Below are 57,671 nucleotides of genomic sequence, written 5' to 3' on the forward strand. Positions count from 1 at the left end.
AGGCGCAGACTTGGGCGATGCTGCAATATTACAAGACTATGAAAAATCTCGTCTCAGTGACCAGCAACGAGTGATCAAATTCTGTGATTCAGTGGTGCGTGGCTTTAGTAACCAGAATCCATTTTTAAAGCTGATTCGTAATACGGGTTTAATCGCTTTTGATACGATTCCAGGCATCAAGCCACTGGTTGCAAATTATGCCATGGGGTTAAAAGCATGAGCTTAAATCAAACTAACGAAATATTAGACGTCGTCATTATTGGCGGTGGATTGGTGGGTGGGCTTACAGCGCTTCTGTTAGCCCAAGGTGGCATGCAGCCTACAGTTCTGGATGCAGCGCCAATTCTGGATGCAGATAAAACCTTAAAGGTGGCCAATCCGCGTGTCCTGGCTCTCAGTCAGGCAACCATTCACTTGTTAAAGACGGTGGGGGTCTGGGAAAATTTAGCACGTCAGCAGCCTTATACCGGCATGCAGGTCTGGAATAAAAATGGCTATGGCGAAATCAATTTTGGCCAGTCTTCAGAAAAAACACCATCGGTAGAGCAGGCTTTAGGCTCGATGGTGGAGCCAAGCATTTTGAATCTAGCTATTCAGCAAAAGATGCTTGAAGATGTTCAAGATTATAGAACACAGGTCAAAGTTAGCCGCATCGAACGTGGCGTCGGTGTGTGGATCATTCATCTGGCTGATGGTACACAACTCCAAACTAAACTGGTGATTGGCGCAGATGGTGCAAACTCCTTTGTCCGTGAGCAAGCGTTTATCGATATTGATGTACTGGACTATAAACAGGCGGGCATCAGTTGTGCCATTAAAACTGCACAACCTCATCAGCATATGGCACGTCAGATTTTTCTCGAAACCGGTCCATTGGCTTTTCTACCTATGGCCAGCCTTAATCCGGAAGAGCAGGGACACTGGCAATCGATTGTCTGGACCTTGCCAGAGGATTATGCCGAAGAATATGCAGCGTTGTCAGATGCTGAGTTTACCCAGCTATTAACCCGTGAAAGCCAGCATATGCTGGGTGGAGTCTTAGAGGCGACACCACGTGCCACTTTCCCTTTAAAAGCCCGCGCCGCCCAGCAATACGTTCAAGATGGTTTAGCACTGATTGGAGATGCCGCACATGTCATTCATCCACTAGCAGGTCAAGGGGTGAATATTGGCTGTCTGGATGCTGCCGTGCTTTGTGATGTTTTGCTGCATGATCAGGCGCGTGGCGTATGGGCACATGAGCAGACCCTAAAACGCTATGAGCATCGCCGTAAGGGCCAGAACGATGCCATGATGCACAGCATGTCTGCGATTGGCTGGATGGAAACCACATTATTCTTCCCGATGGTTTGGGCACGCAATTTCGGCCTGAAACAGGTAGAAAATCAGCCCATGTTGAAAGATGCATTTATGGCGCAAGCCAATGGTCTGGGTTTACTTAAAGACACACGCTACGCAGCTTAAGACAGAAATGTAAATTTTTTAAACAAACACCAATAAAGAGTAACGATTTTGTTTAAAAAAGATACGATTTTTTGATGTTTGGTACTAGGCGAAGGTCGAAGAGATTGCTAAATTTCACTTAATTCGATACCTGACTTGGAATACCAAGCGAGGGCCATTTTTGGGGAGATGCAAATGACAGACATGAATGATTATGATGACGACGTTGAAGATTCAATTGTTGACGATGATGAAGCAAAAGCCGCTGAAAAAGGCGCGGTCGATAGCACAGAGGTCGTCAGTGATACCGATCTTGTAGAAGCTGAAACTTTGACCGTCACTGCAAAGCTGAAAAAGCGTCAAGCACTTGAAGACGAGATTGCGGCTTTCCTTGCCAGTGGTGGTCGTATTGTTGAAGTGCCGGCAGATGAATCAGTAGCCAAAGAATAAGTTATTGATTAACTTGTTTCTTATAAAAAACACCACATTCAATGTGGTGTTTTTTTTTGCAAATCCAAACGTAATAGAAAATCTAAAGCAATTAGTCGTTTGCCGAAGTCAGTTCTAAAGCACGTTGATAAGCGACTTTCTTTTTGATTCCGGTTAAATCTGCCGCCAGTTGTGAAGCAGCTTTGACCGAAAGGTCCTGTAATAGGCGATTCAATAATTTATCCAGCTTTTCCTGATCCAGATCTTTTTCTTCGGTGGCACCGCCAATCACCAAAACAATTTCGCCTTTTTGCTGATTGTGATCATTGCTAATGAATTCGACCAGCTCACCCAAGGTCATTTTCTTGATAGTTTCAAAAGTCTTGGTGATTTCTCGCGCAAAACCGACCGGGCGATCTGCTCCGAAAACGCTGGCCATATCTTTAACGGACTCCAGAATCCGGTGCGGTGCTTCATAGAAAATTAAAGTCTGGGTTTCATCTTTCAGTTTTTCCAGATTCAGCAGGCGCTGACTTTGTCTGGATGGCAGAAAACCTTCAAAGCTGAAGCGGTCACTCGGCAAGCCAACAGCACTTAAGGCAGCAATAGCCGCACAAGCACCAGGTACAGGAATCACGCGAATATTATGCGCTTGTGCAGCACGGACAAATTTAAAGCCAGGGTCGCTAATCAGGGGAGTGCCAGCATCACTGATCAGGGCCATATCTTCGCCATTCAGCAGGCGCTGGATCAGCTGATCAATCTTGTTGCTTTCATTATGCTCATGGCAAGCGGTCAGAGGTGTTTGAATATTAAAGTGTTTAAGCAATTGTGCTGAAGTTCGTGTATCCTCGGCAGCAATAAGACTCACCGACTTTAACACCTGAAGTGCACGATAACTAATATCATCTAAGTGCCCGATTGGAGTCGCAACAACAAATAACTGAGCACTCATAGGTTTCTCCATGTGGAATAAATTGAATAATAAAAAATGGAAGATTAAAAATAAAATATTGGGCTTGTGTTTAATCAGCTACATCAGCAGCGTACAAGCAGAAGTGTTGATCATTCTACCCGAATCCGGACCTTTGGCGCGAGCTGCATCGAGTATCAAACAGGGATTTCTCAGCGCCTATGCTACTTCCGGGCAGAAAGTCCCATTGAAATGGGTCAATTCCAATCAGAAAAATATCTCCCAGCTACTGAAGCAGCATGTCAATAAAAAAACCAAAATGGTGGTGGGTCCATTGGCGCGTAGCGATGTAGAACAACTACTTAGGAGCAAACCTAAAGTACGTACCCTCAGCCTGAATGATGTAGCAGGGTCATCACCCCAAGTCTGGCAATTCAGCCTGTCCAAAAAAGAAGATGCCGCTGCCTTAAAAACCTTATTGCACAAAGATGGAATTCAACAGCTGCTGATTTTACGCCAGCCGGGCAGTGAAGCCGAGTATGAACTGTTGCTGATGTCATTGTTCAGTCAAAGTGATCTGAAATTCAAGATCGTGAACAAGGCGCCCATTTTTTTAATGCCAAAACAAGGGCTGTTATACCTCGGCAATGCAGAAGGGCTGGCTGCCATACCTGAATTAAGCCATAAACGGATGTATACCGTGGCCAATAGGATTAGCGAACAGCATAAACCGCCACGAGGAATCAAGTTCTGTGATGTACCTGTGCTTTATCTGGCTGACTGGCCGGATGTTCTACAGGCCTATACCAAAGAGCCGGTGGATATGTCCTATCAGCGCCTGATTGCCTTCGGTGGCGATGCCTGGCAGATCACCCAGCAGTACCTGTCACAACCGCATTTGCAGCATATTGAATTTCAGGGTAGAACTGGGCGAATTGAAATCACGGACCACAGTATTCAGCGTAGTCCACAATGTTTCCAGTACAGTGGCACAGGTGTCAAGCTACTATGAGCGAAAGAGCAATGCTGCGACAGCAATTAGGTGCATGGGCGGAGCAGCAAGCGGCTCAACTGATGCAGAACCATGGATTTCAGTTCCTGACCGCCAATTATCACAGTCGCTATGGCGAGCTGGATCTGATTCTGGTGCGTGATCAGGAACTGGTCTTTGTGGAAGTCAAAGCACGTGCGCAAACCCGATATGCGCAAGCGATCGAGTCTGTTTCCAGAGCGAAACAGGGCAAAATGCTCAAGACAGCCATGTGCTTTATTCAGAAAAATCCACAATTTGCACACTATTACTATCGTTTTGACGTGATTTGTTTTGATTTTAAACAGCAATTTGCAAAAACCATACAGCATGACTTTTCGCAATACCCTTATGATCTGGAATGGATTGAAAATGCTTTTACTTTTGATCAAGAGTTTATTAACCTTTGAACAAAATAAGGTCTAAAGATGCTTATATTTGCTTCAAGATCATTGTAAAGTTCAAGCAGAATTGACATGATCTGAGCTTGAAAACAGATTATTAGATTGAAAAAGACGTAATAAAATGAAGGAGTCTTGCTGAGTGGTTAAGCGTATTGCAATAACAATGCTGTGTGTCGCAAGTTTATCAGGTTGTGCAAGTTTTATTTCCAGCGGCACAGGTACGGCTCCTGTCGGAACTGAAAGTGGGGCGCGCACCTTGGGGCAGGTATTTATTGATTCCTCAATTGTCCGTACTGCAAAAATTAATCTTTATAAATTGGATTCGCGCTTTAAGCAGGCCCGGGTCAATATTGAAAGTTTCCATGGCAATGTCTTGTTGACCGGTCAGGTGCCGGATGCCCATTTAAAGCAACTGGCTGAAGATAATGTCAAATCCATGAGTGATGTCAAAGCGGTACATAATTTTATTACTGTCGGCAATCAGATCAGCTATAGCACCATCATGCAGGATACTGCGGTGACTGCAAATACCCGTGGCTTGATCATGAAAGCGACTGTGGTAGCGGATAGTAAAGTGCATGTGCATACTGAAGATGGCGTACTGTATGTGATGGGTCGTTTAAATGGTGCCGAGATTGCTGACCTGAATCAGGTGTTACAACAGGTGGGTAATGTCACTAAAATTGTGACCCTAATTGATAATGTGGAGCAATATTCAAGTCTGGCTAATCAAAACTTTGCCGCACCGGCATATGCGCAGCCGGGTATTGAACAGACGCCAGTGGCGATTGATCCTGATACGGTTGAACCGACCTATGAACCATAAGGTCGGCCAGTTTAAAACCCAACTCTCACAGCGTATTTTGCAGTTTCAACAGCACTATCAAGATTTCCGGTTATACGATTTTGGTAGTTATGCTTTAAATCGTTTAACTCCGAAACAAGGTTACACAGTCGAAACCCAATTGGCCTATGGCCTGAAATCCCGGCAACGCTTTGACCTGTTTCGGAGTCAGCAGCCTTTGCTCCATCGTCCCCTGATTGTTTTTGTGCATGGCGGTGCCTGGTTACATGGCGATAAAAAGGATTATCAGTTTATTGGCGAGGCTTTTGCCAAAGAAGGTTATGACGTGGTGGTAATGAATTATCATCTGGCACCACAACATATTTTCCCAACTTATATTCATGATCTGCATTTGTTACTGAATCATTTGCAGCAGTCGGCTAAGCACTTGCAGATCTGTGCTGATAATCTGGTCCTGATGGGACATTCTGCCGGGGCCTTTAATGTCATGTCTGCCTTGTACCATCCGCAATCTGCCAGTATTGACCACGGTCAAATTCGGGCGATTATTGGTCTGGCGGGGCCTTATCATTTTGATTACAAAAATGATCCGATCTGTGCCGATGCATTTGATCAGGCGGTGCCTTATCAGCAGGTGATGCCTTATTATTTTGTTAAAAATAGCTCAATCCGGCATTATCTGTTTATTGCCGAAAAAGACAAGATTGTTGGGCATTTCAATAGCCAGGATTTGGACCGCGTACTGAAAGAGAAGGGCAATCATAGCCATCTGATTCAAATTCCGAAACTTGGTCATATTACGATTGTGGGTTCACTCTCCAGTTTGTTTAGCCGGTTTTTCCAGACCAAGGCACAGGTGCTTTGGGCGCTCGAGGATGCATTTAAATCCTGATACTGATATGTTAGTTTAACCAAGCACTAGATAAAAAAGAATCCAGTGGATGATCTCCCCTGGATTCTTTTTTTGAGCCGTTGGGCTAAATCTTTCAAATACAGATTTACAGCCAGGTCTTGGTGTCGTCTGCGACGGGCGTACCTTGAGTCACATGCATGATCATGGCATGGGCAATACTGCCTTTAAACGGAATTTCAGGCAGCTGATCGAATTTAAAGAATTGCGCATCGCTAATTTCTTCTTCCTGCAGCTGTAGCTCACCGCCAGCATATTCTGCCTTGAAGGCAATCATCAGATTGCTTGGGAAAGGCCAGGGCTGGCTGGCCAGATACTGAATATTCTTGAGTTGTAAGCCAACTTCTTCTAGCGTTTCACGACGTACTGCATCTTCCAGCGTTTCACCCACTTCAACGAAACCGGCAATCAGTCCATACATCTGGCTTTTAGTATTACGTGCATTTTTGGCCAGCAGAATCTCGTCTTCACCTTTGGTAATAACAGTAATAACGCAAGGCTGTACCCGTGGATACTGACGGTAGTTGCAGGATGGGCAGACCATGGCATATTCAACAGCATGCGCTTCAGTCGCTGTGCCGCAATGACTGCAAAATTTATGGTTACGACGCCATTCTAAAAGCTGTACCGCACGACTGGCCTGTTCAAATTGCTGGGTATTCCAGAACTGTAACAGCTGACGGATGGGAACCAGTTGTAAGCCTGCAGGAATAGGCTCATCGGGAAGGAGATCACGGGCAATCACTTGATCACCCGTGTGGAGTAGCAAATCACTTGCTAAGGCTTCAACTCGTGGAAGTTGAAAGTGTTGATCGACCAGCAGTTGCTGTTGTTGAAAAATATAAGCAAGTGATAATTTGGACATTAGGCAACTATTTTGAGTTTCTCACTACTGTCCAATGCTACCTGAAACATCGCCTGTAATACAGGCTGTTTGTTCTTTAAGTTATCAATCATCATGTCGGCACTGGCCAGGGTGTCTAAAGCACGATGAATTTCTTCCGGACTTAATGCAATCGACAGATCAATACGGTTCTTGATGAATTCTGCAGTGGTGGTGAATGCAGTACGAACATGTTCTGCATTCAGGAACAGCATCGCGCCGCCAATCTCGCAAAACTGTACTGGAACAGGTTCGAGTGCAGTCAAGTCATGATCTTGCAGGTAATTGCTGAGAATCTGGCTAGAAAGCTCGATCAGGGCCTTGGTTTCTGTGAGTAAAGCAGCGTGTGCTTCATCCAGACGGTCCAGAGAAATATTCATGTTGTTGACGCGCAGCTGCAAGCGGCTCGAAGTTTGATGACGTTCCAGTACGCCAATCGAGTTCATGGCAGACAGAATGACATTCATCAACTGCTGGGCAAAGCTGGCATCCTGCATCATCTCCGGCTGGCTCAGTGAAGCGGCCTGACGGGTCAGGTCATGATAGGCTTCATTCAGGTTCAATACCTTGAAGATATTCGCCAGATTATTCAGTTGTGCCTGCAGTTCCTGAGTCTTTTCAGGCGTCATGTTCTGATAGTTGAACTCGATGTCATTACGAATTTGCGCCATTTCCGTGGTCACCAATTCGCTGATGGTATGCATGGTTTCAAAGTCTGGGCCATACAGATGGCGACTGAAGACCTGTAATTGCATATCGGTCAGCAGGTCATCGCCCACATTGAGCTGGCTACGGATAGATTGCGCAGTTTCATCTTCCTGACTGATACACAGGCTGAGCACATTGGCCAGATCAGCCAGCGAAGCCTTGAAACTGTCTGCCGAGCTAAAATACTGTGCCATGTTACGTTCAATGCTCACCAATGTGCGTAGGCGTGGCTCATTAATCAGCAGGTGATCAATATTGTTCAACGCGACATAGACCAGATTCCAGTACTGCTTGCTGTCATGTTGTTCTGCAAGTCCTGCCAGATAAGCCCCCACCAGTTTGATGGCTTGCAGATCCAGTTCACTTTCTTCCTGATTGATCAGCTTGTTGAGTGACAGCTTATACAGGCGGTGTACATATTGGGATTTTTCCAGACTTGGTGCTTGTGGCAGTGCAAAATCAGGGGTGACGCAATCCAGTAGCGATTCTACATGCTGGCCTTCAGTCGTCAGCGGTTTACCCAAAGCCAGTTCCAGACGGTTCAGGGTATCCAGCAAAAACTGTGGAATTTTCACTTCACGCAAACAGATAAATTCGATATAGCGTTTCAGCATGGTGGTGCCTTCACTCAAGGCGATCACTTCTTGAGTATTGACCTGCGCCGGATTCCCCATAATCTTGCGCATCAGTTCTGCTGAATATTGAGCGACTTTTGCCAGACTGGACATGTCGATGAGTGCCAGAACTTGGGCGCATTGTTCGAACTGATTTAATGCATCATCAATACCAAAAGGTAAAGTCTGGTCTTCTACCAAGGTGCTTACTGCTGATTCGACTAACTTGATCGAGTTATCAACCTCATTTTTTATTATCAGTAAAGCTGTTGGATCAAAATGTATAGAGGTTTGGTAAGACATGATCTGCACCTTTCCTGGAGTATTATCTATATATGAGCCCCGCTTTAAACTACGGGGCCTCTTTGTATTTACTATAACTGAAGAACGATAGTTTTAAACCTAAAGTATCCCCGGAAATGTAGATTTTATTTCGCGAAAAGGCAAGCAGTTCCATGTTTTTCTTCGAATTGTTTGACCCAATTCTCATGTTCCTGTAATTCCTGTTCTGACGGGAGAATCACCGGTAATTCAATTTCAACTCTGGCCATCCCTGAACGGCTGTTCTGGTCTTCAGACTGGGACAGGGCATCGATATCAAAAGACACCTGTCCACCGGTCATCGCCAGATAAACATCGGACAGGATTTCCGCATCGAGCAAGGCACCGTGGAAAGTACGGTCACGTTGTGGAATCTCGTAACGGCGCACTAAGGCATCCAGCGAATTTTTCTGACCGGGATGCTTGGACTTGGCCAGTGCCAGGGTATCGGTGACGTCACAGACTTCGGAGAGTGCTTTAAAACCTGCGCGTTTGAATTCCATATCCAGAAAGTTCATATCGAAGGTCGCGTTATGCGCAATAATTTCCGCGCCGTGTAAATAGTCAAACAGCACTTGAGAAATTTCTTCAAACAGCGGTTTGTCTTGCAGGAATTCGTCGGTGATCCCGTGGACATTCACGGAATCACCGACCGGTGTTTTCGGATTGATATAGATATGAATCGAGCTGCCGGTCAGTTTGCGGTTAATCATTTCTAGCGCGCCAACTTCAATAATCCGGTCACCATCCTGATAATAAAAACCGGTGGTTTCGGTATCCAGAATCAGTTGTCGTGGGCCATGCAGCTGTAGCTTTGCTGGTGTAATGACAATTTGCGGATGTAGCTCAGTCGAGGCAGATGATTCTGAAGATGAAGCATCGTCATTGCTGTCTGTTGCTAAAACTTCAGTCTGTACAATTTCTTCAACAGTCACTTCGATGATTTCTTCCAGCTCTTCTTCTTCGCTCTCGGCCAGATCAAGACCGAAAGGATCGTCTAGCAACCAGTCGGGTTCAGATTTTTTTTTATCTTCAGACATTGAAGGGCTTTGCTTGGATTTTTTCAGGGTTTCATCAGCACCCAGATTGGCCAGCTGATCGGCCATTTCATTGCCCGGATGTCCAGCATGACCTTTGACCCAGTGCCATTCGATGTCACGTCCTTGACAGACTTCATCAAGTTTTTGCCACAGATCCGGATTTTTGACGTCTTTCCAGTTTTTCTTTTTCCAGCCGTGAATCCATTCGGTAATGCCTTGTTTGACATACTTGGAATCGGTATAGATCACCAGTTTGTCTTGCTTGTCACAAAACAGAATCCCTTCAATGGCAGCCGTCAGCTCCATACGGTTGTTAGTAGTATGATCTTCACCGCCACAGATTTTGTGTTCTTGTTGGCCATTAACAATGTACGCACCCCAACCGCCTAAACCCGGGTTGCCGCGACAGGCGCCATCAACATAAAGTGTGATAGTGTGTGACATAGATTAAATCCGATCAAAATAGAACAAGCTGGAAGGCTTATTGTATAGCGCAAATGCAGTCGATCAATCTATATGTCCAGGATTTTTTAATTTCTTGTAACATTTAACGTGAAATCGCGGTAAATTATTGGCTTGAGTCTTCGACATGCTTCACTACAATGGCATATCTAAAAAATAAATTTATATACGAGTTGTTTGGATTTCTTTATGTATAAACCAACCGCAATTTTGTGGCAGCCGACATTACCTACATTTTTAAAATATTCTGTACTGGGAACTGCGCTTGCTTCTCTAGGACTGACGGGCTGTTCATCTACACAAAGTGCGACCCAAACAGCATCAAGCAAGCAGGTTGGATCACAATATCTGGATGCCAGCAGTCTGGATGGACTCGAAGATTTACTTTCTGCAACGGATATGCGTGCAGTCGAAGGTGACCGTTTACAGATTCTGAAACATGGTGATGTCTGGAAACGCATGACCGTGGGTTTCAAGATGGACTTAAGTGTCTGGAATCCGCGGATTGATGCGCAGCGTGGCTGGTTTATTTCACGTCAGCCTTATCTGGATCGCTTAAGTGCGCGTGCATCACGTTATTTATATTACACAGTAAAAGAAGCAGAACGCCGTGGCATGCCGACCGAGTTGGCACTGTTACCGATTATTGAAAGTTCTTATGACCCGGCAGCGACCAGTAGTGCGGCGGCAGCAGGTTTATGGCAGTTTATTCCAAGTACCGGCCGCATTTATGGTCTAAAGCAGACTTCTTTATACGATGGTCGTCGTGATGTAGTGGAATCGACCCGTGCAGCCTATGAGTTTTTGGGCAGTCTGTATAACCAGTTTGGTTCTTGGGAATTGGCGCTCGCTTCCTATAATGCAGGCCCAGGCCGTATCCAGCAGGCGATTAACCGTAACAAAGCTGCAGGTCTGCCTACCGATTATTGGTCATTGAAACTACCACAAGAAACCATGAGTTACGTGCCACGTTTCCTGGCGGTTGCACAAATTATTAAAAATCCGGGCAGTTATGGGGTGAGTTTGCCACCGATTGCCAACCGTCCGCATTTCCGTGAAGTACCGGTCGGTGTTGCCAGTTTAAATGAAATTGCAGCGATTACCGGTTTGAGCCGTGCAGAACTGTATCAATTAAACCCGGGTCATCGTGGTGATCATATTGATCCTGCAAGTCCGCGCCGTATTCTGATTCCTGCTGACTTAAGTCCTTCAGTGGATGAGAAGCTGAAAAAATTATCCGGTTCAGGTGGTTTATGGGCGAGTAACACGAGCAGCCTGCCGCGAAATACGACGACAGTGGTGCCCACCAGAGCTGCACCGCCAGAATTAAATATGAAAACGATTACGCCTTCTAAACAGACTCCGCCAGCGGTTGTTAGTAATCAGCCTGCAACGACCGTTGCTAAAACAACGACTCCGGCTAAAGCTGCAAGTACGCCACCTGTCGTCACAGCAGCGGTAAGTACCGCGACAACGGCAAATACTGTGACCCAGACTACGAAAAAGATTTCGACGCCTAAAGGCTCATCTGCCTTGGCCAGTTTTGCGGCACAAAGTGATTTGCCAATTCCAAGTGCGCCGCGTATTCCGGTAGCTGTAACACCTGCAGCGCCAGCGAAACAGATTCAGGTCGAACCACCGATTTCGGCAGCTGAGCGTCAGCAAGTTCAGCAGGCGGTCATCGCACAGGATATTCAGAAAACTGTAGATGAAATTCTGCAGCCTGTTGCAACACCGGCAGAACAGGCCCAAGTGGTTGAAGAGCTGAAAGCATTGGCGCCGGCTGGCACAGAAATTGTTGATCCTTATGACGGTAAAATCAAGCTGACTGCCATTCAAACCAGCCTGTCTGTTGCTGAGCAGCAAGGCAAAGAGCTCACCAAAGGCTTTTCTTATCCGAAAGAAGTTGCTGACAATACCACTGCGAACTCGGTTGAAGCCAAGCTAAATCAGGGCAAAAATTACGTCAAGACGGATTCTGAAGTGGTAGTGGTTGCTCCAAAAGGAAAACGCAGTACCTATAAGGTGTTACCAGGTGATAATCTGGCAATGATTGCGGCTAAAAATGGGGTGAACTGGCGTGATGTGGCGAAATGGAACCAGATTGATCCAAATTCTCCACTGTATGTGGGCACCACCATTTATCTGTATGATGCCAAACCTGTACAGGAAGCCAGCAAAGCCAAAGAAAAGCCGGAAACTTATGTCGTTCAGGCCAATGACTCTCTGACTAGCGTAGCGACCCAGTTTGGTTTTAGCGTGAAACAACTGGCTGATTTTAATGGACTGAATAGTAATAGCGGTCTGTTTGTTGGGCAAAAGCTGTCATTGAAAGATACAGGGCAGTCCAAAGCCAAAGTTGAAGAGATTAAAAAAGCTGAAACTGCCAAGGTTCAGACTAAATCCTATACAGTGAAACGCGGTGAGTATCTGAAACTGATTGCCGATCGTTACGGGCTTTCAAATGCTGAACTGGCATCTTTGACTTCCGGTCTGACTGCCGGTAGCAGTCTGATGGTGGGACAGAAAATCAATGTACCACTTCAGGAAGTTGAAGAGCTAACGGCATCTAGCCAGAAAACTGAGCAGAAGTTTGAAAATGTTAAAGTCGATCAGACTGCAACTGAAAACTATCAGGTCAAACGCGGTGAAACACTGTATACTATTGCCAGTCAAAGCAAGCTGAGTGTCTCTGAACTGGCTGCACTGAATGGGTTGTCTGCCAATAGTGGTTTACGTATAGGTCAGACCATCAAGATTCCAGCCGGCAGTCAAATCCCTGAAACCTATACGGTTCAATCGGGTGATACGCTGACCGGTATTGCCTCAAGATATAATTTGTCAATGGACCAGGTGGCGAGCCTGAATGGCATGTCACGTAATGCAGGTTTGCGAGTGGGGCAGCGTCTGAAACTGAGTGGTGACGTGACAGAACCGGTAAGTGAAGTGGTCGCGGAAACTGCGGTCAAGAATACAAAATCGGATTCGCATGTGGTGAAGTCAGGGGAAACCTTAAGCTCTATTGCACGTCAGTATCATTTACAACTGCAATATATGGCTGATTTGAACGGCCTGAATACCAATAGCACAGTGCGTATTGGTCAGCGTTTAAAAATTGAGGGTGACTTTCCGACAGATAAAAAAGTTGAAGGCGTGAAAGTGGCAGCTAAGCCTGTAGCTTCTAAGGCAACTGAATCCTATACGGTAAAATCCGGTGAATCCCTGAATGCAATTGCCAGCCGTTTAGGCATAAGCGTGACCGACCTGGCTCAGTTAAATAATCTGAGTCCACGCGCAGGATTGCGTGTCAGTCAAACGATCCAGATTCCAAAACTGGTGACGGATTATAAAGTCAAACGCGGTGATACCTTAATCGGTCTGGCTTCACGTTATGGTCTGAACAGCAATGAACTGGCGGAAATGAATGATCTCAAACCAAATACACAATTGCGTATTGGTGATGTGATTAAAGTGCCGAATTAATGAATGGATCATGAGATTCGCGCATTTATTTAAAACTTTCAGGTTGATCTGGCTAGCCCCGCTGCTCGTAAGTAGCAGTTGGGCAGCCCTGATCACCACCCCATATATTGCACTACATAGCCAGCCGAAATATGCCCAGGCCAAATCCCTGCCTTATGCCAATCCGCAAGCACCGAAAGGCGGTACGCTGATTCTGGCAGCTGATGGCAGTTTCGATAATTTGAACAGCATGAATGGCAAGGGCAATGTCACTGAGGGGGGCAACTATATTTTTGACAGTTTGCTGTCCAAGTCACTGGATGAGCCCGGTGTGTACTATCCCTTGCTGGCGGAAAAAGTCAGTTTTGACCCCAAGAAAACCGCCTTTATTATTTTTCATTTAAATCCGAAAGCACGGTTTAGTAATGGCCAGCCGGTAACTGCACAAGATGTCAAATACAGTTTTGAACTGTTTCAGACCCAGTCCAATTTTGGCCTGCAGATGTATTTGGCTGATTTAAACCGGCTGGAAGTCCTGTCACCTTTACAGGTCAAAATGCATTTTAAATCCGGACATAATCCGGAAATGGCGATGATTGTCGCGCAGATGCCCATTTATTCTAAACAGGAATGGCAAAAGCGTAATTTTAAAGAATTGACGCTGAAACCGATGCTGGGTTCAGGGCCTTATGTCATTGAACACATAGATGCTGGACGTAGTATTAGCTACAAACGTAATCCCGGATACTGGGGAAAAGACTTGATGGTCAACCGCGGGCGTTATAATTTTGACCGGATCAAGTATCGTTATTATCGTAGTCCTGAAATCAAGTTCGAAGCTTTCAAGTCGGGCCAATTTACCTTGCATGAGGAAAAACAGGTCAACCGCTGGGTGAAAGACTACCAGTTTCCCGCCGTTCGGCAAGGACAGGTGCAGCGTTACCGCTTTCAGCATCACAACCCGATTCCGACCCAGAGTCTGATATTCAATACCCGCCGTCAGCCTTTTGCCGATATCCGTTTCCGCCAAGCCTTGAGTTTTGCCTATGACTTTGAATGGCTGAATAAAGCCATGTTCTATGGTGAATATCAGCGCCTGAACAGCTTTTTTTCCAATAGCGAGCTTGCATCTCATACACGGCCAAGTGTTCAAGAACTGCACATTTTGAAACCCCATTTAAAGCAGCTTGATCCGGTTCAACGTCAGGCTGTACTGCAGGACTGGAAATATCCTCAGTCAGATGCCTCCGGTTTTAACCGGAACAATCTGTTAAAAGCCCGTCAATTGCTATTAAAGGCAGGCTATCGTTATCAACAGGGGAAGTTGGTCAATGCTGCGGGTCAACCGGTACAGATTGAGTTCCTGTTGCATCAGGCGGAACAGCAGCGTGATCTGATGCCATATCTGCGTCATTTAAAACGCTTGGGCATTCAGGCCAGCATTCGTATGGTAGAAACCGCGCAATATTATGAACGGCTGCGGAATTATCAGTTTGATATGATTGTCGATACCATGCCGCAATCCCTGACACCGGGGCAGGAGCAGAAACAGTTCTGGGGCAGTCAGGCCGCCACGCAGCCAGGTAATTATAATTATGCCGGCATTCGAAATCCGGCCATTGATGCCGTCATTCAGCAGGTGACACAGGCTCAAAACCGTGAACAGCTGGTGAATAGTACCCGAGCATTAGACCGTTTACTGCGTGCAGGCTATTATCATATTCTGACTTATGGTACGGGTGAATACTGGTATGCTTACTGGAATATGTATCAGCAGCCGCAACGAAAACCTAAACTCTCCGCCGGGATTGATTACTGGTGGGTCGATGCAGAAAAGGCCAGACATGTGGCTGATTATTTCAAACAGCATTAAGCTCCAAGCCTATCAGGGAGTGCCATGAGCACTTATATTCTCAAACGTCTGTTGCTGATGATTCCAACCTTGCTGATCATTTTGCTGATCAATTTCATGGTGATCCAGCTGGCACCCGGTGGTCCGGTGGAGCAGGCGATTTATCAGGCGCAACAGGTCAATGGTTTGGCGCATACCGGATTGCAGTATCAGGGAAAGCAAGGCCTCACACCGGAGATGCTTGAGCAGATTAATATCCAGTACGGCTTTGACCAGCCGCTGCATATTCGATTTTGGGAAATGCTAACGCGTTATGCGCAGTTTGATCTGGGGCAGAGTTTTTTCAAAGACAAACCTGTGACTGAACTCATCTGGGAAAAATTGCCAGTATCGCTTTCTTTAGGCCTGTGGAGTACCTTGCTGATTTATCTGGTCTCCATTCCTTTAGGGATTAGAAAAGCCCGCAAACATGGCAGTCTGTTTGATCAGACCACCTCTCTAATGTTGGCCGTGGGCTATGCCATTCCAGCCTTTATTTTTGCCATTTTACTTATCGTTTTTTTTGCTGGCGGGTCTTATCTGCACTGGTTTCCCTTGCAGGGCATTCGCTCTGAAAATTTTGCTGAACTCTCATTCTTTGCGAAAATTCATGATTATTTCTGGCATATGGCCTTGCCGCTGTTGGCCATGGTGCTCGGCGGATTTGCCAGTTTGACCTATCTGGTCAAATTTTCTTTTGTGGAAGAGCTGAGCAAACAATATGTCCTGGCTGCGCGGGCCAAAGGTTTAACTGAACATGCAGTGCTGTATCGGCATGTATTCCGGAATGCCATTTTAGTGCTTATCGCAGGTTTGCCCGAAGTTCTGATCGGGGTGTTTTTCGTGGGCAACCTGTTCATCGAGATTATCTTTAATCTGGATGGGTTAGGCGTCTTAGGTTTTGAGGCGATTATCCAGCGTGACTATCCGGTGATTTTTGGTACTTTGTTTATCTTTACCTTGCTCGGTCTGATACTGCGTTTACTCAGCGATTTGCTCTATCAACTGATTGATCCAAGGATTCATTTCAGTTCACGTCGAGGATCACAATAATGTCTTCCTTGATGCAAGCACGCTGGCAACGTTTTAAGCAGCATAAGCTAGGCTTTAGCTGCTTCATTATTTTCAGTGCTATTTTCATCATTTCCTTGGGTGCAGAACTAATTGCTAACGATAAGCCCTTGCTGGTGAAATATGATCATGCTTTTTATCTGCCCATCCTGAAATCCTATCCGGAAACCACGTTTGGTGGAGTATTTGAGACAGAAGCAGAATATAAAGATCCCGTTGTACAGCAACTGATTGCAGAAAAAGGCTGGGCGATCTGGGCCATCATTCCATTTTCTTATCAAACGCCAAATTTTGAACTGGCTGTACCAGTGCCTTCGCCACCGAGTGCGCAAAACTGGCTGGGAACAGATGATCAAGGCCGTGACGTTCTGGCACGGATTCTATATGGCTTAAGGATTTCATTACTGTTTGGTTTTGCACTGACTTTATTGTCTGCGGCGCTGGGAATTTTAGCAGGGGCAATTCAGGGTTATTATGGTGGATGGATTGACCTGATCGGGCAACGCATACTCGAAGTCTGGAGCGGTTTGCCGATGCTGTTTATGGTGATGGTACTGGTCAGTCTGTTTAGTCCGAGTATTTACTGGCTATTTCTGATCATGCTGTTATTTGGCTGGACCACACTGGTGAGTATGGTGCGCGCTGAGTTTTTGCGCGCCAGAAATCTGGAATACGTTTGGGCAGCAAGAAGTATTGGGGCCGGGGATGGACGGATCATGTTCAAACATATTCTCCCCAATGTGATAGGTTCTAGCCTGTCACAGTTACCTTTTATGCTAACCGCCAATATTACTGCACTGACAGCGCTGGATTTTTTAGGGTATGGTCTGCCACCCGATTCGGCATCCCTCGGGGAACTCTTGCTTCAGGCCAAAAACAACTTAAATGCGCCGTGGCTGGCATTGTCGGGATTCTTTAGTTTGGCGATTGTACTGAGTTTGCTGATCTATATGGGAGAAGCGGTACGGGATGCTTTTGATCCAAGAAACTAAATCACAAAAATCTTTAACCATAAGAAAATAAGCAGATAAAAATTGTGTAAATTTGACAAGACTGATTGTCAATTGTTCTGGCTTACGTTATAAATGGGTACAAAATAAAAGTAACGTATCAGGACAGATCATGACTCAATTGGCCGATTCCATTCAAATTCGTAATACCACTTTTAAAAATCGCATCATTAAAGGTGCCATGAGTGAAGCACTGGCCAATGATGCCGGCCAACCCAATCAGGCGCATTTCAAGTTGTATGAAGCATGGGCCGAAGGTGGCTTGGGTTGTGCTATTACGGGTAATGTCATGGTGGATTATCGTGCCAAGAATGAACCGGGCGTCGTAGTGGTAGAAACAGAACGTGATCTGGCGCAGCTCAAAGTCTGGGCTGACGTAGGCAAACAACATGATATGGTACAACTGGTCCAGTTGTCACATCCGGGCCGCCAGTGTCCCAAAGGTCTGAATAAAGAAACGGTTGCACCGTCCGCAGTCCCATTTAGTCCGGCTTTGGCCATGAGCTTTGGAACCCCACGGGAATTGCGTGAAGATGAAATCCTGGATATTATCCAGCGCTTTGCCACTTCGGCTGCCATCTGTGAAAAAGCAGGATTTGAGGGGGTGCAGTTGCATGGGGCACATGGTTATCTGATTAGCCAGTTTCTGTCACCGCTGACCAATAAGCGTCAGGATCAATGGGGTGGTAGTATTGAGAATCGTACCCGTTTCTTGCTGCAAACCTATCAGGCTGTTCGTGCTGCGACTTCGGAAAATTTTATTATTTCAGTCAAGCTGAATTCAGCTGATTTCCAGCGTGGCGGTATTAGCGAAGAAGATGTCATTTATGTCTTTAAGGCGATGGACGCTGCAGGCATTGATATCATTGAAGTGTCAGGTGGTAGCTATGAAGCACCTGCGATGGCCGGCGTGAAAGCAGACAAGCGCAAGGCCTCGACCATTGCCCGTGAAGCCTATTTCCTCGATTTTGCCGAAAAAATCCGTCAGGAAGTGAAGTGCCATATCATGGTCACTGGTGGATTCCGAACAGTTGAAGGCATGAATGCCGCGCTCGACAGTGGTGCCTGTGATTTTGTCGGGATTGCACGTCCCTTTGCGGTAGAACCTGACTTGGGTAATCGTCTGGTTGCGGGGCAGGATGTACGTTATGCGGTTGAGAAAATTAAAACCGGTATTCCAATGGTCGACAAAATGGCGATTATGGAAATCATCTGGTATGCCGCGCAGTTTAAAGAAATTGCCAAAGGCAAGCAGCCTAATCCAAAGCTGTCACCACTAAAGGTCTTTTTGCAGTATCTGAAAGGCAATGTCAAAGCGGTGATCAAGGGACAATTAAACTCGCGAAAATCGGCTTAATCTTTATTAAAAAACCGGACACTGCAAATGTCCGGTTTTTTAATTTCTGGCACTTAGGGGTGCTTTAGGAATAATGCATCGCCTGGGTCTGAAAAGGAAATAATAACTGGCTTAACTGACGAGTCGCCCATAAACCAATTTCAGTATGATGCATATGCGGTGCAGTATAAGGAATCAGTAAATCAATTTTCTGTTCCGCACCTTCACAGCGCATGAAGCGACTTTTTAACTGATTCAAGCGCTGCTGATCCATACGGCTCATTGCAGGTTCAATTTTTGCCTGTGATGGGGTTGCACTACGTGAGGACAGGCGAGTTGCCAAGCCTGCGCCCTGAATCCAGTCTTTAATAATCTGTTTTTCGGTCGCATTAAAGACCCCAAACATTTTACCTTCCGGATGATCTATCATTTTCCAGAAACGGCTTTGCTCCACTGGTGCATCTTTTACGATCCAGCCTTTGTCAATCATGACCTGCAAAAACTCGGCAATCTGGGCAGGATCGGATAACCAGTCATTGATGGTCTTGCCACTAAACTGGCATTTCTGATTATGAATATATTGACCAATCAGCGCTTTATTCTGGAAAACTTTTAAAGCCATCTGCCCAATATCCAGTTCCTTAATGATCTGAGAGGAACTTTTGCCGATGTCATTCAGAACATAGCCTTTTTTAATCAGTTCAAGATAAATTTGTGGATCTTCAGCTTGATTAAAATGCTGGATAAACGCTTGCAGGGATTTCTGCGCATGACCATTGTGAACATTATCAATAGTAATGTGCACATTGAAATAATGCGGATCGATACCCAGTTCAGCCAGTTCATAATTGGTGATTAACAGATGTAGCGGTAACTGTTCATAGCCGAGATTAAAGCCAATGACCAAAGGTAAATATTTGGCTGGGGCATAAGCTAGTGCTAGCTGTACGGCAGCCTGTTCGTAGTAACTGTCATCCAAATGCTCGGCGTAACTGTTCAGCTCATAATGACTCAACAGGTCCTGATACATGGTGACATGATTGGCACGCGGATGCCCTAAACCAAGCTCTTCGAGATAGATGTAAATCAAATCTTTTAGCTCGGGCTGATTACAGTTTGGCACGGTCGAATATAACCAGGCACCATCGACCAGTTTGACCGGTGCAACTTTCGCCAGGAATTCGAAAGCATGAGAAACCGTTGGAAAATATTCCCGAGGCTGCTGCTGTTTACGGCGATTGATATAGGCCTGGAAAGTGGAACAGATTTGATGATGTTGTTCTAAAAGATGCTGTTCAACCTGTGCGGGCTGATCTAACCATCCGAGAGTATCAATATTTAAATTTTTAATCAGATCGCTCAAATAAGATTCAGCTTTTTCAGTTTTGGTATATGTCGAAATTTCAGTATCTTGAAAAAAGTCGACCCAATCCTTAAAGCTTTTAATTTGATAATTATGATTTTTATTTGGCGATAAAGGTAAACTTAGCTCTGTGCTGACGAACATAATCTGATCCTTGCAGATTTCTCTTGATTTACCTTAACGTGCCCTCTAAAAGCAGGGTGTTGAATTTTTGTTCTAATTTATTGGTGTATTGCTTTAAATGAAAATGAACGGATATTTCTATGCATAGAAATGTTAAAACAATACAAATTGTAAAATTAAGAATGGGATGGCAGCCCCCAGAAAGAGAGCTAGATTTGAACGAATGATAAAAACAAGGTTTAAAGTTTTCAGAAATAAAATTTGCAAGATAAAAAAAGCCCGAGTCGCAATGCTCGGGCTTTTTGTTGAGATGTTGCCATCTCGAATATGGCGTCCCTACGGGGATTCGAACCCCGGTTACCGCCGTGAAAGGGCGATGTCCTAGGCCTCTAGACGATAGGGACAGTACAGAAGATAAATTTTAAAACCGCTACTTTTAGCTTTAAGTAATGGCGTCCCTACGGGGATTCGAACCCCGGTTACCGCCGTGAAAGGGCGATGTCCTAGGCCTCTAGACGATAGGGACTTAATAAAATGTACTTCTGAAAATTGGCGTCCCTACGGGGATTCGAACCCCGGTTACCGCCGTGAAAGGGCGATGTCCTAGGCCTCTAGACGATAGGGACGTTTCAGAGGTGGGCGTATAATAGGGTGAAAACAGGGGGGTGTCAAACGCATTTCCATAAAAAAATGATTTTCTGGGTTGAGTGCATAAATTTAAAACAATCTAGAGAAAATACTGGAAAATTACATGGTTTAAGCTGGATTTTTAAGCAATTCCAGAATTGCTTCTACCACCTGCGGATGGAGTAAATAGCCGGTAATATCATGCGGGCGGTGAATATGGGTACGAATGCCGTGGTTAATAATTGCGGGTTGAAACTGAAATGGCGGTTGTGTAAGAGGAAAGGCGGTAAGAAAATCATCAGTTGAATAAAAATTTATCCAGTCGCCTTTAATTGCTGCAGGTCGTACAATGGGTTGCGGTAAATGTGACTGGATCACCTGAAAGGCTAATGGCGATCCTAAAGTAATAAAACGCTGTACGTTCAGTTCAGGATGCTGAATAAGATAATTATAGGCAATTACACTGCCCAGAGAATGAGCAATCACAATACAATGTTTGCGACCATTCAATTGCCGGGCAATCCGCTCATGAACTTCCTTCATGAAAGCAGGATTGTCGAGATACAGATAGGTTTCAATCAGAAATTTCTGAAGCAGGTTCCGATGCAGACTGGGAAAATAATTCAGCAATAATACAAAGTCTCGCAGTGCAACATTTTTGCTTAGCGTGGTAATAAATTTGAATTTCTGTTTAAAATCCATCGTGTCATTCAAATGAAGCTGGGGAAGATCGGAAATCACGGGCTTGCGCCAGCCAGGACGTGGAACGGTTGCAGGAAGCTGAGGATGGACAGGTTGACGGAAACGAAAGCTGGGCCATTGCTGGGGCATTAAGGTGCCAGGATTCAGGATGTTGCGAACGTTATAGTGTGAAAGTAAGTCTCCATAAAATGGAATGTGAATGTGACGTCGTAAATAACTGAATCTGGCATCATGACGGTGTTTGCGAATGCCTTTTTGAAGTATATGCAGCCAGCGCTGGCGAATCGATGCAGCACTATGATGTTGCTGGTTCATTCCATGAATAAAAATAACTTTCATCGATACCTCACGGAGGTCGTTCTATATATTCACAGTATAGAGAAAATTGCGGCAAGCCAAGCTGCACTTTTTGTGGCGTTAATGTGTAAATTATCTTTGATAAAACAATCATTAACAGACATCTGTATATTTATAAAAAAGGCAGAAAAAGCAGTAAATTGGTAGGTCTGGATGAAAGATTTTATTAAATAGAAAAAGAATATGAATGGAGCTGTAAAAGTTGAATTTAGAGTTTGGCGTGAGTTTTATAGTAATTCCAGGAGCACTTTAATGACGTCCGGATGCTGAATATAACCATCAATATCATGCGGATGATAGATGGAGGTATGAATCTCCTGATTAATAATCGCTGGCTGAAACTGGAAGGGTGGTTCTGATAATGGAAAGGCAGTCAGAAAGTCATCGCTACAATAGAAATTTATCCAATCGCCTGAAATCGCAGCAGGCCGTACAATTGGTTGCGGCAGATGAGCCTGGATCACCCGAAATGCCAACGGTGATCCGAGAGTAATAAAACGCTTGATATTCAGCTCCGGATGCTGGATCAAATAATTATAGGCAATCACGCTGCCGAGTGAGTGAGCCACCAGAATCTGTGGTCTGCTGCTATAGAGTTGATTATGAATGCGGCAGTGAACTTCCTGCATAAAATGTGGGTTGGCCAAATAAAGATAACTTTCTAGCAAAAATTTATGCAAAAAGCTGGCATGTAAGCTGGGAAAGTAATTGATGAGTACCGCAAAATCCCGCAAGGCAATATCTTTGCTTAATGCTGTGATGAACTTTAGTTTTTGATTGAAATTCAGGACATCATCAATATTCGACTGCGGGACGTCACAAATTTGATAGGTGCATTGGTCTGGTGGCGATGCCGGTTGCAGCTGTGCGGGATGTAAAAAAGGGAAATGCGGCCACTGTTGCGGCATCAGGGTGCTGGCATTCAAGACGTTATGAAAATGATGCCGAGAAAATAAATCGCCATAAAAAGGGATACGGATATGCCGTTTTAAATAAGTAAACCGAGCTTGCTGTTGTGGGTTTTTCCGAAGGCCTGTCTTGAAGAGATGCAGCCAATGTTGACGTAATGAAGTAGCCGTATACTGTTGCTTGTTCATGCTGTGAATAAACACAATTTTCATCGACGCACCCTTAAGGCTGCCCACTATGGTTATAGTATAGATAAAAAAAGAGCGGCCGGAGCCGCTCTTTTAAAACTGATGATTAAGACTTGTTGTGATAAAAGGCATAATAACTTGCATAACACGCTGCAATAAATAGCAGACAGCCTATGAAGCTGATACGCATTGATGGATCAAAGACCATACTGATACAGGTAATAAAACAGAACACAAAGCCCAGGATTGGTACAATCGGGAACAATGGTGCAGCAAAGCCCAGTTCTTTGGCCGTATGACCCTGTTTATACCATTGACGACGGAAGTTGAACTGGCTTAAGCAAATACTCATCCAGACCACCACCATGGTAAACGCTGCAACGCCCAGCAAGTTGGTAAAGATCGTCTCTGGCGCAAACTGTTCAGACAATAAACCTGGTAATGCACCCAGCATGGTCACCATGACTGCAATATACGGTACACCGCGAGCATTCAGTCTTGAGAATACGGCAGGCAACTGTTTGCTGTATGACAATGACCACATCATACGTGAAGCAGCAAATAAGCCCGAGTTGGCAGCAGACAACAACGCAGTGATAATTACAAAGCGGATGATGTCTTCAGCATATGGGATACCAATGTGCTGGAATACGGTTACGAACGGACTGCTACTCACGCCTTCAGCGGCTAAGCCTGCTTCCTGATGCGGAAGTAATGCCGTCACCACGATAATGGTACCCACAAAGAAAATTAATAAGCGGAAAATCGCAGTATTAATCGCTTTAGGAACATTTTTCGCAGGATCTTCAGTTTCACCGGCAGCAACACCAATCAGCTCGGTACCAGAGAAGGCAAAGTTCACGATCAGCATCGTAGCAAAAATCGGAAACAGACCTTCAGGGAACCAGCCCTGTGCAGTCAGATTGGTAAATAAAGGCGCAGCTTCATAGCCTTGATAGCCCAGAACACCAAAGATGGCCAATAGACCTAAAAGAATAAAAGCAACAACCGTGACCACTTTTACCAGTGCCAGCCAGAATTCGGATTCGGCAAACCAGCGGGTAGAAATCATATTTAGACTAAATACGAATACACCGAAGATAATGGTCCATAACCACATGGAAATGTCCGGGAACCATTCCTGCATCAGCAAGGCCGCTGCAGTAAATTCAGTTCCGAGAGTGACCGACCATGTCAGCCAGTATAACCAGGTGATGGTATAGCCTGTGCCTGGTCCAATATAACGTTTGGCATAAGCACCAAATGAACCAGATTCTGGCATATGAACGGCAAGTTCGCCCAAACATAGCATCACCATGTACGCGATAATACCGCCCAGGAGATAAGCGAGAATGGCACCTACAGGCCCCGTTTGTGCAATGACTTCACCCGACCCTAAGAATAGGCCTGTTCCGATTGCGCCACCAAGCGAAATCATGACCAGATGTCGAGTACTCATAGCGCGTTTTAAAGGCGCAGAATTGCCCTGATGCGTAGCATCATTCGGAGATGAGTGCATAGGAAATAAGAAATACTTCAAAGGAATGAAGCGAGCTATTGTAGTGAAAAACTACAAATCTGCAATCGAATAATGGTAATTTCGAATAAGGTCTGATCGTATGGGATCAATAGATGGCGTCCCTACGGGGATTCGAACCCCGGTTACCGCCGTGAAAGGGCGATGTCCTAGGCCTCTAGACGATAGGGACGTTGCGAGGTGATGCGTATATTAAGGATTAAGCCGGGATTTGTCAAAAGGGTTTTTGCTAAAATTCATTTAACAGTTTAAACATTAGGCAAAACAAAAACTTTATTTTATTGAGATGTTATTTTCTGAACAGATTTCAGGACTATAAAAAATAAATATTTGAAAAGATCACTAAAACTTAGTGATCTGGAGTTTGATATTGCTCAGGCTGAGAGTTTTCAGTTGGCGTTGACACTGTTTCAGTCTCCGCAGTGTGGTTATCATCACGGTTGACGATATAGAGATATAGTGCGGATGGGGCTAAAATCAGTAAAACCAGTAAGATCTTTTTTAACATGATACAAAGGCAAAATATGAAATCGCATTAATTATAGCCTAAGCAAATTAAAAAGAGCAGCAGCATGTACCTATTCAGGCTCTAGAATTTAAAAGTAACATCCGCAATAAATTGGCGGCCGATTTCAGTCATTACACGTGGTCTATCATTTGAGGTCGAGCCTGTTGTATAGGTATTCACGCGGTTGGTGACGTTGTTAATGATTAAACCAAAAATTGCCCTTAAATCTTTTGAAATTTCCCAATCATAGGTGGTGCGCATATCCCATGTAAATTTTGGTTTAATTTCAGAGGCTAAATAGGTGTCAAGCAGTTCACCTTCATACTCGACTTTGTCATTTTTATTGGAGACTACAGCCATATCATCGTAACTGTTTTTATAGCTAAAGAAGTTTGAAATACGTACAGGCAGTGTATCGAATGTAATATCCCAGTTTACTCGTGCGGTCCATGGTTGGTTAAAGTTTGGGGCAGGGCGGTCTGACCAACGGATAATTTGACCATCATAAGAGACCCATTCATCTTGAGTGGCTTGATCATAGGCTGAAGTGTAATCTACATAACTGCGGAAGACTTCACTGTAGTCAAATCCCAAGGCAAATAAATGTTGGCTATCCCCCAGAGCGATCGGTTGACGATTTCTAAGTGTTAAGGTGTAGATGTCAGCTTTGCCACTTCCATCATTATTATATTCGTAGAAGAATTTTGATCCATCTAAAGGAGTAACTTTAGTTTTTGATATTTCATCCTGATATTTACGATTGACCCATTTTAGCCCTAGATCCCAATTCTGGATTTGTGTATTCAAGCCTAAAACAGTTTCGTCACTGAAAGGGGGATTGAGCGCTGAACTACGCGCACCGCTGGATAGTGCAGTTTGTGTTTCTACCCAAGGCGCATGTGGGTTTTCACGTGACAGTTTATAGAGCAAATCATTTTGAATTTCATCCAGTTCTGTACCTAACGTTTGCTGACCATAGTAGCGATTCCACCCAGCGGATAAATGCAATTGATCATTACTAAAGGGTTTGTAAGAGAGACGACTGCGAGGGGAAATATTGATATTACTACTCAAAGAGTCATAATCAGCACGAACACCAAGGCGTGTTGAAAATTGATCATTCCACTGAATATTATCTTCAATAAATATATTTAGGCGATCTTGCTGAGCTTTGATATCACCAGCTTTGTACAGAGTCCCACCAGCGATATATTGTCCATTCCAACCATTTATAGTTAGTTTCTCATCACAATATGGGTCACTTTGAAGGCAGGTAGTATCTTTGCCAAGTTCTTTTAAGTTGATCTTTGTCGCGAGTAAAACATCCTCGACTCGTTTCCACGCAACATTAGCATGGCTATAACCCGTACCTATAGTCATGTTGTGTTGGGATTGACCAAGTTTAAAAGGGTCTATATTCGCTTGTAGGTCATAGGAAAGGACGTCTTGGCGTTGTTCAATCTCTCCCATGATGGCGCCCTCTCGAACTACATCGGTATTATTCCAATCTTTACTTCCTTTGGCGTAGTACCAATGCATACTGTAGTTATTGTCAGCAATACGTTGTGTCGCCGAGTTTTGGAAATTAAGTTTGTGTACGAGAGTACCTAAGTTGAAGCGATGTTCAAGTTCCGAGAACAGAGTAAGTGTTTCGGTTTCAGTAGTACTACCTGAATCACGATTGCTGTCCACATAACTTAAGCTATCGAGCAAACCATAATCGAAACCAAACTTCGCTTTGGTTGAGGCGTTTGGTGTATAAAATAATGTTGCACCAAGATTTGAGATATGTCGTTCTTGATCAATTGTTTTAGGTGTTTCAAAGCCACTTTTGACTGGGATGATAGACTCTCGTTGAGAGGCATAAGCATTAAAGCCCCAATCATTCGAGAGCTTCCCATAAATATTGGTGCTTAGACCTTGTTTGGTATATTCCTTTTGGTATTCATCTGTGGGCTCTTCAAATTTACTTTCTTCTAAAGGTGAAATTGAGTTGTAGCGAGCCCAATCGCTTTCAGTGTAATCGTAATTGATAGAACCGTGAATTTTCCCTATCTCTGTTTGCGGTGCACATGTTTTAGCATTTACAACACCACCTGTGAATTGACCATAAGCGGCAGACACGTTGCTATCTAATACTTCAAGCTCACAAAGTAGGTTAGTGTTCACTGCCATAGCTTGTGCGCCAGTTCCGATATCTTGAAATGTATTTGTGTTTGAATTTGCTGGATTAATAAGTAAGTTGTTGGAAACACCATTCACAATAAAATTGTTTTGGAAGGTTTGTCCGCCATTTATAGAGATTTCGGCAGGTTTAATTTCACCTTGTGAGCCTGCTGCTAACTTTGATTGACTAAACTGCACATTCGGATTCACTTTTAAAAAATCGGTAATGTTCTTTGAGCTATTCGGCGTCTTTTCTAAATCTTCTTTTGAATAAATGGTTTTTCCAACTTCATTTTCTTGCTGAGCTTCGATAATAATTGTGTTGAACTTAATCGTTGTTTCATTGAGAACAGGCTCTTGATAATTCGATTCTTTTGCAAAACTAGATGTTGATAAAGCTGTTAAAACTGCAATAGAAAGTGGGGAATAAGCAAAACGCATGAGAAGGGTTAAATATGCGAAAGATAATGGAAGTGATTATCATTAAATTTAAGAAGGCAATCAATAGTAATGAGAATTATTTTCATTAATTAGTAAAAGCGTAAGACTTGAGCAGCTTAAGATGCTGATCAAAGAAATATAAAGAAGAGAAAAAATAGATGGCGTCCCTACGGGGATTCGAACCCCGGTTACCGCCGTGAAAGGGCGATGTCCTAGGCCTCTAGACGATAGGGACGTTTAGAAGATGGCGGTATCTTATTGATCCGCCACCAGAGTGTCAAGCAGGTGAGGTGCGAGTTTGTTTAAAATATAGCAAAACAGTTCAGCGGTCTTCTGCGTATCATATAATGCAGAATGGGCTTCTTTGCCATCAAACTCAATCCCAGCCTGAATACAGGATTTTGCCAGTACGGTCTGACCAAACATCACCGCACTTAAAGTCACTGTATCGAAGACAGAAAAACTATGAAATGGGTTCTGGTTTTTGGTTCCGGTACGCGCAATCGCGGCCTGAAGAAAACCCAAATCGAAATGTGCATTGTGTCCAACTAAAACTGCATGGGTACAGTTTTGCTGGCGACGCACTTCATTCACAGATTTAAAAATACGCTTAAGCGCAGTTTTTTCATCTTCGGCCATTGCGATTCGCATCGGATTCGAAGGATCGATCCCAATAAACTCCAGCGAACGTCGGTCGAGATTTGCCCCTTCGAAAGGATTGATATGTGCATGGTAAGCTTGACCCGGCACAAATTGACCCTCCTCATTATAAACAATCGGAATGGCCGCAATTTCCAGCAATGCATCAGTCTGCGCATTAAAACCTGCAGTCTCGACATCGACAACTACAGGTAAGAATCCACGAAAACGTTGACCAATGATTGGGAGCGTTTCATTTGTCACACTTTTCTCCATTGAATGGTTTTACCAGCATACAGTGGGATAATCTGTTCACCATCCAGATAGTCTAAACTTTCAGGGATTACTTGATCTTCTTTAACCAGGGTAATGGTATTGGTATTACGTGGCAGGCCATAGAAGTCTGCACCAAAATGGCTGGCAAAACCTTCCAGGCGTTCAATTTTACCCACCTGATCAAATGCCTGAGCATACAGCTCAATGGCAGTCGGCGCACTATAACATCCTGCACAGCCACACGCATTTTCTTTTGCATTTTTTGAATGCGGCGCGCTATCTGTTCCCAGGAAAAATTTAGGATTACCGCTGGTTGCGACTTCCAGCAAAGTTTGCTGATGCGTTTGACGTTTTAAAATCGGCAAGCAGTAGAAATGCGGCTTGATCCCACCAACCAGCATGTCATTGCGGTTAAACAATAAATGTTGCGGCGTAATGGTTGCAGCGACATTACGGTCTTGCTCAAGTACAAAGTTTGCTGCTTCGCTGGTGGTGATGTGTTCGAGCACCAGTTTCAGCTTGGGAAATTGTCTGAGTAAGGGAGCCAGCACTTCATCCAGGAAACGCTTTTCACGGTCAAAAATATCGACATGATTATGCGTCACTTCACCATGTAGCAATAAAGGCACTTGGTGTTCTTCAAGCTGTTCAATTACGCCGTAGACTTTGCTCATATCGCTCACACCACTATCGGAGTTGGTGGTCGCACCCGCAGGATAGAGCTTGATGGCATTGACATGCGCAGATTCTTTGATCTTTTTAACTTCACTTGCCGGGGTGTTGTCAGTGAAATACAGCACCATACGCGGGTCGAAATTTACCCCTTCAGGCACATGTGCCATGATACGTTCACGGTAAGCATTGGCCTCTTCGACGGTTTTTACGGGTGGCACCAGATTTGGCATGCAAATGGCACGAGAAAACTGCTTGGCTAAATCGGGAACGGTACGTTGAAGTGCTAAACCATCACGCAGGTGAACGTGCCAATCATCTGGCTGGAGAATCGTAATCGTATTCAAGGCAAATTCAGTCGAACAAATAAAACAAATGATAATCCATCTATAGTAAAAATGGTAACGAGAAAGCGCTACAAAATAAGGGATATGTATAAATTAACCTGAGTTCGATGAAATATTTTAGCTTTTTAGCAAGTTTTGGAAAGTTGGCTTATTTGGATTTAAGCAATAAGCCACTATAGCAGCCATAATATTCACCATAAAGTTATTCACCGAACGATGACGTGAATGGTCAATTTGATGTAAGTTTTTTAACTGATCATTCACTGTTTCGATCAATCCTCTTCTGCAAAGCAATTGTTTTTCTTCTTCAGTTTGGATGGGTTTATTTTTCATATTCTTGCGTGACGGGGTTAATAGTCTGAGCCCCCTTGCTGCTAAAGCTTCAGTTTTTGCTTTACTCAGATAGCCTTTATCGCCCAGTAAAATACCTTTTAACTCTTGGGTTAAAGATTCAAGTACAGCAACATCATGAACACTTCCCGATGTAATCTTGAGATTAATAATTTCACCCAAGTTGTTGATAACAATATGGACTTTAAATCCATAAAACCAACCTGTGCTACTTTTACCACGACCAGCTAAGCCTTTAAATACACGATGTCTTTTAATTCTAAGATTATGGCAAACGACCAATTTAGTCGAATCAATAATACAAATTCCGGTATCTTCTCCTTTAACTTGATGGAAGAAACTACTCAAAGCTTGCAAACAACGCGGCATAATTTCAATAAAACGATTGTAACTAAGAAGCTTGGGAAAAGCTGATTTCCAAAATGGGATGATCATATGACAATAAAAATATTTGAAAAATCTAAACCCGGATTTATGAAATAAAATGACAATGGTCATGACTTCAGACAAGCTTAAAGCTGACTTTTTCATTGTTGTTTTTTGATCAGAAATTAGAGCTTTCTCTAAAGATTCATTAAACTTTTTGCAGAAATCATCCAAGATACAAAATAATTCGGTAATATAGTCCATGAAAAAGCCTTGCTCTGAAATGTTTTGTCTTCGTAACCAAGATATTACAGATGCTAAGGCTTTTTTTTATTTATTTTTTATGTCGAACTCAGGTTAAATTAATTTTAAAAAGTATGTTATTTTAAAATTAATAAAAAAATTACATAAATACTTGGCAATGGAATACAAGTACAATCTAGCGAAATTGCAAGATGATAAAGAAGACATAGAACAACTGATTACACGGCAAAGCCAGCGTGTAGGCCCGGTCTTCCCTCAAAATCTGGAACAAGAATTCTGGACCAAAAATCTGGAACGCGCCCGCAAACATGTCGAAAAATATGTGTGGGCTGGGGTATTGGCCTATTTCCTTTTTTTAGTGGTAATGATTCCTACAGATTACTGGAGCATCAGCAAAGAATATTTCGTGCATGATTTTGTCCTGTGTATGTTGGGCTTGCTCAACGGCGGCGTGTCATTAATCATTTTTTATATGTTCTCCTGTTTACCCAAGATCAAGCGCTTTTTTCCGCAGGCTTCGATGCTGTTGGTGTTCTGGATACAGGTGTCAATTTCATGCATTACCATGTCGATTAAAACTGATGCCTTGCAGCATCAATCCATGGCGATAGTCACGATCGTATATATCCTGGGTTATGTTCTGACCGGTATTAAGCCGATTCAGATGCTGGTCACCGGATTACTCGCTGCGGCAACTACTATTCTTGTATTGTTTAGCCTTTCAGTTGAATTTAATCCTATGGTTTTTGGCCGGATTTTAATTGGAAGTTGCTTGCTGGGTTATGTGATTAGCCATATGATTTTTGCCCGTGAACGTGTGATATTTCTCTATAGCATTCGCGCCAGAATCAGTGAGCAGATCCAGCGTATCCATACCAACGAATTATTACATTTGAGTCAGTACGATGAGCTGACCAAGATTTCCAATCGACGGACTTTTGATGAGACGCTGCAAGTCCATTTCGAACGTGCACATCGTGAAGAAACGGCATTGGCAATTCTGTTTATCGATGTAGATTTCTTTAAAAATTACAACGATTTTTATGGGCATCAGAAAGGTGATGATGTCATTTCGACTATTGCCAAAACCATCAAAAATGCGATCCGTCATATGGACTTTGTCGCGCGTTATGGCGGGGAAGAGTTTGTGGTGCTCTTGCCAGAAACGGATGCACATGGTGCTTATGCAGTGGCTTCAAATATTTTTAAGGCGATTGATCGTCTGGAAATTCCACATGAAAAATCCTTGGTTGCGAAACATATCACCATCAGTTTAGGCATTACCGTCTATCGTGGTGAAGATGATATTGATAAAGACGCCTTATTGGGAATCGCGGATCAGGCGCTATATCGTGCCAAACAGCTTGGACGCAACCAGATTTATTATCAGTCCATTCGTTCAGTCAATTCAGATATCGCAAATGGTTAGAGATTATTACAATCAATAAACGAACCCTCAATAAAAAACCGCTCATCAGGAGCGGTTTTTTATGAAACTAAAAAGGACTAAAACTTAGTTTTTGTCTTTTAGTTGTGGCACTGCAGATGCTGAACCAACTGCCAATAAACCAGTCTCTGTATAGATGCCCAGTTTCGCACGAGTATCCGTGATATCCAGGTTACGCATGGTCAACTGACCAATACGATCCATCGGCGAGAACATAGAATCACCTTTCTCCATAGTCAAACGCTCAGCTTCATAAGTGAGGTTCGGAGATTCAGTATTCATAATGGTGTAGTCATTACCACGACGCAATTCGATCGTTACAGTACCGGTAACTGCTTTAGCAACCCAACGCTGTGCAGTTTCACGCAGCATAAGCGCTTGAGAATCGAACCAGCGACCTTGGTAAAGCAAACGACCTAAACGTAGACCGTTAATACGGTATTGTTCAATTGTATCTTCGTTATGAATACCCGTTACCAGACGCTCATAAGCGATGTGAAGCAGCGCCATACCCGGAGCTTCATAGATACCGCGAGATTTCGCTTCGATGATACGGTTTTCGATTTGATCCGACATACCTAGACCGTGACGGCCACCGATGCGGTTCGCTTCAAGAATAAATTCAACTGGATCTTCAATGCGTTGACCGTTGATAGCAACCGGGAAGCCTTCTTCAAAAGTAATCGATACTTCTTCAGCTTTTACTTCTACGTCATCTTTCCAGAACGCAACGCCCATGATTGGCTCAACGATTTTGATGCCTGCATTCAGGTATTCAAGATCTTTAGCTTCGTGCGTCGCACCCAGCATGTTTGAGTCAGTTGAATAAGCTTTTTCTTTTGACATTTTATAGTCAAAACCATTGTCGATCAGGAACTGTGACATTTCTGCACGTCCGCCCAGCTCGTCAATGAAAGTTTGGTCTAACCAAGGCTTGTAGATTTTAAGCGCAGGATTGGTCAATAAACCATAACGGTAGAAACGTTCAATGTCGTTGCCTTTATAAGTCGAACCGTCACCCCAGATGTTAACGTCATCTTCTTTCATGGCAGTTACCAGCATGGTGCCAGTTACTGCACGACCCAATGGTGTCGTGTTGAAATAAGGCATACCACCTGTAGAAATATGGAACGCGCCACATTGAATTGCAGCAATACCTTCTAATGCAAGCTGTAAACGGCAGTCGATTAAACGTGCTTTTACTGCGCCATAAGCTTCAGCTTTTTTTGGAATCGCATCGTAATCGTCTTCGTCTGGCTGACCCAAGTTAGCTGTGTAAGCATAAGGTTCAGCGCCTTTTTGTTTCATCCACAAAAGAGCAGCAGAAGTATCTAGACCACCAGAGAAGGCAATACCAACTTTTTTACCTACTGGGACATTCTGCAAGATAGTTGCATTATCAGACATTGTTCATCCTAATGATATGAAATAGGCACGCCAGAATTGGTGGCCTGAAAAAATACATATTGCATCAATTGTATCATTAATTTATTTAGGTTTGCTTTAGAAAAGAAAAACTCGTTTTAAAATCTCTATTCAATAGGCTTAAATAATCATAAATCGCACGATTTTCACCAGAATCCTGCTGAAAACGGAAGAAATTGGTTATATTCAGCCGAATAAAGTTAAAAATCAGATAAAACAGGAATAAAAGCATGGCGACTCGCATTCCACCTTTACCTAATTTAAATCCTAAAGCTAAGAATGAAACGCTGGCACTGTTACATGGGATTTATGCCGGCCTGATTGGTTTTAGTACAGTGCTGTTTTTATATCTTGAATATCAGCAATCCAGTATTTCCATGCTGAGTTTAGGTGTGGTGCTGCTGCTTTTAGGCTTGCTGATGTTTTTTAATATACAGGCCAGTATCAAGGTGAAGCAGGGCAATGGTTCAGGACGGACTTTATCCAGAGTGATGGCAATCCTCATGCTGTTCAGTTTTCCGATTGGGACAGTATTGGGTGCGATTGCATTATGGAAATCCAGTGCAAGGCAATGGCAGCAATAATTTAATTGCGAAGGTTCGATATAAATATGCCACCAATTGGTATTTGTGCCTGAGAATGCAGACCTGATAGTCATAAAAAGCCCCTAAAAATCAGTTAAAGTACCTTTATAAGATTTAAGCTATTAGCCAAATAAAAATCAGGGATATGTTATGACTACGACGCGCTATGCCAATATTTTAAAACCACTTCATCTGGGTTTCACCACCATTAAAAACCGGGTGGTGATGGGGTCGATGCATACTGGTCTGGAAGACCGCTTCTATAATTATCCTAAACTGGCAGCGTATTTTGGCGAACGTGCAAAGGGTGGCGTAGGTCTGCTGATTACGGGTGGAATATCGCCAAACCGTCAGGGCTGGTTGTTGCCGGCAGGCGGTACCATGAATACCTTGGGCGATATTGCACCACATCGTCTGGTGACACATGCAGTGCATAAGCATGGTGCTAAAATTCTTTTACAGATTCTGCATGCCGGACGTTATGGCTATCAGCCTTTTGTGGTTTCGGCCAGCCCGATCAAATCACCAATTTCTCCTTTTAAACCGCGTGAAATGTCAGATAAACAGATCCTGAATACCATTCAGGATTATGTGAAAACTGCCATCATTGCCAAAAAGGCTGGCTATGATGGCGTGGAAATCATGGGTTCTGAAGGCTATTTGCTGAATCAGTTTTTAAGTCGTCATGTCAATCAGCGTATTGACCGTTGGGGCGGCCCGATTGAAAACCGGATGCGTTTTGCCGTAGAAATTGTTAAAGCGATTCGCGCTGAAATTGGTGAGAAATTTATTATCTGTTTCCGTTTGTCACTTCTCGATTTGGTACATGATGGCAATACCATGCAGGAAGTGATTACCGTAGCTAAAGCTTTGGAAAAGGCAGGAATTACTTTGCTCAATACCGGGATTGGCTGGCATGAAGCACGTATTCCAACTATTGTGACTTCCGTGCCTCGAGCTGCTTTTGTCGATTACACTTCTGAAGTTAAGAAACATGTTTCGGTGCCGGTGATTGCCTCTAACCGGATCAATATGCCAGACACTGCCGAGGCGATTCTGGCCTCTGGTCAGGCAGATATGGTACAGATGGCACGTCCACTTTTGGCCGATGCTTTCTGGGTCAACAAAACCGCAACCAATCGTGTTGATGAAATCAATACCTGTATCGCCTGTAATCAGGCTTGCTTGGATCATACCTTTAAAAACCAGCGCGCAACCTGTCTGGTCAATCCGCGTGCCGCTTATGAGACCGAACTGGTCTATGTCAAAACCAAAAAACCGAAAAGTATTGCAGTGATTGGTGGTGGTGTTGCAGGTCTGTCAGCGGCTACTGTCGCAGCCAGTCGCGGGCATGATGTGACGCTGTTTGAGGCCAGTCATGAAGTAGGCGGACAGTTCAACCTGGCTAAAGTCATTCCGGGGAAAGAGGAATTTCACGAAACGATTCGTTATTTTAAAGTGCAGCTAGAAAAAACTGGAGTTGATCTGCGTCTCAATACCCGAGTCAACCGCGAGCAGTTGGAGCGTGAGGGTTTTGATGAGGTGATTGTGGCTACAGGGGTTGTGCCGCGTGCCTTGAATATCGAAGGCAGTCAGGCACCACAAGTATTATCTTATGCAGAAGTGCTACGTGGCGCACCTGTCGGTGATCGTGTTGCGGTCATTGGCGCAGGCGGGATCGGTTTTGATGTGTCCGAGTTTTTATTAAAGCCACCGCATCAAATACAGCCGCAACCTGTGGATGAGTGGAAGCGTGAATGGGGTGTAGATTCTCATCCAGATTATGTGACTGAAGGCGGGTTACAGCGTGCTGAAGTAGAACCTCCAGTACGGGAAATTTATCTATTACAACGTAAAAAGACACCGCTTGGCGCAGGACTAGGCAAGACTTCAGGCTGGGTACATCGTGCCCAGTTAAAAAAACATGCCGTGCGGATGTTGCGCGGTGTGCAATATAAATCTGTCACGGATGAAGGCTTATGGATTGAGGTAGATGGCCATGCTCAATTATTGCGTGTGGATACCATTGTGGTATGTGCAGGTCAGGAATCGGTAAAAGACCTGATGCCGAGTGCTGGGGAAAATACCTTGGCGCAGTATCATATTATTGGCGGTGCAAAACTGGCTGCTGAACTCGATGCCAAGCGCGCCATTCGTGAGGGAGCGGAATTAGCAGCAAAACTGTAAGGATTTGATGAAACTATATGCAGTTGATTGCATTCACTGTAATTTTCACTTGTCAGCCGGACAAAAGCTCCGTATTATTGCGCCCATGGAAGCGTGGCAGAGCGGTTTAATGCACCGGTCTTGAAAACCGACGAGGGTGTGAGTCCTCCGTGAGTTCGAATCTCACCGCTTCCGCCAAATTTTAAAAACCCCAGTCGAAAGATTGGGGTTTTTTTATTTCTATGATTTTAATAAAACGATTTAAAATAAGCTGATAGCGAACAAAGTCAAAATTTTAAAATTCCATAATTAATAAATATTCTTTAATTGCCTACTTCAATTTTGATTAATGCCAACGCAATTCTTTCCACATGTTGGTAAGCCGGTTGTTCCAGTTCTTCACCAAAAATATCCGGGTCAATTTCTTCATAGGACCAGATTATATTTTGATGCTGTTTCATCAAATCTTTAAGATGCTGCAAAAACAGATTGCCATGTTCAGTCACGGTCACACCGGTATATAGAAATAAATGTCCGCCAGAATTCAGGCGCTGTAGACCTTCTTTTATAATCCTGAATGATAAATCACAGCCATCCAGCGCATTACCGCCATGACGATATTGACGTTGTTCGGGATCAATTAAATACGGTGGATTAGCAAAAATCAGATCAAATTTTCCATCAAGATTGGAAAATAGGTGGTGTTTCAAAAAGTATGCTGGCATTAAACGAATCCATTATTGATATAAAAGAACACTAAATCAAAGGCTTTGAAATGATTTTCAAGCTTTTTGGAGAAGTTGCAGCTTCTCCTAAAGCCTCGCCTGATTCGATGCCGTAATCGACAATTATTGCCTTCTATACCCACAGTGAAAAATTTACCAATCAACTGTTTGCATTCTTTAAAGGTCGTAACAAAGCTATCCCAATGGTCACTTGATATACATGTATAGCTTACACCTAACTGCTTCAATTTTAATTTAAGTCGTTTTGCAGTGGCTAAATCTCGGTTACCCCATACATAAGCAACAATTTCACCTGTTTCTCGATGATAGGCATAAATTAGCCATTGTTTATTTTGCTTATGACCAACAAAAGTCCAAAACTCATCTACTTCAAGGGTTTCATAATGACTTTGCTGTGCTCGAAGTTGATATTTTGATTGGCTAAGTGTCCGTAGAACTTTACCAATACTTACTCTTTCAATTTCTGCTATATCCCTGACACCACTGCCTCGCACCATGAGGTGTAATATTTTGGTTTTGATACCTGAGTGACAGCCTTGATAACTGAGAGCATGATCACCAATAAATTGACGTCTGCATATTTTACATTGGTAATTTTGCTTACCATCTACTTTTGTGCCATTTTTCTTTATACTGTCACTTAGGCAGGCTGGACACTTGATTTCTAGAGTTATTCGCATTTCTCTATTTTATCAAAATCCAACCTGCTTTTTTTCAGCATACTTTTTGAAACACCACCGGAAAATAAATTACTTTGAACCGGATGAATATGGTTTAAGCCGGCAAAACTGATATTAATCTGGCTATAGAGCAAGGCTTTGGGATTCAGGTCTGCAACCATCATTTCATTCACAGCTGGAAAATGTCTGGCAATGCTGATCGCGGCTGCTGAAGTGCCACAACACATTTCCACGACCCGTTTAAAAGGGCGAGGCTGAGCAGCTAGATATTGCTTGAGATGATAGATAAAGCGATACGTATCCGGACCGAAAAATACCGCATCTTGCTGAGTGGTTGGAAAAGCTGAATGAATAAAGAGTTCGCCATCGAGTGAAGAAACCCGAACCTGACTCAAGTATTGATCTTCCTGAACCTGTAGAAGCTGATGTTCTTGCAATAATGTAAAAAGGGCAGAATCAAGATCAGTTTTTTTAAAGTTTAGATTCCAGCCAAAGATATCCTGATGGGTTCTGTGCTTATAAATTTCATTCTTTTTTCGATTCAGAATTCGCTGGTGGGAAAGCGGTGTAATGGTCGTAAACTGATAATCTTGTTGTTTTAAAAAGGCTAATAAATAAAGCAAAGCTTGTTGCTGGATGCTTTGCATCTCTAAAATTTGGTTCATACGGATATGCTCTTCTATTTATTTAACCTACATGAAAAGATTAATTCACTTTATGCCTGCAAAAGACAATATCAAACCAGTCGTGAATGATCAAAGCTATACAGCACTGGATTCCATGGAAAGGGATCAGTTTATATTCACCTAAATAATGCATTGCTTAGGTAAAAATGTGATGAGAATTGGTTGGATTTGTATAGGTCGTAGGCATAATTTTATTGGTTAAGCAGCCTTATTATGATTTTGCGAACTATTATTTCTTATTCATGATTATACGTATAAAAAATGGCTATTAATCACTGGGATCAATAGCCATTAGAGCTGAGAGCTTTAAAAGCTTAGTTGGGTACTTCCGGCAAATCAAACCAGATCACTTGCGCATCTTCGCTTGCTTTAATTTCTGTATCATCTAGAAAAGCAATTGCGCCGCCAGCTTCAACTGTATGTTCAGCGATCTGGACAGTGCCAGAAACAACATGTACATAATTAATATGCTGGGTCGCTTTCACTTCCAGACTTTGGCCTTGCTGAATCACCGCAGTTTTGACTTCGGCATTCTGACGAATATGCATCGGTGCATTTTCATTCGGACCACAAATCAAATGCCACTGGTTCGGTTGCTCATGCGGGTCAAGACGGATTTGCTGATAGTTCGGCTTGGCATCACGTTCATTTGGAATAATCCAGATTTGCAGTAAATGGACCTGTTCGTCGCCTTGGTTCATTTCACTGTGCCGCACACCTGTTCCTGCACTCATCAGTTGCCATTCACCCGCAGCGATTCCGCCATGATTGCCCATGCTGTCCTGATGGGTAATGGTTCCTTTCAGCACACAGGTCAGGATTTCCATATTGTCATGTGGATGCGTTCCAAAACCCTGATGTCCATCAATCAGGTCATCATTAATGACACGTAAAGCGCTGACACCCATATACTTTGGGTTATACCAGTTGCCAAATGAGAAACTGTGTTTAGACTCCAGCCAGCCCATTTTTACATGACCACGATTTTCGCTAGGATGTAGAAAAGCATTCATGATTTTATCTCGACATTATTTTTAACTTGAGATCATCATACTGTCGTTTTATAACTGAAAAAATCTCAAATAGGCGACAGATCATTGCATTTTTGCAACGAAAGAGCTGAAAGTAAACATAAGGAATAAAAAAGCCCGCTCAAAAGCAGGCTATTTTTATTCAAATCGGCAGACCGATCATCATTCTAAGAAACGAACCGTTACGCCAGATTTGACTTTACGGCCAAGATCATTGGCATCCCAGTTAGTCAAACGAATACAACCATGTGATGCTGTTTTCGAAATGCTAGACGGGTTTGGTGTTCCGTGAATACCAAATGATTTCTTGCTTAAACCAATCCAGATATTCCCGACAGGACCGTTAGGACCCGGTGGTAAAGATAGTGGTTTTAAATTTTTACCTTGTACAAAGTTAGAAGGTGAGTAGCTGTACCAAGGGTTTGGTGCAACACCTGTTACTTTATAGGTTCCGGTTGGAGATGGTGTATCCGCACTACCAATGGTGGCAGGGAATGACGCGATCATTTGATTTTTACTATTAAATAAGTACAGTTGTTTCGCGCCTTTATGTGCAACAATCAAGTGAATACCTTCAGGCAAGTCATTACGTACATTACTGACCAGTAATTTTTCACCAACTTTATTAAAGTTGGCATTTGGATTGAGTTTCTTTAAAAAATTCTCATCCATATGGAATTTTTCACTCAACATTTCACTGACACGCGTGTAGTACAAGCCTTTCATTTTTGCCTGTAACGCATAATCTGAAGGAATAGACTTGGCAAATGGGCCTGCCAGATCTTTTTCAGTAATGGTGTATTCAACAAAGGTTGGCTTAGAACCCTGACGTGCAACTAGTTTATCCCAGGTTTCCTGAGTCAAAACACCTGTCGGTTTAATGCCATTCATTTGCTGGAAAGATGCAATCGCTTTTAGTGTGTTTTTACCGCTGGTTCCGTCAATCGCACCCGGTGATGCATGAGCATTATTCAGCATGACATGCGCACGTGCGTAAACTGGGAATTGACCTGCACCGATATTTTCATACCATTGGGCATTGTTTAAACCGTCTAAAGTCCACGAAGCTTTGGTCGCTGCAGAGTTAGTCGGTGCTTTGGTATTTGGTGCTGCGCCAATAGAAGCAGTCTGCTCTTCGGTATCCTGTAGCTTATTCAGCGCTTCAGATGCCTGTTTTAAGTCTTGTTGTTCTTGTGCGGTAATTTGCGCTTCTGCAGGTGCTGCTTGGGCCGCTGAAGCTTCAGTTGCTAATGGATCAATCGGATCTTGCACTGCAACATCAGTCACCACTTGGGGTTTTAATGGTTGTTCAGCAGTAGACGCGGCAAAAACTTGACCTGCGAAAATGCAACCTAGACTCACAGCGAGCATTGTGCGAACGAACATGTAACTCAACCTTAAGAATTATTTCTTTAACTATGTGAAAAAACACTATAAGTATTACAGAAAAAATGTGGAGATGCAGTAGTTGTTTTGTGTAAATCACTAGGTTGCCGTTCAATCCGATCGGTTTTTAAAGTTGCCAGAAGTTATTAAAACTGCGGCCTTTTTGCTATGATGTTGGCAATGTCAAAGAAAGATGGGAATGTGAATGACGACCTTAAAAAATGATCGTTTTCTGCGCGCATTGTTGCGTGAGCCTGTAGATGCTACGCCAGTATGGATGATGCGTCAGGCTGGCCGTTATTTGCCTGAGTACCGCGAAACGCGTGCCAAGGCAGGAGATTTCCTTTCGCTTTGCAAGAATACTGAACTGGCCTGTGAAGTGACTTTGCAGCCTTTGCGCCGTTATGATCTTGATGCCGCGATTTTATTCTCAGATATCTTGACGGTTCCGGATGCTTTGGGACTGGGGCTGTATTTTGAAGCTGGTGAAGGCCCGAAATTTCACAAGACCATCCGTACCGAACAGGATGTAGCCAATCTGCCTGCATTTAATGCCAAGTCGGATCTGGATTATGTGATGAATGCCGTTTCGACCATTCGTTCAGCCCTGAGCGGTCAGGTTCCTCTGATTGGTTTCTCGGGCAGTCCATGGACTCTGGCAACGTATATGGTCGAAGGTGGTTCAAGCAAGGATTTCCGTTTTACCAAACAGATGATGTATGCGCAGCCTGAAGTTTTGCATGCTTTACTGGATCGTCTGGCTGATGCAGTGACTGAATATTTGAATGCGCAGATCGATGCGGGTGCACAAGCGGTACAGATCTTTGATAGTTGGGGTGGGGCATTAGCACATCGTGAATATATCGAGTTCTCGCTGAACTATATGCAGAAGATTGTCGCTGGTTTGCAACGTGAGAAAGACGGCCGCAAGATTCCGGTAATTCTGTTTACCAAAGGTGGCGGTCAATGGTTGGAACCGATGATTACGACAGGCGCAGATGCATTTGGTCTGGACTGGACCACGCCATTGAATGTCGCTCGTCAAACGGTTGCTGGTCGTGCAGCACTTCAGGGTAACCTGGATCCTGCAACTTTATATGGTTCATCAGACACCATCATTAAAGCGACAAAAGCCATGCTGGATGATGCCTATGCCAATGGCGAGAAAACCGGTTATATTGCCAATTTAGGTCATGGTATTACCCAGTGGGTTGATCCGGCGAATCCAAAAGCATTTATTGATACCGTACATGAGTATAGTGCCAAATATCTTTAGGATGTAAACCTTGATCGATCTATTCAAATCAGGGTTTGAATTTACTTATAAGGCAGCTTCGGCTGCCTTATTTGGGATTTTACTCCTGCTCGCTTTTGCGCTGACTGCTTCTATGGGCAGCGATCTCTTCATTGGTTTTTACCGGTATGACTATCTGCTTTTTTTTGCTTTGCTGATTCAGGTGATATTGCTCTATACCAAACTGGAATCCTGGGCTGAAGCCAAAGTGATTGCGTTATTTCATCTCATGGCCATGGTGATGGAAATCTTCCTGACCCATCCGGCAATTGCTTCCTGGCATTACCCTCAACCCGCAATATTTAAAATCCTGACCGTGCCTTTATTTGCCGGTTTTATGTATTCTGCGGTCGGCAGTTTTTTTGCGCGCTCTTTACGTCTATATCAGGTTTCATTTGAAAAATTGCCGCGTTTTAGCCATATGCTGACATTGGCTGTCTTGTCTTATATCAACTTTATGAGCAAGTTTTTTATTCCCGATTATCGGGTGATTTTATTTGTCTGGAGCGTGATCATGTTCTGGAAAACCAGAATTCGCTTTCAGCTGAATCGGCATACTTTTCAGTTGCCGATGTTACCCGTACTGCTGATTCTGGCGTTTATTATCTGGATTGCCGAGAATATCAGTACCTTTTACCAGATCTGGCTCTATCCAAGCCAGATTGAGCAATGGCATATGGTGGGATGGGGCAAACTGGGCTCCTGGTATTTGTTGTTACTGCTGAGTCTGGTGTTGGTGCTGAAAATTTTGGGACAGCGTAATTCACAAGGCGATTGGGCGCTCAAGGAACAGTAAAATCAATCAGGTTATGTTTATGTAAAGCATACATTTTTTCAATTGCGCCAAACTTGACTTGTCGCTACTCTGCTGAGTATGTAATTTAAATTACATTATTAGAGTAATAACAAAGATTGCATGAGAATAATTGGAGAATAACTATGTTGAAAAAAATTATGCTGGCGGCGGTATTGGCGACTGGTTCAAGCATGGCGATGGCTGACCGAGATGTCGGTTGTGGTATCGGAAGCCAGGTATGGGCGGGTCAGTCTGGTATTATTCCTAAACTCTTTGCAGGTACGACCAACGTTCTGTTCACGAATCAGTGGCTCGGGATCACTTTTGGTACTTTAGGTTGTAGCCAGGGCGGTACCGTAACCGCTCAAGTGGTGACCTTTACCAATGAAAACGCTGAAGCATTGGCGCGTGATATGGCAGTTGGAGAGGGTGAAAGCCTGAATGTTCTGGCTGAACTTTTGAATATTAAATCTGAAGATAAAGCTCGTTTCTTTAGCGTTTCCAAGCAGAATTTCTCTGAAATTTATTCCGAAGAAAACCAGAATACATTACAAGTTTTAAGCACCTTACAAACTGTGATGGCCAAAGATGAAGTATTGAAATCCTACATCTGATCCGCACCCTAAAAACCCTGCTGTTCTGGCAGGGTTTTCTTATGACTAAAAGAAATTGATGAGAATAAGTTAACTGAATGAAATATGCGTTCTTCATGTTGGGCCTGACATTCAGCCCTTTAAGTTTTTCTAGCGAAATTAATCCAGACATCCAGCATTATATCGCTCAGGCCGAAACTCAGCGTCTGGATCAGAGCACTACCTGGCAACGTCTCATGTATGCCAATCCCCAAGGTCATAGCGAGGTTAACTATTCGGGCTATTTCCTGGCAGAGCAGGGAAAAACTGATCTAAAAAAAGAAATGCAGCATAACATTCAGGCTTTATTCCTGAGCGCAGAGCCGAATCAGTCCGTCCGCTGTAAGTTTCCTGCACGCAGCAGCTGGTTAATGCAGCAATTGAATATTTCCGAGCAACAATTGCCTGCGGTCAGTTGCCCGGATTTGGATAAATGGATTGGCGAGGTCAAGCCTTATGAGGCAACCCTGATCTATGCCACGGATTTTATGGGTAATCCCAGCTCGATGTTTGGTCATACCTTGTTGCGTCTGGACCCTAAAGACCAGCAACAACTCAATCTGATTTCTTATGCGGTCAACTATGCTGCGACGGTCGATGGCAATGACAACTGGTCCTTTGCCTGGAAAGGGCTGACTGGACAATATCCGGGTGAATATTCACTGATGCCGTATTACCGCAAGGTCAAAGAGTATGGTGACTTTGAAAGCCGGGATTTGTGGGAATATGAATTAAACTTAAGTCCGCAAGAAACCAGGTTTTTGGTACAGCATCTCTGGGAAATGCAAAATGTAAGTTTCCCTTATTATTTTATCAGTGATAATTGCGCTTATCGCCTACTGGGACTGTTTGATCTGGTACGTCCCGAGCTAAATCTACAGAAACAGTTTAATTCGACTGCGATTCCGATTGAAACACTAAAAGTAGTAGAACAGCAGGGCTTGATCAAACAGAAAGTTTACCGTCCGGCGCTTGAAACTCAATTGCTGGCACAGTCCAGACAGCATGGCAAAGCGCTGGCAAAAACTGCGCATCAGCTGGCTTATGCAGAAACAGGTGCAATGCCTTCAATCTTGCAGCCCTATCCGGCAGAAGATCAGGCCAAAATTCTGGAAATGGCCTATGATCATTTATATCTGGACTTTCTCCGACAAACAGTCGATAAATCATTTTCCCAGCCACGTTTTCGCAAGTTATTAGGCTTAAGAAGTCAGCTGAATATCGAGAAGCAGCGTAAAGCGCCTGAACGTCCAAAAATAGACCCGGTACAAAGCCATCATGCACGGAATATCAGTCTTCAGGCCGGACAGGTTCAGGGTGAATCCTTTGTCCAGCTAGGGCATCGGCAGGCTTATCATGATCTCATCGACCCGCAAGGCGGTTTTCGAACCGGCACACAATTGCTGTTTCTGGATGGGGCTTTGCAATATCGTGACAGTGAGCTCAAGCTGGAACATCTGGATCTATTTACTGTCAATTCCTATAACCCGGTCAATCCGTTTAATACGCCATTATCTTGGGGTTTTAATTTGGGCTGGAAACAGGAGGCACTGGATGCGCATGGCCAGTTTAGTGACGATGAACAGCATGGCGTCGCCAGCTTAAAAACTCAGGGTGGTTATAGCTGGGCAAATGCCAGCCGTGAACATCTATGTTATTCACAAATGCAAACTCAGCTACAGGCAGGCAAGGCACTGGATCAGGGCTGGCGCGTAGGTGCAGGCCCTACTGTGGGGTGCCAGAATATCTGGAGCGATCAGATCAACAGTCTGGTGCAGGTGGAACTGCCTTATTGGGAAGATTCGCATCGCTGGCAGCTGAAACTGAATACTGAAATCCAATATGCATTCAATCCACAACATGCACTTCGGCTGTCTTGGGAATATCAGCAACAGCAGTCCAAAGACTGGGATCAATGGAGTCTTGGTTTGATTCGGTATTTTTAAGATTTATTTAAAACTATTGATAAAGTGCTGTGTATCCATGAGGCTACTGTTTAGTTTTCCCTTGTATAAAAAGATTGGCTTGATTTGGTACAAATAATCTGGTCGATATTTTAGGAAAAATACCTGATATTTGTTATATTTATCACATAATGTGAGTACAAATTGCAAGGTTTTGGGGAACAGACAGTATGAATAATGAATGCATGGCAAGACTGGCCGAGCAATGGGAACAGATCTGTCAAAATTATTCATCTGATGACTTATTGCATGCCTTTCATTTTATTCAAGATCATTCCCTGATTCTGGTGGAAGAATTCTATAAAAACATGCTCATTGAAAAGGAATCTGCAGAATTCTTTTCCGATGACTTGATTCAACAGCGCTTGCGCGACACTTTAAATGCCTGGCTACTTGAAAGCTTTGGTGTAGGGATTAATAAACGCTATGCCGATGCCGTGCAGAAACAGGCGATGGTGGGGCATGTGCATGCGCGTGTCGGAATTCCATCCTGGCTGATCATGCGCGGTGTACGTGAAATTGAGCGTAAAATGTTTGAACTGCTGGATGAGAATCCTCATCACAGTATGTTGACTACCTGCAGTTATATTGTCCAGATCATGGGGTTTGCCACAGAAGTCATGTGCCGATCTTATGAAGCCAAAACAGCCATGAATCAGGAAATTAAACACAGTTATCGTGTTTTTTCAGCGATGCAGGATGTGGCCGTACAAAAAGATAAACAGCGCAGTTCATTGCTAGACTGGGAAAATGAGCTCATGTTCAAGGTCTTTTCTGAGCATGAAAAATTGAATCATCCGATGTTGTCCAAGTCGGAGTTTGGTTTATGGTTTATTCATAAAGCCTCTTATGCTTTTACCGGCTCTGACCAGGTCGATTTAATCATTGAACGAATTTATCAAGTCGATGAACTTAATCAAGATATTATGGACTGTACGGACAAAAACAATATGCTGGGACTGATCCAACGAATCCGTGACTTGAACCGTGAGATTCAGTTGTTAGTAGATCAGTTATTTCAGGTGGCCGAATATATTGAATCAGGTAATGATTCATTGACCCAGTTATTGAATCGTCGTTATTTGAATACCATTATTTCACGTGAAATCACTTTTTCCCGTAAGAATCATACGCCTTTGTCTTTACTTGCCATTGATGCTGATTATTTCAAAAGTATTAATGACAAATTTGGACATGCAGCAGGTGATCTGGCCTTGAAATTTCTGGCCGAAGCATTGCAAAAATACAGTCAGGGCAGTGATTATGCTTTCCGGGTCGGCGGTGAAGAGTTTTTGCTATTACTGGTGGATACTGATGAGAAACGTGCCCTGAATATTGCCGAAAGTATTCGTAAATATATTGAAAATGGCATGATTAATTCGGCACAAGGCCAGCAGTTTAAATTTACGGTCAGTATTGGTTGTGTGCTTTATGATGGACATCCGGATTATCAGCGCTTCCTGAATGCGGCAGATTCTGCCTTGTATATGGCGAAGAACAACGGGCGTAACAGAGTTTATATGGCTCATCAGTCCTTGAACCCTGTCGCACAGCCACTCTCAGTTTAAATGAAAGGTTTTTAGCCAGTTGCAGACTGCTGCTCTATAAATTCCTGAAATTTCTGTTTTTGCTGGAGATATTCGGGATGATTTTTAGCTTCATCCCATTTCTGTTTAAAGATTTTGGCAGCAGCGGCTTTAACCGGATCTTCATGATTACGTGGCAGCTCGGAACGGCCATGCGCACCACTCAAGCCTTTTTTATCCTCCGGAACCGGGCCATCGTATTTTTTGCCACCTTTATGATTGGCATAACGTCGGGCACGGGTGAAACCCATCTGTAAAAACTTGCGTGCCATGTCCGCACCGATAAAATCTTCTTGCTTTAAATAGTCCAAGAAAAGCTGATAGATTTTCTCGCTACTCGCTTGGGCTTTTGCTTCATCTGCAAAGCGCCAGTGTGGCAGGATTTCCGATTTATAAGGCTCAACCAGTAATACACCTTGTTCACCACGGCCAATCCGGTAGAGCTGGGGTCGTTTACGAAAATTAATCTTTGCAAAGTCCAGAAAATAATCAAAACTATTCGAAACTACACGTGACGGACGTTTTGGTGGGGTTACTTTGGCAGATGACTTCATATTCGGCCTTTTCTGAAATTTAAAATGACTCAATATTTCAGCTAATACAAATTATAAAAACGAAAGGACAAGATACAGAAAAGCCCCTGTCATTTAGAGCTAGGGGCTTTCATTTTACTTCGATTTTTTTGAACTGGTCTTCGAGGTTTTAGCCTTGGTTGACTTGCTCTTAGAGGAGCTACTCGACTGCTTTTTAGCAGGCGCCGATTTTTTTGAAGAAGACTTTTTCACTTTAGTGTCGTCTTTACTCTTGTTGCTGCTTTTCGCTTTAGCCGGTTTTTTCGCGGAAGAGGTCTTTTGGTCTTTCGCTTTATCACTGGCTTTTGAGCTCGAATTTTTCTTCGCCTTCACTTTTTCATCTTTGCTGGCATTGTCTTTCTTAGAAGATGCCGCTTTAGATTTACTGCTCGCCGCTTTTTTAGTGACTTTGCGATCACTGTCTTTGTCACTACTCTTATTCGACTTTTTCAGTTTCTCATCTTGGGTCTTTTTAGCAGTTTTTGCTGATTTTTTGCTGTCTTTCGCCTGGTTATTTTTACTATTCGCCATGGTTACTTTCCTTATCATTAAAAATCAATCAGAAAGATATAAAGCGCTTTGCTGTATATCAACTTCAAATTACTTTAATGGGAGAGCGGCAGGATTAAAACTTTATCGTGTATCCAAGTGTAGGCTTGTTGCAAACACAAGCAGGAATTGTTTGAGTTCTAGACTGAAACATAGCAAGTTTTGGGACAGGTCTTTAAACCCTGTTACCAGGTGTTATTTATAGCAAGTGAGCTTTTGAATTAAGTATTGATATCCTCTTCCTTTAAAAGCAAAAAACCCCGAATGATCGAGGCTTTGAGTAACTTATTTTTAAGCTTTAATAATTAATAGCTTTCTGGAACCGCACTTAAAAATTCACGACGTGTTTCTTTGTCGGTTTTAAAATCACCAATAAATGATACCGTACGTGTGGTTGATTCCTGCTTGCCTACACCGCGCATCATCATGCACATGTGCGCAGAATCAATCATTACTGCAACACCGCGTGCTTTGGTGACTTCAGCCACTGCTTCTGCAATTTGCTGAGTCAGATTTTCCTGAATCTGCAAACGGCGTGCAAACATTTCAGTAATACGGGCAAATTTAGACAGGCCTAAAACATGACCTTCTGGCAAATAGGCGATATGTACGCGGCCATAAAATGGCAATAAGTGATGCTCACATAGCGAATAAAATTCGATGTTTTTAACCAGTACCATTTCACGGTTATCGGAAGGGAAGACCGCCTTGTTGGTCACTTCTTCAAGTGTCTGGCTATAACCCGAGGTTAAATATGAAAATGCTTTCGCAGCGCGCACAGGCGTATCTTTGAGACCAGGGCGATTTAGATCTTCGCCAACGGCAGTAAGAATGTTTGCGTAGGATTGCTGCATAGTCATATGACGTATTCACTTAAACTGAGAATGAACAAGGACGGCATTGTAGCAGAAAACTTTTACAATGCCTTGTTTTGAGGCTAAAACCGTTTACTGTTTGAACTTTGGATTCTTTTCTGCACGTTTGAGCAGAACCAATACCGCACCGGTACCACCTTGCTTTTCAGGTGCACTGACAAAAGCCAAAACATCGCGATGCTGACGCAGCCAGCCGTTGACATAGGTTTTTAAAATCGCTTCCGGACCTTTGCCATGTATGATTTTAATCACGTTCTGGTTTTCATCTTTGGCGATCTGGATAATCTGCAGCACGGCTTGACGCGCTTCTTCCACGGTACAGCCATGCAGATCCACAGCTTCAAACCAGCGCAAGTTACCGGCTTTCAAGTCTTCAAACACTTTATGCTGCAAGGTGGCGATGCGATAGCTCAAGTTGGCCTGACTGCCGACAGGATTGAGCATGGCCTGAGTATCTGATAAAGCCATTGCCTCTGTTTCCAGCGGGCCAGTAGCCGCTGCACGCTTTGCCAAGATTTGTGCATCCGGCTTTTTCTTGCGTGGTTTGTCCAGTTGAACCGTATTTCCCGATTCAATTTTTTGTACGCCCTGCATTTGCTTGCGGAATAATTCCAGTTCTTCTAACGCTTCTTGCTCGACAGTCTTTTCAACAGGTGCAGCAACGACCGCAGGTGTTTGCGGCTGTGTAATTTGCTTCTTAAAAGATTTCAGCAGGTTGTACTGATCTTTAGATAATGAAGAATCGTGTTTACTCATAATGTAAAAACAAGGGAGATGCGGAATTTACAAGAATTATAGTCTGAAAATAGACAAAGGAGAACTGAATTGCGTTCATGACATTGCTGAGGATTTTAAATACGCTCGAGAATCTATGATCTACTTTTCAATATTGAAAATAAAAAAGCCCAATCCTGAGATTGGGCTTTTTTAATGCTTAGGTGAGCATTTACATTTTAAACCGCTTCAGGCTCACCAAACAGATCGCGGAAAGCATGATCCGGACGTGGTTGTTTCATGAAGCTTTCGCCGACCAGAAAGGCGTGAATATCATTTTTCTGCATCATCGCAACATCCGCAGGTGTGGCAATACCACTTTCAGTCACCAGCAGGCGTGAAGGGTCCAGTAATTTTTTCAAACGTAATGATGTGTTTAAATCCACATCAAAGGTTTTTAAATTACGGTTATTTACACCGAGCAGACAACGATCAGAAAGTTTTAAAGCACGGGATAGTTCTTCTTCATCGTGAACTTCAACCAGTACATCCAGATGATGTTCAAATGCAGTTTTAGACATTTCTTCTAACTGCTGGTCAGACAGGCAAGCCACAATTAGCAAGATACAGTCTGCATGCAGGGCACGTGCTTCGATAACTCCATAAGGATCGATCAGAAAGTCTTTGCGCAGTGCAGGCAGGTCGCAATGTGAACGGGCAATCTGAATGTTGTCATCGTGACCCTGGAAAAAGTCTACATCGGTCAGCACCGATAAACAGGCTGCACCTGCCTCCTGATACTGTGCTGCAATTTCCGCAGGGTTAAAGTTCTCGCGAATAATGCCCTTGGATGGCGAAGCTTTCTTAATTTCAGCAATGACACCCGGACGTTTCGACACTAAAGACTGGGCAAAACCACGCACAGGTGATGCACCTTGTGCCAGTTCTTCCAGATCTTTATAGCTTTTCTGCTTTAAACGTAGGGCAAATTCTTCTTTTTTACGGTCAACAATTTTGCCTAAAATTGTATTTGCGATATCCACCATGATCAAAATCCCTGACCGAATTAAGCTTCGTAATGTTTAATAGTTTTGGTAAATTCAGACAGTACACTCATTTTCTCAAGTGCCTGACCGCCATAGATAATGTCATGTGCCAGCGCAACACCTTGCTTATAGCTGCTGGTCAAACCGGAGACATAAATACCTGCGCCGGCATTCAGCGCGATCATATTGGCGGCTTTATCGCCGATGTCTGATTTTTTCTTGCCCAGTGCATCTTTGATTAAAGCCAGACTTTGCGCAGAATCTTCCACAATCAGTCCGGTCAGAGTTTGCGATTCAATATCGACCGATTCAGGAATAATTTCCCATTCGGTGACTTCGCCATTTTTCAGTTCAGCAACATGAGTTGAAGAGGCTATACTGATTTCATCCAGACCATCACGTGAATGTACTACCATCACATGTTCAGCACCGAGCTGTTTCATAACTTCCGCAATCGGACGGCAGAGTTCATTGGAAAATACGCCAATGACCAGACGTTGTACGCCAGCCGGATTGGTTAAAGGACCGAGTAGGTTGAAAATACTGCGAATCCCCAATTCTTTACGTGGGCCGATTGCATATTTCATGGCTTGATGATGATTCGGTGCAAACAGGAAGCCGACACCGACATCACGGATACAGCGTTCAGTCTGCTGCATATTCAGGTCCAGGTTAATCCCGGCCTGTTCCAGTAAATCCGACGAACCTGATTTGGTCGAAACGCCGCGGTTACCATGTTTGGCAATGGTTGCGCCCGCTGCTGCAATTACAAATGCAGAAGCAGTAGAAACATTAAACAGGTTCTGGCCATCACCACCTGTACCCACGATGTCCACTAAATATGGAATATCACTGACATCAATTTTGGTAGCCAGTTCACGCATAACACGTGCAGCTGCAGTAATCTCATCAATGCTTTCGCCTTTTAGGCGTAAGCCCATCAGCAGGGCACCAATCTGGGCATCGGTCGCTTCACCTGACATGATGGCACGCATCACGTCTTGCATTTGATCCTGAGTCAGGTGAATGTTTTTAGTAATATTGCTTAAAGCTTGTTGAATATTCATAAGATGTTCTTAGGCATAAATTTCGAGAAAGTTTTTAAAGATTTGATGACCATGCTGGCTCAGAATCGATTCAGGATGGAACTGCACGCCTTCGACCGGCAATGTCTTATGTTTCACACCCATAATTTCTTCCATAGAGCCATCCGCTTCATTGGTCCAGCAGGTGACTTCCAGACATTCGGGCAAGGTAGCTTGATCAATCACCAGTGAATGATAGCGCGTTGCAGGAAATGGAGAAGGAAGATTGCTGAAAATCCCGGTATCACTGTGGTACATATCAGACAGACGGCCATGCATGACACGTTTGGCACGCACGATATCACCGCCAAATGCCTGCCCCATACTTTGATGACCAAGACAAACGCCCAGTAAAGGAATTTTGCCAGCAAAATGCTGAATGGCAGGAATAGAAATTCCTGCCTCACTTGGCGAGCACGGGCCGGGGCCAATCACTAAATACTTAGGTTGCCATCGCTCTATATCTTCCAATGTCACGGCATCATTACGGACTACTTTTACTTCTTGATTCAGTTCGCCAAAATATTGGACGATGTTATAAGTAAAGGAGTCATAGTTGTCGACCATGAGAAGCATATCGCACGTAACCTCTTGAGAATTATGAAAATGAGTATCTTTATTTCTAATCGTTACTCACTATGTTACTCACTTTTAGAAAAGTGACTGATTTTACAGGCATTAAAAAGCCGCTAATCAAGCGGCTACTTTACCAGTTTTTGAATGCCTTGTGACAACTTCGTTCACATAACTATTTAGGTAGTAACTTCGTGGACCATCTTTGCTTGGCTGGTCAATTTCTCCTTTTTTAATCCGGTCATACAAAGTTGGTTCGCTCATGTTCATGCGCTTGGCAAATTCCTTGATACTCACTCGGCGCTCATCCTGATTTGCCATTGCTCTTTTAAGCTCCTGCATTTCATCAAAAATGGCTTGGAGTAAATTGTGCTCAGCTTCAGTTCCCATCTAAGACACCTCCTTTAAGCTTTGAACTACTGATTCCGGCAACCCAAAAAAATCATTTAGAGTTTTATCAAATTCACCGCTTTCAATGAATTGATCCATCAGATTTACTTGCTGATCGATATTGCTATCTTCACAAGGCTCACATGGTTTTTGAATATCAGTCATTGTTTTTCTCCTTGAGCCTTCAAGTATTCAAACTTTGCATCTGCCCAGTTCTTAGAATCATATGGGCTTAATCCTTTTTTCTTGCACCAATCAGCGCACCAGAGCCATTGCGCATCGTCATATGGGGTGGGTTCAATTATTTGGTTATTGCTATCCATCACGCCACCTCATAGAAGCGCTTAGCCTCATCAAAATCAGAAGTAATTAACTCAGCACTATCTTTGTAGCAGTGCACGATTTCACCGTACTTAAAAGCTTGTTCAGCCTGCTGCATGTTTTTGCACTGGTACATCGGCTCTTTAAACCAGTCTTCTGTATAAAACATTTGTTCCTGGTGTTCTTCAGCTGTGCCTTCCCACTCTTGAACCTGAAAGTATTCATCAAATGATTCGATCATGAACTGATTACCTTCAGCTTTAGTCATGGCTCTGTATCGAGCCAAAGCACGTTCAGCAATTTCTTTTGATGCAGCAGGTGACTGTTCATGCGGACTATCATCTTCAGGGCAGATTCCTACGCACCACAATTTATTCTTTTCCATCACGCCACCTTTACATCTAAATAATCAGGGTTATCCAGGTGCTCTTCATATTCACCAAATAGCACCTGGCATGCTGCATTGCCTGTTAAATCTTTCTTTAAAAGCACGTAACTCAGTGTCTTGCGTGTGCCTTTGCCGCTAAATGTCGAGCTGCCATCCGCAAGTTCATTTTTGGTATAACCCAATTTTTCTAGCCACAGCTTGAAACCAACTTCATGCTTCTTTTTAATTCTGAAGATCATCTGTACCCCCAGGTGTTCGCAAAATTTCGAAGGCAATCATCAATACCGAATAGGTTGATGTTGCGGTAAGTTCTAACCCGACCTTTGTGCTGCACAAGCAGCACGCGGGTCATTGAAGAGTAGGAGTAACTCATGAAGCCTCCCCAGTTTCAGCAGCTTGAATCAAGGCATCTTTGCGCTGTGCATACAGGCTAAGTAGTTCCTGATGATCAGCTGGAAGTAATTTAGCTGCAGGTATTGCTGGTGCCAGTCGTTCTAAAGTTTCAACTGAATCCATGTCATAGATTCGATTGATCAAAACCTGCTTCTTCTTTTTGTAGAACAGATCGATAGAGGCACTACCATGCTCAGCACTTTCTACTGATGCTTGTTTGCGTGCGGCATTTTCAATTTGATCAATCAAACTTGGTTGCGCGACTTCAATGACTTCTTCTACGATTGGTTCAGGTTCAGCCTTAGGCGTGTATTGTTCAGGATCCAGCTCAAGAAGTTTGTCTTCAGTCAGTTTGCACAAGTGCTGTTGATCTTTTTGATCTAAGTGTCCATTGGCCAGAAATACGTGACGGAATGAAAGAACGTCATCCTCCTTAGTAAACTGATCAATTTGTGCGGTGAACTTTTCAACAAGCTTTACCCGGTCGGTTTCAACTGAATCCGCTTCAATTTCTGTAACTGGAGTTTCAGTATTAATAGTGGCTTCTTGCTCTATGGCTTCAATAGGCTGAATCACCTCTGGCTCAGGCTGTTTTTCAATATCTGGTACAGCATCACCTGGGCCAGCTGGAATGCCAGCCTGTTCAGTCTCATTCTTAGCTTTGATTGAGCGTCTCTTTTTGGGTTTGCCTGTATTGTCTATAGTTGGGGGATAGACAATAATTCGACCAAATAGCTCACCCATTGCCACTAATTGTAATTCGGCATTTTCTTTATCCGCCTGAGCAAAACCATTGTCGACAGCTTTGAAATACTCCATGCACTGTTTGCTGTATTTAACCTGTGAGATATGGTCAGGATGAATAATAAAGATTTCCTGATCTTCCACGACATCATCAAGAGTCAAAGGCTTGGTAAATGTAATACCAGCCAGCTCCATTGTTTCAACCTTGATGCAGAACTCATAGCCTGGCATAGCGAAAATCGTAGCCGGGAATTGAGACAGATCATCAAAATCCATTAACTCACCAGCTGCACGACACATGATATTTCGGCCAGCCATCATTGCCTCAAAAGCTTCTTTGCTATTTAAAATTTTCATGCTGTCATTGCTCCCTTAGCTACTTGTTCTATTTCATTTTTTACGGCTTCAAATTTGGAAGCTTCTATCTGGTTGAGAGCATCAAGCCCTAAGTGTTCACACACTGTTTTCGCATCAAGACCACAGGTATCGATAAAGTCCTGTAGATCGGCCAGCTGCTCATCAGAAATGCCATTGAATTGAGGTGGATTGAACCAGCGCTTTTTCTCTTTTTCGTAGGTGCATTGCATTTCAGCGCCACGTGCCTTAATAGCAGCCCACATTTCTTTTACATACTTATGCTCAGGCATAAGTGACTCAGTAAGCTGATTTAGATCACCGGCATGACTGGCTTCTTCGCAGACTTGCTTACAATGATTAAGGTCAGTGATATTTTTTAACTCTTCAGCTTGTACTGGAGTAAGAGTATTGATGTGGTCCTTGGCTTGTTTAAGCAGATCTGCAAGGAAAGTAGGGGAATGAGCCAGATCTGGAACAGTAACTTGGCCAGAGCAAACTTCCACACCATTCCCATTTGTATGTATTCGACCTAAGCGACCTGAGTTTTTGCCATGGTGTGACTCAGATGGGTTGAAATAGATCGTACGGAGATCATCTCCATTCTCATCGGTAGAAGCGTGTAGATAGCCCATAATGTCTGACATGCGATAAAGCATCGCGCTATTTTTGCCAGCCAGATCTGGACGCACAATTTTGATCTTATTCTTACCAGCTTCCTGCTCTACAGCATGAGCAATAAAAACAATATCTTTACCTAGGTTTTCCCACTTACGAACCATTTTCATAAATAGGTTTCCAGCTAGACCCTGCGCCTTTAATGTCAGTGATTTATCACGTTGCAGGTTGTCACTATTCTTGGAAAGATGATCTTTAATTGCATCCAGCATTGCACCTACAGTATCTGAAACAATAGTTTTATAGGGTGCATAGAAGTCATCCTTAAGATTCTCAAGGTCAAGCCAGCTATCAATACGAACAATTGCGCCACGACGCAGCTCAGCAGATACACGATGCTGACCTTTATCAAAGTCAAAAATTAAAGGCTTTTCTGCGGTATGAGCAATGGTACTTTTACCCATACCAGGATCGGTATACAGGTAGCACTTAATACTTTCTACAAGCAGGGTGTTTTCTGGTGTAAATACTTGAATAGCCATCTCAACGTACTCCTGCAGGACGGTTATTACGCTTAAAGTTCTTATAGTCTTCCGATGCAAAGAAGCCGGTACTTTCTAAAACTTGATGACGCTTGTTCTTTCGCATAGCAACACGCGCATTTTCCAACCCATCTAAAATCCATTTTGGAGTAAGGGATTTATCCATCTTCCTCAATGAGCCATCCGGCTGAATGGAGTAAATCTGCGTATTACAGAAATAGTCAGCAATGGTTCCAGAGCTTTTGACACGTAGGGCAAAATAGCTCGCCCGGGTTTTACCCACTCGATAGATTTCAAGTCCTTCAAAGGTCTTGATGTATTCAGAGAAATAACGATGAGTTGAGCCAAATTCTACCGGCATTGGAATTACAGGCAGCTCATCTGCTTTGAATTGCAGGAAGCCGGTGTAAAGGTCTACAAAATTAATTTGAGTTCGATCATTTAAAGGAGACCAGTCATCAGAGCCGCATTCACACCAGTAGACCGATTGGCCATTCAAGAGTGCTTCAAAAATTTGATCAGCAGAATTTAAAATCATGACTGAACCTCCACCAAGCGGTGCTTCATGATGTAGCCGGCGATCATTGAATTGATTTCGCGGTGATCCTGGTAGTCTGTGAAGTCTTTATACGGATTGCCATTAGCATCGAACACCTTGATTTCACCTAGTTCAACGACTTCTATATTTGTGAATTCGGAACCTGGTACACCGTAATCATCCGGGTATGCTTCAACTTCAAACGAAGTTATTTCCAAACGGAAACCATCCAGATTTACGACTGCTTCACCGCGCATATCGTCGAGCATCTTTAAAGAGACGATTCCATATTCAGATTGAATATTTTGAGTTGGTGCCACCTGGTCAGTACCAAAGTCAGCAAGATGAGCAAACGCTAAGGCGCTTACAGTTAAGGCAGCGGTAAACAGAGTTACCTTGAAGCTATTGTGTGGAGTTAATTTTGTGTTCATAATTACTTTACTCACAGAGAGAGTGTGGGTCATGCCCCAGGTAGTTACCGCTACGTTGGGGCTTTTCTTTGTTTGTGAGATAAAATATACCTGTGAGGTAAAATAAAGTAAATACCTGTTAGGTAAAAATGGTAAAAATATTTTTACTCTTCAGGTGAAATAAGATTTAATAGACAAAAGAAAACCCATCACAGGGATGGGTTGTTTGGAGTTTGTTAAAATGAGCAAGAAGAAATTTCGAGCTGAATTATATAAAGCTTATGTTGCCTCAGGCATACATGACCATGCCCTTATACAGGAATATATTAAAGTTGCCGAAGCTTTTGTGCTTGATAACCAAGAGATTACTGTTAGCGGTTTTCGTGCACTTACTGAAAAAATTAGCACCAATAACGGCCACTCTAATGGCTCTCGTGCTCTTGGTAGAGAGTAGTTATTTTTTACTCTTTTTTAATGAGCTTACAGACTGCATAGTTAAGCCAATTCCGGCCTCCAGATCATCTAATCGCTTAACAATATGATCTAGTTTAATACCAATATGGTTATG

General features: G+C 43.5%; 55 protein-coding genes, 6 tRNA genes and 2 pseudogenes (2 of these 63 only partly in view). 22 read left to right on the top strand and 41 right to left on the bottom strand.

Annotated elements, in window-relative coordinates:
- The 3 genes from ubiH to I6L24_RS08555 all read left to right on the top strand — a co-directional run.
- Window positions 1-220 carry the 3' portion of a 2-octaprenyl-6-methoxyphenyl hydroxylase gene (ubiH, locus tag I6L24_RS08545; RefSeq protein ID WP_004279515.1) on the top strand. Its footprint begins 989 nt before the window's first position, so only the last 220 of its 1,209 coding nucleotides appear in the window; the start codon falls outside the window, past its left edge; its stop codon occupies window positions 218-220.
- Window positions 217-1,464 (top strand): FAD-dependent monooxygenase, encoded by a 1,248-nt coding sequence (locus tag I6L24_RS08550; RefSeq protein ID WP_004279517.1) that lies wholly within the window; start codon window positions 217-219, stop codon window positions 1,462-1,464. The genes ubiH and I6L24_RS08550 overlap by 4 nt, the downstream gene beginning before the upstream one ends.
- 174 nt (window positions 1,465-1,638) lie before the next feature.
- Window positions 1,639-1,893: a hypothetical protein gene (locus I6L24_RS08555; RefSeq protein WP_004646359.1), complete on the top strand. Its 255-nt coding sequence runs from the start codon at window positions 1,639-1,641 to the stop codon at window positions 1,891-1,893.
- 91 nt (window positions 1,894-1,984) lie between these two features.
- Here the strand turns inward: I6L24_RS08555 and rsmI are convergent, their stop codons facing one another.
- Window positions 1,985-2,827, bottom strand: a complete 843-nt coding sequence (rsmI, locus tag I6L24_RS08560; protein ID WP_004279519.1) for a 16S rRNA (cytidine(1402)-2'-O)-methyltransferase — start codon at window positions 2,825-2,827, stop codon at window positions 1,985-1,987.
- Window positions 2,828-2,837: 10 nt separating this feature from the next.
- Here rsmI and I6L24_RS08565 point away from each other — a divergent pair, with 10 nt between their 5' ends.
- The 4 genes from I6L24_RS08565 (at window position 2,838) to I6L24_RS08580 (ending at window position 5,916) form a co-directional block, all read left to right on the top strand.
- Window positions 2,838-3,797: a penicillin-binding protein activator gene (locus I6L24_RS08565; protein WP_004730204.1), complete on the top strand. Its 960-nt coding sequence runs from the start codon at window positions 2,838-2,840 to the stop codon at window positions 3,795-3,797.
- An 11-nt stretch (window positions 3,798-3,808) separates the two neighbouring features.
- Complete coding sequence (locus tag I6L24_RS08570) at window positions 3,809-4,225, top strand: YraN family protein (protein ID WP_004279521.1); 417 nt, start codon at window positions 3,809-3,811, stop codon at window positions 4,223-4,225.
- A gap of 133 nt (window positions 4,226-4,358) precedes the next feature.
- A complete protein-coding gene (locus I6L24_RS08575; protein ID WP_004279522.1) occupies window positions 4,359-5,045 on the top strand; it encodes a BON domain-containing protein in 687 nt (228 codons plus the stop codon).
- Window positions 5,035-5,916: an alpha/beta hydrolase gene (locus tag I6L24_RS08580; protein WP_004279524.1), complete on the top strand. Its 882-nt coding sequence runs from the start codon at window positions 5,035-5,037 to the stop codon at window positions 5,914-5,916. The genes I6L24_RS08575 and I6L24_RS08580 overlap by 11 nt, the downstream gene beginning before the upstream one ends.
- 106 nt (window positions 5,917-6,022) lie before the next feature.
- Here the strand turns inward: I6L24_RS08580 and nudC are convergent, their stop codons facing one another.
- The 3 genes from nudC to dnaQ form a co-directional block, all read right to left on the bottom strand.
- Window positions 6,023-6,799, bottom strand: a complete 777-nt coding sequence (nudC, locus tag I6L24_RS08585) for an NAD(+) diphosphatase (protein WP_004730202.1) — start codon at window positions 6,797-6,799, stop codon at window positions 6,023-6,025.
- Window positions 6,799-8,442, bottom strand: a complete 1,644-nt coding sequence (locus I6L24_RS08590; protein ID WP_004279527.1) for a hypothetical protein — start codon at window positions 8,440-8,442, stop codon at window positions 6,799-6,801. The genes nudC and I6L24_RS08590 overlap by 1 nt, the downstream gene beginning before the upstream one ends.
- A gap of 125 nt (window positions 8,443-8,567) precedes the next feature.
- Window positions 8,568-9,944 (bottom strand): DNA polymerase III subunit epsilon, encoded by a 1,377-nt coding sequence (gene dnaQ / locus I6L24_RS08595; protein WP_004279528.1) that lies wholly within the window; start codon window positions 9,942-9,944, stop codon window positions 8,568-8,570.
- 207 nt (window positions 9,945-10,151) lie between these two features.
- Between dnaQ and I6L24_RS08600 the strand changes: the two genes are divergently transcribed.
- From I6L24_RS08600 to I6L24_RS08620, 5 genes are all read left to right on the top strand, one after another.
- Complete coding sequence (locus I6L24_RS08600; protein WP_004279530.1) at window positions 10,152-13,445, top strand: LysM peptidoglycan-binding domain-containing protein; 3,294 nt, start codon at window positions 10,152-10,154, stop codon at window positions 13,443-13,445.
- Window positions 13,446-13,455: 10 nt separating this feature from the next.
- Window positions 13,456-15,297, top strand: a complete 1,842-nt coding sequence (locus tag I6L24_RS08605; protein WP_004279532.1) for an extracellular solute-binding protein — start codon at window positions 13,456-13,458, stop codon at window positions 15,295-15,297.
- 24 nt (window positions 15,298-15,321) lie between these two features.
- Window positions 15,322-16,368, top strand: a complete 1,047-nt coding sequence (gene yejB / locus I6L24_RS08610) for a microcin C ABC transporter permease YejB (protein ID WP_004279534.1) — start codon at window positions 15,322-15,324, stop codon at window positions 16,366-16,368.
- Window positions 16,368-17,378 (top strand): ABC transporter permease, encoded by a 1,011-nt coding sequence (locus I6L24_RS08615; protein WP_004279535.1) that lies wholly within the window; start codon window positions 16,368-16,370, stop codon window positions 17,376-17,378. Before yejB ends, I6L24_RS08615 begins: the two co-directional genes overlap by 1 nt.
- Before the next feature lie 130 nt (window positions 17,379-17,508).
- Window positions 17,509-18,753, top strand: a complete 1,245-nt coding sequence (locus tag I6L24_RS08620) for an NADH:flavin oxidoreductase/NADH oxidase family protein (protein ID WP_004279536.1) — start codon at window positions 17,509-17,511, stop codon at window positions 18,751-18,753.
- Window positions 18,754-18,817: 64 nt separating this feature from the next.
- Here the strand turns inward: I6L24_RS08620 and I6L24_RS08625 are convergent, their stop codons facing one another.
- The 14 genes from I6L24_RS08625 to I6L24_RS08690 form a co-directional block, all read right to left on the bottom strand.
- Complete coding sequence (locus I6L24_RS08625; protein WP_004730198.1) at window positions 18,818-20,239, bottom strand: iron-containing redox enzyme family protein; 1,422 nt, start codon at window positions 20,237-20,239, stop codon at window positions 18,818-18,820.
- A 307-nt stretch (window positions 20,240-20,546) separates the two neighbouring features.
- Window positions 20,547-20,622, bottom strand: a tRNA-Glu gene (locus tag I6L24_RS08630).
- A gap of 46 nt (window positions 20,623-20,668) precedes the next feature.
- Window positions 20,669-20,744, bottom strand: a tRNA-Glu gene (locus I6L24_RS08635).
- A gap of 24 nt (window positions 20,745-20,768) precedes the next feature.
- A tRNA-Glu gene (locus I6L24_RS08640) sits at window positions 20,769-20,844 on the bottom strand.
- A gap of 130 nt (window positions 20,845-20,974) precedes the next feature.
- Window positions 20,975-21,886, bottom strand: coding sequence for an alpha/beta fold hydrolase (locus tag I6L24_RS08645; protein WP_005262295.1), 912 nt, complete (start codon window positions 21,884-21,886; stop codon window positions 20,975-20,977).
- Window positions 21,887-22,131: 245 nt separating this feature from the next.
- Window positions 22,132-23,025: an alpha/beta fold hydrolase gene (locus I6L24_RS08650; protein ID WP_004279542.1), complete on the bottom strand. Its 894-nt coding sequence runs from the start codon at window positions 23,023-23,025 to the stop codon at window positions 22,132-22,134.
- A gap of 82 nt (window positions 23,026-23,107) precedes the next feature.
- Window positions 23,108-24,520: an amino acid permease gene (locus I6L24_RS08655; RefSeq protein ID WP_004279544.1), complete on the bottom strand. Its 1,413-nt coding sequence runs from the start codon at window positions 24,518-24,520 to the stop codon at window positions 23,108-23,110.
- Window positions 24,521-24,634: 114 nt separating this feature from the next.
- Window positions 24,635-24,710, bottom strand: a tRNA-Glu gene (locus tag I6L24_RS08660).
- A gap of 177 nt (window positions 24,711-24,887) precedes the next feature.
- Complete coding sequence (locus I6L24_RS08665) at window positions 24,888-25,046, bottom strand: hypothetical protein (RefSeq protein ID WP_004279546.1); 159 nt, start codon at window positions 25,044-25,046, stop codon at window positions 24,888-24,890.
- Window positions 25,047-25,127: 81 nt separating this feature from the next.
- Window positions 25,128-27,653, bottom strand: a complete 2,526-nt coding sequence (locus I6L24_RS08670) for a TonB-dependent receptor plug domain-containing protein (protein WP_004730196.1) — start codon at window positions 27,651-27,653, stop codon at window positions 25,128-25,130.
- Between the two features lie 159 nt (window positions 27,654-27,812).
- Window positions 27,813-27,888: transfer RNA gene (locus I6L24_RS08675), tRNA-Glu, on the bottom strand.
- A 20-nt stretch (window positions 27,889-27,908) separates the two neighbouring features.
- Window positions 27,909-28,568 carry a ribonuclease T gene (rnt, locus tag I6L24_RS08680; protein ID WP_004279557.1) on the bottom strand — a complete coding sequence of 220 codons (660 nt, stop codon included), beginning with the start codon at window positions 28,566-28,568 and terminating at the stop codon, window positions 27,909-27,911.
- On the bottom strand, window positions 28,553-29,587 hold the full coding sequence (gene pyrC, locus I6L24_RS08685) for a dihydroorotase (RefSeq protein ID WP_004279558.1): 1,035 nt from the start codon (window positions 29,585-29,587) through the stop codon (window positions 28,553-28,555). The genes rnt and pyrC overlap by 16 nt, the downstream gene beginning before the upstream one ends.
- A gap of 117 nt (window positions 29,588-29,704) precedes the next feature.
- Window positions 29,705-30,568: an IS982 family transposase gene (locus I6L24_RS08690; protein WP_004729973.1), complete on the bottom strand. Its 864-nt coding sequence runs from the start codon at window positions 30,566-30,568 to the stop codon at window positions 29,705-29,707.
- Window positions 30,569-30,725: 157 nt separating this feature from the next.
- On the opposite strand from I6L24_RS08690, the gene I6L24_RS08695 reads away from it, so the two are divergent.
- The gene (locus I6L24_RS08695; protein ID WP_004279559.1) at window positions 30,726-31,997 is read left to right on the top strand and encodes a GGDEF domain-containing protein; all 1,272 of its coding nucleotides are present in this window, start codon (window positions 30,726-30,728) and stop codon (window positions 31,995-31,997) included.
- 84 nt (window positions 31,998-32,081) lie between these two features.
- On the opposite strand, the gene argG is transcribed toward I6L24_RS08695, so the two are convergent.
- Window positions 32,082-33,422, bottom strand: a complete 1,341-nt coding sequence (gene argG / locus I6L24_RS08700) for an argininosuccinate synthase (protein WP_004279561.1) — start codon at window positions 33,420-33,422, stop codon at window positions 32,082-32,084.
- A gap of 248 nt (window positions 33,423-33,670) precedes the next feature.
- Here argG and I6L24_RS08705 point away from each other — a divergent pair, with 248 nt between their 5' ends.
- From I6L24_RS08705 to I6L24_RS08715, 3 genes are all read left to right on the top strand, one after another.
- Window positions 33,671-34,024, top strand: a complete 354-nt coding sequence (locus I6L24_RS08705; RefSeq protein ID WP_004279563.1) for a hypothetical protein — start codon at window positions 33,671-33,673, stop codon at window positions 34,022-34,024.
- A 150-nt stretch (window positions 34,025-34,174) separates the two neighbouring features.
- Window positions 34,175-36,211, top strand: a complete 2,037-nt coding sequence (locus tag I6L24_RS08710; RefSeq protein WP_004279566.1) for an FAD-dependent oxidoreductase — start codon at window positions 34,175-34,177, stop codon at window positions 36,209-36,211.
- Between the two features lie 87 nt (window positions 36,212-36,298).
- Window positions 36,299-36,388: transfer RNA gene (locus I6L24_RS08715), tRNA-Ser, on the top strand.
- A 125-nt stretch (window positions 36,389-36,513) separates the two neighbouring features.
- Here the strand turns inward: I6L24_RS08715 and I6L24_RS08720 are convergent.
- The 5 genes and pseudogenes from I6L24_RS08720 to I6L24_RS08740 all read right to left on the bottom strand — a co-directional run.
- Window positions 36,514-36,900 (bottom strand): annotated as a pseudogene (locus tag I6L24_RS08720) (methyltransferase small domain protein); the annotation flags it as partial.
- Between the two features lie 14 nt (window positions 36,901-36,914).
- Window positions 36,915-37,616 (bottom strand): IS1 family transposase, encoded by a 702-nt coding sequence (locus tag I6L24_RS08725; RefSeq protein ID WP_004282341.1) that lies wholly within the window; start codon window positions 37,614-37,616, stop codon window positions 36,915-36,917.
- Between the two features lie 59 nt (window positions 37,617-37,675).
- Window positions 37,676-38,281 (bottom strand): annotated as a pseudogene (locus tag I6L24_RS08730) (methyltransferase small domain protein); the annotation flags it as partial.
- 335 nt (window positions 38,282-38,616) lie between these two features.
- Entirely contained in the window at window positions 38,617-39,315 is a 699-nt protein-coding gene (locus I6L24_RS08735) for a pirin family protein (protein WP_004279570.1), read from the bottom strand.
- A gap of 180 nt (window positions 39,316-39,495) precedes the next feature.
- Window positions 39,496-40,719: a L,D-transpeptidase family protein gene (locus I6L24_RS08740; RefSeq protein ID WP_004730187.1), complete on the bottom strand. Its 1,224-nt coding sequence runs from the start codon at window positions 40,717-40,719 to the stop codon at window positions 39,496-39,498.
- Between the two features lie 205 nt (window positions 40,720-40,924).
- On the opposite strand from I6L24_RS08740, the gene hemE reads away from it, so the two are divergent.
- The 5 genes from hemE to I6L24_RS08765 all read left to right on the top strand — a co-directional run bounded on the left by hemE (window position 40,925) and on the right by I6L24_RS08765 (window position 46,973).
- Window positions 40,925-41,995: a uroporphyrinogen decarboxylase gene (gene hemE / locus I6L24_RS08745; protein WP_004279573.1), complete on the top strand. Its 1,071-nt coding sequence runs from the start codon at window positions 40,925-40,927 to the stop codon at window positions 41,993-41,995.
- A gap of 10 nt (window positions 41,996-42,005) precedes the next feature.
- Entirely contained in the window at window positions 42,006-42,809 is an 804-nt protein-coding gene (locus tag I6L24_RS08750) for a DUF817 family protein (RefSeq protein ID WP_004279575.1), read from the top strand.
- 143 nt (window positions 42,810-42,952) lie between these two features.
- A complete protein-coding gene (locus I6L24_RS08755) occupies window positions 42,953-43,423 on the top strand; it encodes a DUF3015 family protein (RefSeq protein WP_004279577.1) in 471 nt (156 codons plus the stop codon).
- Between the two features lie 77 nt (window positions 43,424-43,500).
- Complete coding sequence (locus I6L24_RS08760; RefSeq protein ID WP_216985895.1) at window positions 43,501-45,387, top strand: Lnb N-terminal periplasmic domain-containing protein; 1,887 nt, start codon at window positions 43,501-43,503, stop codon at window positions 45,385-45,387.
- Window positions 45,388-45,575: 188 nt separating this feature from the next.
- Window positions 45,576-46,973, top strand: a complete 1,398-nt coding sequence (locus tag I6L24_RS08765; protein WP_004279580.1) for a diguanylate cyclase — start codon at window positions 45,576-45,578, stop codon at window positions 46,971-46,973.
- 11 nt (window positions 46,974-46,984) lie between these two features.
- On the opposite strand, the gene I6L24_RS08770 is transcribed toward I6L24_RS08765, so the two are convergent.
- From I6L24_RS08770 to I6L24_RS08845, 16 genes are all read right to left on the bottom strand, one after another.
- Window positions 46,985-47,545, bottom strand: a complete 561-nt coding sequence (locus I6L24_RS08770; RefSeq protein ID WP_004279582.1) for a DUF4385 domain-containing protein — start codon at window positions 47,543-47,545, stop codon at window positions 46,985-46,987.
- Window positions 47,546-47,659: 114 nt separating this feature from the next.
- A complete protein-coding gene (locus tag I6L24_RS08775) occupies window positions 47,660-48,094 on the bottom strand; it encodes a hypothetical protein (protein ID WP_004646396.1) in 435 nt (144 codons plus the stop codon).
- Between the two features lie 323 nt (window positions 48,095-48,417).
- Entirely contained in the window at window positions 48,418-48,966 is a 549-nt protein-coding gene (folE, locus tag I6L24_RS08780; RefSeq protein ID WP_004730181.1) for a GTP cyclohydrolase I FolE, read from the bottom strand.
- Between the two features lie 93 nt (window positions 48,967-49,059).
- Window positions 49,060-49,743 (bottom strand): Smr/MutS family protein, encoded by a 684-nt coding sequence (locus I6L24_RS08785; RefSeq protein ID WP_004279587.1) that lies wholly within the window; start codon window positions 49,741-49,743, stop codon window positions 49,060-49,062.
- 197 nt (window positions 49,744-49,940) lie between these two features.
- Window positions 49,941-50,747 (bottom strand): indole-3-glycerol phosphate synthase TrpC, encoded by an 807-nt coding sequence (trpC, locus tag I6L24_RS08790; protein ID WP_004279588.1) that lies wholly within the window; start codon window positions 50,745-50,747, stop codon window positions 49,941-49,943.
- Window positions 50,748-50,767: 20 nt separating this feature from the next.
- On the bottom strand, window positions 50,768-51,814 hold the full coding sequence (gene trpD, locus I6L24_RS08795) for an anthranilate phosphoribosyltransferase (RefSeq protein WP_004279589.1): 1,047 nt from the start codon (window positions 51,812-51,814) through the stop codon (window positions 50,768-50,770).
- A gap of 9 nt (window positions 51,815-51,823) precedes the next feature.
- A complete protein-coding gene (locus tag I6L24_RS08800) occupies window positions 51,824-52,408 on the bottom strand; it encodes an anthranilate synthase component II (RefSeq protein ID WP_004279590.1) in 585 nt (194 codons plus the stop codon).
- Between the two features lie 117 nt (window positions 52,409-52,525).
- On the bottom strand, window positions 52,526-52,795 hold the full coding sequence (locus I6L24_RS08805; RefSeq protein ID WP_004646401.1) for a helix-turn-helix transcriptional regulator: 270 nt from the start codon (window positions 52,793-52,795) through the stop codon (window positions 52,526-52,528).
- Window positions 52,796-52,960, bottom strand: a complete 165-nt coding sequence (locus tag I6L24_RS08810) for a hypothetical protein (RefSeq protein ID WP_167333202.1) — start codon at window positions 52,958-52,960, stop codon at window positions 52,796-52,798.
- Complete coding sequence (locus I6L24_RS08815) at window positions 52,957-53,118, bottom strand: hypothetical protein (protein ID WP_167333203.1); 162 nt, start codon at window positions 53,116-53,118, stop codon at window positions 52,957-52,959. Before I6L24_RS08815 ends, I6L24_RS08810 begins: the two co-directional genes overlap by 4 nt.
- Window positions 53,118-53,501 carry a hypothetical protein gene (locus tag I6L24_RS08820; protein WP_005097185.1) on the bottom strand — a complete coding sequence of 128 codons (384 nt, stop codon included), beginning with the start codon at window positions 53,499-53,501 and terminating at the stop codon, window positions 53,118-53,120. The genes I6L24_RS08815 and I6L24_RS08820 overlap by 1 nt, the downstream gene beginning before the upstream one ends.
- Entirely contained in the window at window positions 53,501-53,743 is a 243-nt protein-coding gene (locus tag I6L24_RS08825) for a hypothetical protein (RefSeq protein WP_005262278.1), read from the bottom strand. Before I6L24_RS08825 ends, I6L24_RS08820 begins: the two co-directional genes overlap by 1 nt.
- Window positions 53,744-53,873: 130 nt before the next feature.
- Window positions 53,874-54,998 (bottom strand): hypothetical protein, encoded by a 1,125-nt coding sequence (locus I6L24_RS08830; RefSeq protein WP_216985896.1) that lies wholly within the window; start codon window positions 54,996-54,998, stop codon window positions 53,874-53,876.
- Window positions 54,995-56,155, bottom strand: coding sequence for an ATP-binding protein (locus I6L24_RS08835; protein WP_004893792.1), 1,161 nt, complete (start codon window positions 56,153-56,155; stop codon window positions 54,995-54,997). The genes I6L24_RS08830 and I6L24_RS08835 overlap by 4 nt, the downstream gene beginning before the upstream one ends.
- A 1-nt stretch (window position 56,156) precedes the next feature.
- Entirely contained in the window at window positions 56,157-56,693 is a 537-nt protein-coding gene (locus I6L24_RS08840; protein WP_216985897.1) for a hypothetical protein, read from the bottom strand.
- Complete coding sequence (locus I6L24_RS08845; RefSeq protein ID WP_005262271.1) at window positions 56,690-57,124, bottom strand: hypothetical protein; 435 nt, start codon at window positions 57,122-57,124, stop codon at window positions 56,690-56,692. Before I6L24_RS08845 ends, I6L24_RS08840 begins: the two co-directional genes overlap by 4 nt.
- A 220-nt stretch (window positions 57,125-57,344) precedes the next feature.
- Between I6L24_RS08845 and I6L24_RS08850 the strand changes: the two genes are divergently transcribed.
- On the top strand, window positions 57,345-57,557 hold the full coding sequence (locus I6L24_RS08850; RefSeq protein ID WP_004893802.1) for a hypothetical protein: 213 nt from the start codon (window positions 57,345-57,347) through the stop codon (window positions 57,555-57,557).
- Here I6L24_RS08850 and I6L24_RS08855 read toward each other — a convergent pair whose 3' ends face one another.
- Window positions 57,558-57,671 carry the end of a hypothetical protein gene (locus I6L24_RS08855; RefSeq protein ID WP_004893803.1) on the bottom strand. The gene runs 132 nt beyond the window's last position, so 114 of the gene's 246 nt are visible here — the last part of the coding sequence; its start codon lies beyond the right edge, outside the window; it ends in the stop codon at window positions 57,558-57,560.

This window comes from Acinetobacter lwoffii (assembly GCF_019048525.1).
In the GTDB taxonomy this organism is placed as follows: Bacteria; Pseudomonadota; Gammaproteobacteria; order Pseudomonadales; family Moraxellaceae; genus Acinetobacter; species Acinetobacter lwoffii_K.

What these genes read in the sequence shown, in the direction of transcription:
- trpC (WP_004279588.1), bottom strand. Translation starts at nt 50,747, where the DNA reads ATGGTGGATATCGCAAATACAATTTTAGGCAAAATTGTTGACCGTAAA.
- I6L24_RS08625 (WP_004730198.1), bottom strand. Translation starts at nt 20,239, where the DNA reads ATGTTCGTCAGCACAGAGCTAAGTTTACCTTTATCGCCAAATAAAAAT.
- hemE (WP_004279573.1), top strand. Translation starts at nt 40,925, where the DNA reads ATGACGACCTTAAAAAATGATCGTTTTCTGCGCGCATTGTTGCGTGAG.
- I6L24_RS08600 (WP_004279530.1), top strand. Translation starts at nt 10,152, where the DNA reads ATGTATAAACCAACCGCAATTTTGTGGCAGCCGACATTACCTACATTT.
- I6L24_RS08825 (WP_005262278.1), bottom strand. Translation starts at nt 53,743, where the DNA reads ATGATCTTCAGAATTAAAAAGAAGCATGAAGTTGGTTTCAAGCTGTGG.
- I6L24_RS08840 (WP_216985897.1), bottom strand. Translation starts at nt 56,693, where the DNA reads ATGATTTTAAATTCTGCTGATCAAATTTTTGAAGCACTCTTGAATGGC.
- I6L24_RS08740 (WP_004730187.1), bottom strand. Translation starts at nt 40,719, where the DNA reads ATGTTCGTTCGCACAATGCTCGCTGTGAGTCTAGGTTGCATTTTCGCA.
- I6L24_RS08690 (WP_004729973.1), bottom strand. Translation starts at nt 30,568, where the DNA reads ATGGACTATATTACCGAATTATTTTGTATCTTGGATGATTTCTGCAAA.
- I6L24_RS08645 (WP_005262295.1), bottom strand. Translation starts at nt 21,886, where the DNA reads ATGAAAGTTATTTTTATTCATGGAATGAACCAGCAACATCATAGTGCT.
- rnt (WP_004279557.1), bottom strand. Translation starts at nt 28,568, where the DNA reads ATGGAGAAAAGTGTGACAAATGAAACGCTCCCAATCATTGGTCAACGT.
- I6L24_RS08565 (WP_004730204.1), top strand. Translation starts at nt 2,838, where the DNA reads ATGTGGAATAAATTGAATAATAAAAAATGGAAGATTAAAAATAAAATA.
- I6L24_RS08650 (WP_004279542.1), bottom strand. Translation starts at nt 23,025, where the DNA reads ATGAAAATTGTGTTTATTCACAGCATGAACAAGCAACAGTATACGGCT.
- I6L24_RS08805 (WP_004646401.1), bottom strand. Translation starts at nt 52,795, where the DNA reads ATGGGAACTGAAGCTGAGCACAATTTACTCCAAGCCATTTTTGATGAA.
- I6L24_RS08615 (WP_004279535.1), top strand. Translation starts at nt 16,368, where the DNA reads ATGTCTTCCTTGATGCAAGCACGCTGGCAACGTTTTAAGCAGCATAAG.
- I6L24_RS08665 (WP_004279546.1), bottom strand. Translation starts at nt 25,046, where the DNA reads ATGTTAAAAAAGATCTTACTGGTTTTACTGATTTTAGCCCCATCCGCA.
- I6L24_RS08570 (WP_004279521.1), top strand. Translation starts at nt 3,809, where the DNA reads ATGCTGCGACAGCAATTAGGTGCATGGGCGGAGCAGCAAGCGGCTCAA.
- I6L24_RS08800 (WP_004279590.1), bottom strand. Translation starts at nt 52,408, where the DNA reads ATGCTTCTCATGGTCGACAACTATGACTCCTTTACTTATAACATCGTC.
- I6L24_RS08655 (WP_004279544.1), bottom strand. Translation starts at nt 24,520, where the DNA reads ATGCACTCATCTCCGAATGATGCTACGCATCAGGGCAATTCTGCGCCT.
- I6L24_RS08830 (WP_216985896.1), bottom strand. Translation starts at nt 54,998, where the DNA reads ATGAAAATTTTAAATAGCAAAGAAGCTTTTGAGGCAATGATGGCTGGC.
- yejB (WP_004279534.1), top strand. Translation starts at nt 15,322, where the DNA reads ATGAGCACTTATATTCTCAAACGTCTGTTGCTGATGATTCCAACCTTG.
- I6L24_RS08605 (WP_004279532.1), top strand. Translation starts at nt 13,456, where the DNA reads ATGAGATTCGCGCATTTATTTAAAACTTTCAGGTTGATCTGGCTAGCC.
- I6L24_RS08850 (WP_004893802.1), top strand. Translation starts at nt 57,345, where the DNA reads ATGAGCAAGAAGAAATTTCGAGCTGAATTATATAAAGCTTATGTTGCC.
- I6L24_RS08710 (WP_004279566.1), top strand. Translation starts at nt 34,175, where the DNA reads ATGACTACGACGCGCTATGCCAATATTTTAAAACCACTTCATCTGGGT.
- I6L24_RS08670 (WP_004730196.1), bottom strand. Translation starts at nt 27,653, where the DNA reads ATGCGTTTTGCTTATTCCCCACTTTCTATTGCAGTTTTAACAGCTTTA.
- I6L24_RS08815 (WP_167333203.1), bottom strand. Translation starts at nt 53,118, where the DNA reads ATGGATAGCAATAACCAAATAATTGAACCCACCCCATATGACGATGCG.
- trpD (WP_004279589.1), bottom strand. Translation starts at nt 51,814, where the DNA reads ATGAATATTCAACAAGCTTTAAGCAATATTACTAAAAACATTCACCTG.
- I6L24_RS08620 (WP_004279536.1), top strand. Translation starts at nt 17,509, where the DNA reads ATGACTCAATTGGCCGATTCCATTCAAATTCGTAATACCACTTTTAAA.
- folE (WP_004730181.1), bottom strand. Translation starts at nt 48,966, where the DNA reads ATGCAGCAATCCTACGCAAACATTCTTACTGCCGTTGGCGAAGATCTA.
- argG (WP_004279561.1), bottom strand. Translation starts at nt 33,422, where the DNA reads ATGTCTGATAATGCAACTATCTTGCAGAATGTCCCAGTAGGTAAAAAA.
- I6L24_RS08755 (WP_004279577.1), top strand. Translation starts at nt 42,953, where the DNA reads ATGTTGAAAAAAATTATGCTGGCGGCGGTATTGGCGACTGGTTCAAGC.
- I6L24_RS08775 (WP_004646396.1), bottom strand. Translation starts at nt 48,094, where the DNA reads ATGGCGAATAGTAAAAATAACCAGGCGAAAGACAGCAAAAAATCAGCA.
- I6L24_RS08820 (WP_005097185.1), bottom strand. Translation starts at nt 53,501, where the DNA reads ATGGAAAAGAATAAATTGTGGTGCGTAGGAATCTGCCCTGAAGATGAT.
- I6L24_RS08785 (WP_004279587.1), bottom strand. Translation starts at nt 49,743, where the DNA reads ATGAGTAAACACGATTCTTCATTATCTAAAGATCAGTACAACCTGCTG.
- I6L24_RS08725 (WP_004282341.1), bottom strand. Translation starts at nt 37,616, where the DNA reads ATGCGAATAACTCTAGAAATCAAGTGTCCAGCCTGCCTAAGTGACAGT.
- I6L24_RS08810 (WP_167333202.1), bottom strand. Translation starts at nt 52,960, where the DNA reads ATGACTGATATTCAAAAACCATGTGAGCCTTGTGAAGATAGCAATATC.
- I6L24_RS08765 (WP_004279580.1), top strand. Translation starts at nt 45,576, where the DNA reads ATGAATAATGAATGCATGGCAAGACTGGCCGAGCAATGGGAACAGATC.
- I6L24_RS08845 (WP_005262271.1), bottom strand. Translation starts at nt 57,124, where the DNA reads ATGAACACAAAATTAACTCCACACAATAGCTTCAAGGTAACTCTGTTT.
- I6L24_RS08695 (WP_004279559.1), top strand. Translation starts at nt 30,726, where the DNA reads ATGGAATACAAGTACAATCTAGCGAAATTGCAAGATGATAAAGAAGAC.
- I6L24_RS08835 (WP_004893792.1), bottom strand. Translation starts at nt 56,155, where the DNA reads ATGGCTATTCAAGTATTTACACCAGAAAACACCCTGCTTGTAGAAAGT.
- I6L24_RS08705 (WP_004279563.1), top strand. Translation starts at nt 33,671, where the DNA reads ATGGCGACTCGCATTCCACCTTTACCTAATTTAAATCCTAAAGCTAAG.
- I6L24_RS08590 (WP_004279527.1), bottom strand. Translation starts at nt 8,442, where the DNA reads ATGTCTTACCAAACCTCTATACATTTTGATCCAACAGCTTTACTGATA.
- I6L24_RS08555 (WP_004646359.1), top strand. Translation starts at nt 1,639, where the DNA reads ATGACAGACATGAATGATTATGATGACGACGTTGAAGATTCAATTGTT.
- nudC (WP_004730202.1), bottom strand. Translation starts at nt 6,799, where the DNA reads ATGTCCAAATTATCACTTGCTTATATTTTTCAACAACAGCAACTGCTG.
- I6L24_RS08760 (WP_216985895.1), top strand. Translation starts at nt 43,501, where the DNA reads ATGAAATATGCGTTCTTCATGTTGGGCCTGACATTCAGCCCTTTAAGT.
- I6L24_RS08550 (WP_004279517.1), top strand. Translation starts at nt 217, where the DNA reads ATGAGCTTAAATCAAACTAACGAAATATTAGACGTCGTCATTATTGGC.
- rsmI (WP_004279519.1), bottom strand. Translation starts at nt 2,827, where the DNA reads ATGAGTGCTCAGTTATTTGTTGTTGCGACTCCAATCGGGCACTTAGAT.
- I6L24_RS08770 (WP_004279582.1), bottom strand. Translation starts at nt 47,545, where the DNA reads ATGAAGTCATCTGCCAAAGTAACCCCACCAAAACGTCCGTCACGTGTA.
- I6L24_RS08580 (WP_004279524.1), top strand. Translation starts at nt 5,035, where the DNA reads ATGAACCATAAGGTCGGCCAGTTTAAAACCCAACTCTCACAGCGTATT.
- I6L24_RS08735 (WP_004279570.1), bottom strand. Translation starts at nt 39,315, where the DNA reads ATGAATGCTTTTCTACATCCTAGCGAAAATCGTGGTCATGTAAAAATG.
- dnaQ (WP_004279528.1), bottom strand. Translation starts at nt 9,944, where the DNA reads ATGTCACACACTATCACACTTTATGTTGATGGCGCCTGTCGCGGCAAC.